Source organism: Aquihabitans sp. McL0605 (assembly GCF_049993875.1).
In the GTDB taxonomy this organism is placed as follows: domain Bacteria; phylum Actinomycetota; class Acidimicrobiia; order Acidimicrobiales; family Iamiaceae; genus Aquihabitans.
The window spans coordinates 3,181,991-3,239,661 of record NZ_CP188252.1 but is presented as its reverse complement, the minus strand read 5'-3'; the positions used below and the strand labels follow the sequence as shown (position 1 = coordinate 3,239,661).

The 57,671-nt window shown below is 67.1% G+C and carries 47 protein-coding genes, 1 tRNA gene and 1 pseudogene (2 of these 49 running past the window's edge); 25 read left to right on the top strand and 24 right to left on the bottom strand.

What is annotated here, in order from left to right:
• The 3 genes in view from ACPPVX_RS14925 to ACPPVX_RS14915 are tightly spaced (each overlapping or abutting the next) and all read right to left on the bottom strand, a layout consistent with a single transcriptional unit that may run on beyond the window.
• Window positions 1-386, bottom strand: the 5' portion of a protein-coding gene (locus ACPPVX_RS14925; RefSeq protein ID WP_426571356.1) for a hypothetical protein. 148 nt of this gene lie to the left of the window's left edge; 386 of the gene's 534 nt are visible here — the first part of the coding sequence; it begins with the start codon at window positions 384-386; the stop codon falls past the left edge of the window.
• Entirely contained in the window at window positions 383-919 is a 537-nt protein-coding gene (locus ACPPVX_RS14920; RefSeq protein WP_426571355.1) for a hypothetical protein, read from the bottom strand. The genes ACPPVX_RS14925 and ACPPVX_RS14920 overlap by 4 nt, the downstream gene beginning before the upstream one ends.
• Window positions 916-2,040, bottom strand: coding sequence for a hypothetical protein (locus ACPPVX_RS14915; protein ID WP_426571354.1), 1,125 nt, complete (start codon window positions 2,038-2,040; stop codon window positions 916-918). Before ACPPVX_RS14915 ends, ACPPVX_RS14920 begins: the two co-directional genes overlap by 4 nt.
• Before the next feature lie 145 nt (window positions 2,041-2,185).
• Between ACPPVX_RS14915 and ACPPVX_RS14910 the strand changes: the two are divergent.
• Window positions 2,186-2,483 (top strand): annotated as a pseudogene (locus ACPPVX_RS14910) (IS6 family transposase); the annotation flags it as partial.
• Between the two features lie 162 nt (window positions 2,484-2,645).
• Here the strand turns inward: ACPPVX_RS14910 and ACPPVX_RS14905 are convergent.
• On the bottom strand, window positions 2,646-3,263 hold the full coding sequence (locus tag ACPPVX_RS14905) for a hypothetical protein (protein ID WP_426571353.1): 618 nt from the start codon (window positions 3,261-3,263) through the stop codon (window positions 2,646-2,648).
• A 447-nt stretch (window positions 3,264-3,710) separates the two neighbouring features.
• Here ACPPVX_RS14905 and ACPPVX_RS14900 point away from each other — a divergent pair, with 447 nt between their 5' ends.
• Window positions 3,711-4,895 (top strand): hypothetical protein, encoded by a 1,185-nt coding sequence (locus ACPPVX_RS14900; RefSeq protein WP_426571352.1) that lies wholly within the window; start codon window positions 3,711-3,713, stop codon window positions 4,893-4,895.
• On the opposite strand, the gene ACPPVX_RS14895 is transcribed toward ACPPVX_RS14900, so the two are convergent.
• A complete protein-coding gene (locus ACPPVX_RS14895) occupies window positions 4,887-5,660 on the bottom strand; it encodes a nuclease-related domain-containing protein (protein ID WP_426571351.1) in 774 nt (257 codons plus the stop codon). The genes ACPPVX_RS14900 and ACPPVX_RS14895 overlap by 9 nt on opposite strands.
• A 438-nt stretch (window positions 5,661-6,098) precedes the next feature.
• Between ACPPVX_RS14895 and ACPPVX_RS14890 the strand changes: the two genes are divergently transcribed.
• Complete coding sequence (locus tag ACPPVX_RS14890; protein ID WP_426571350.1) at window positions 6,099-6,347, top strand: hypothetical protein; 249 nt, start codon at window positions 6,099-6,101, stop codon at window positions 6,345-6,347.
• Between the two features lie 760 nt (window positions 6,348-7,107).
• Here the strand turns inward: ACPPVX_RS14890 and ACPPVX_RS14885 are convergent.
• The 5 genes from ACPPVX_RS14885 to ACPPVX_RS14865 are packed head-to-tail and all read right to left on the bottom strand — an operon-like array spanning window position 7,108 to window position 18,219.
• Entirely contained in the window at window positions 7,108-8,997 is a 1,890-nt protein-coding gene (locus ACPPVX_RS14885) for a CASTOR/POLLUX-related putative ion channel (protein WP_426571349.1), read from the bottom strand.
• A 33-nt stretch (window positions 8,998-9,030) separates the two neighbouring features.
• Window positions 9,031-11,739 (bottom strand): hypothetical protein, encoded by a 2,709-nt coding sequence (locus ACPPVX_RS14880; RefSeq protein WP_426571348.1) that lies wholly within the window; start codon window positions 11,737-11,739, stop codon window positions 9,031-9,033.
• A complete protein-coding gene (locus tag ACPPVX_RS14875) occupies window positions 11,736-15,107 on the bottom strand; it encodes a tubulin-like doman-containing protein (RefSeq protein WP_426571347.1) in 3,372 nt (1,123 codons plus the stop codon). Before ACPPVX_RS14875 ends, ACPPVX_RS14880 begins: the two co-directional genes overlap by 4 nt.
• A 23-nt stretch (window positions 15,108-15,130) precedes the next feature.
• Window positions 15,131-17,980 carry a vWA domain-containing protein gene (locus tag ACPPVX_RS14870; RefSeq protein ID WP_426571346.1) on the bottom strand — a complete coding sequence of 950 codons (2,850 nt, stop codon included), beginning with the start codon at window positions 17,978-17,980 and terminating at the stop codon, window positions 15,131-15,133.
• Window positions 17,980-18,219 carry a hypothetical protein gene (locus ACPPVX_RS14865; RefSeq protein ID WP_426571345.1) on the bottom strand — a complete coding sequence of 80 codons (240 nt, stop codon included), beginning with the start codon at window positions 18,217-18,219 and terminating at the stop codon, window positions 17,980-17,982. The genes ACPPVX_RS14870 and ACPPVX_RS14865 overlap by 1 nt, the downstream gene beginning before the upstream one ends.
• 200 nt (window positions 18,220-18,419) lie before the next feature.
• Here ACPPVX_RS14865 and ACPPVX_RS14860 point away from each other — a divergent pair, with 200 nt between their 5' ends.
• Genes ACPPVX_RS14860 through ACPPVX_RS14850 form a run of 3 tightly spaced genes read left to right on the top strand, consistent with a single transcriptional unit; the run spans window position 18,420 to window position 22,149 of the window.
• On the top strand, window positions 18,420-19,250 hold the full coding sequence (locus tag ACPPVX_RS14860) for a vWA domain-containing protein (RefSeq protein WP_426571344.1): 831 nt from the start codon (window positions 18,420-18,422) through the stop codon (window positions 19,248-19,250).
• 29 nt (window positions 19,251-19,279) lie between these two features.
• The gene (locus ACPPVX_RS14855) at window positions 19,280-20,023 is read left to right on the top strand and encodes a hypothetical protein (RefSeq protein ID WP_426571343.1); all 744 of its coding nucleotides are present in this window, start codon (window positions 19,280-19,282) and stop codon (window positions 20,021-20,023) included.
• Window positions 20,023-22,149, top strand: coding sequence for a hypothetical protein (locus ACPPVX_RS14850; RefSeq protein WP_426571342.1), 2,127 nt, complete (start codon window positions 20,023-20,025; stop codon window positions 22,147-22,149). Before ACPPVX_RS14855 ends, ACPPVX_RS14850 begins: the two co-directional genes overlap by 1 nt.
• On the opposite strand, the gene ACPPVX_RS14845 is transcribed toward ACPPVX_RS14850, so the two are convergent.
• From ACPPVX_RS14845 to ACPPVX_RS14835, 3 genes are read right to left on the bottom strand one after another with little or no spacing between them, the layout of a single operon-like run.
• A complete protein-coding gene (locus ACPPVX_RS14845) occupies window positions 22,105-22,518 on the bottom strand; it encodes a hypothetical protein (RefSeq protein WP_426571341.1) in 414 nt (137 codons plus the stop codon). The two genes, ACPPVX_RS14850 and ACPPVX_RS14845, sit on opposite strands and share 45 nt — an antisense overlap.
• A 7-nt stretch (window positions 22,519-22,525) precedes the next feature.
• Complete coding sequence (locus ACPPVX_RS14840; RefSeq protein WP_426571340.1) at window positions 22,526-23,110, bottom strand: hypothetical protein; 585 nt, start codon at window positions 23,108-23,110, stop codon at window positions 22,526-22,528.
• Window positions 23,107-24,528, bottom strand: a complete 1,422-nt coding sequence (locus ACPPVX_RS14835; protein ID WP_426571339.1) for a hypothetical protein — start codon at window positions 24,526-24,528, stop codon at window positions 23,107-23,109. Before ACPPVX_RS14835 ends, ACPPVX_RS14840 begins: the two co-directional genes overlap by 4 nt.
• A 466-nt stretch (window positions 24,529-24,994) precedes the next feature.
• On the opposite strand from ACPPVX_RS14835, the gene ACPPVX_RS14830 reads away from it, so the two are divergent.
• The gene (locus ACPPVX_RS14830) at window positions 24,995-25,372 is read left to right on the top strand and encodes an NINE protein (RefSeq protein ID WP_426571338.1); all 378 of its coding nucleotides are present in this window, start codon (window positions 24,995-24,997) and stop codon (window positions 25,370-25,372) included.
• 50 nt (window positions 25,373-25,422) lie between these two features.
• Here ACPPVX_RS14830 and ACPPVX_RS14825 read toward each other — a convergent pair whose 3' ends face one another.
• From ACPPVX_RS14825 to ACPPVX_RS14815, 3 genes are all read right to left on the bottom strand, one after another.
• Window positions 25,423-26,139: an HNH endonuclease family protein gene (locus tag ACPPVX_RS14825; RefSeq protein ID WP_426571337.1), complete on the bottom strand. Its 717-nt coding sequence runs from the start codon at window positions 26,137-26,139 to the stop codon at window positions 25,423-25,425.
• A gap of 688 nt (window positions 26,140-26,827) precedes the next feature.
• Window positions 26,828-27,772, bottom strand: coding sequence for a lecithin retinol acyltransferase family protein (locus tag ACPPVX_RS14820; protein WP_426571336.1), 945 nt, complete (start codon window positions 27,770-27,772; stop codon window positions 26,828-26,830).
• On the bottom strand, window positions 27,772-28,272 hold the full coding sequence (locus tag ACPPVX_RS14815; protein WP_426571335.1) for an NYN domain-containing protein: 501 nt from the start codon (window positions 28,270-28,272) through the stop codon (window positions 27,772-27,774). Before ACPPVX_RS14815 ends, ACPPVX_RS14820 begins: the two co-directional genes overlap by 1 nt.
• 189 nt (window positions 28,273-28,461) lie before the next feature.
• Between ACPPVX_RS14815 and ACPPVX_RS14810 the strand changes: the two genes are divergently transcribed.
• From ACPPVX_RS14810 to ACPPVX_RS14795, 4 genes are all read left to right on the top strand, one after another.
• Window positions 28,462-28,917: a hypothetical protein gene (locus ACPPVX_RS14810; RefSeq protein ID WP_426571334.1), complete on the top strand. Its 456-nt coding sequence runs from the start codon at window positions 28,462-28,464 to the stop codon at window positions 28,915-28,917.
• Between the two features lie 38 nt (window positions 28,918-28,955).
• Entirely contained in the window at window positions 28,956-29,366 is a 411-nt protein-coding gene (locus ACPPVX_RS14805) for a T3SS (YopN, CesT) and YbjN peptide-binding chaperone 1 (RefSeq protein WP_426571333.1), read from the top strand.
• Between the two features lie 120 nt (window positions 29,367-29,486).
• Complete coding sequence (locus tag ACPPVX_RS14800; RefSeq protein WP_426571332.1) at window positions 29,487-29,771, top strand: hypothetical protein; 285 nt, start codon at window positions 29,487-29,489, stop codon at window positions 29,769-29,771.
• A gap of 256 nt (window positions 29,772-30,027) precedes the next feature.
• Entirely contained in the window at window positions 30,028-31,152 is a 1,125-nt protein-coding gene (locus ACPPVX_RS14795) for a phospholipid scramblase-related protein (RefSeq protein ID WP_426571331.1), read from the top strand.
• A 94-nt stretch (window positions 31,153-31,246) separates the two neighbouring features.
• On the opposite strand, the gene ACPPVX_RS14790 is transcribed toward ACPPVX_RS14795, so the two are convergent.
• The 4 genes from ACPPVX_RS14790 to ACPPVX_RS14775 all read right to left on the bottom strand — a co-directional run bounded on the left by ACPPVX_RS14790 (window position 31,247) and on the right by ACPPVX_RS14775 (window position 38,408).
• Window positions 31,247-32,782 (bottom strand): SIR2 family protein, encoded by a 1,536-nt coding sequence (locus tag ACPPVX_RS14790; protein WP_426571330.1) that lies wholly within the window; start codon window positions 32,780-32,782, stop codon window positions 31,247-31,249.
• A 463-nt stretch (window positions 32,783-33,245) separates the two neighbouring features.
• On the bottom strand, window positions 33,246-35,819 hold the full coding sequence (locus tag ACPPVX_RS14785) for a hypothetical protein (RefSeq protein WP_426571329.1): 2,574 nt from the start codon (window positions 35,817-35,819) through the stop codon (window positions 33,246-33,248).
• Entirely contained in the window at window positions 35,816-37,192 is a 1,377-nt protein-coding gene (locus ACPPVX_RS14780; protein WP_426571328.1) for a hypothetical protein, read from the bottom strand. The genes ACPPVX_RS14785 and ACPPVX_RS14780 overlap by 4 nt, the downstream gene beginning before the upstream one ends.
• 253 nt (window positions 37,193-37,445) lie before the next feature.
• Window positions 37,446-38,408: a hypothetical protein gene (locus ACPPVX_RS14775; RefSeq protein ID WP_426571327.1), complete on the bottom strand. Its 963-nt coding sequence runs from the start codon at window positions 38,406-38,408 to the stop codon at window positions 37,446-37,448.
• Window positions 38,409-39,169: 761 nt separating this feature from the next.
• Between ACPPVX_RS14775 and ACPPVX_RS14770 the strand changes: the two genes are divergently transcribed.
• The 9 genes from ACPPVX_RS14770 to ACPPVX_RS14730 all read left to right on the top strand — a co-directional run bounded on the left by ACPPVX_RS14770 (window position 39,170) and on the right by ACPPVX_RS14730 (window position 49,939).
• Window positions 39,170-40,720, top strand: coding sequence for a type I restriction-modification system subunit M (locus tag ACPPVX_RS14770; RefSeq protein ID WP_426571326.1), 1,551 nt, complete (start codon window positions 39,170-39,172; stop codon window positions 40,718-40,720).
• Complete coding sequence (locus ACPPVX_RS14765) at window positions 40,717-42,126, top strand: restriction endonuclease subunit S (protein ID WP_426571325.1); 1,410 nt, start codon at window positions 40,717-40,719, stop codon at window positions 42,124-42,126. Before ACPPVX_RS14770 ends, ACPPVX_RS14765 begins: the two co-directional genes overlap by 4 nt.
• Window positions 42,123-45,947, top strand: coding sequence for an HsdR family type I site-specific deoxyribonuclease (locus tag ACPPVX_RS14760; RefSeq protein WP_426571324.1), 3,825 nt, complete (start codon window positions 42,123-42,125; stop codon window positions 45,945-45,947). Before ACPPVX_RS14765 ends, ACPPVX_RS14760 begins: the two co-directional genes overlap by 4 nt.
• A 137-nt stretch (window positions 45,948-46,084) precedes the next feature.
• A complete protein-coding gene (locus tag ACPPVX_RS14755; RefSeq protein WP_426571323.1) occupies window positions 46,085-46,657 on the top strand; it encodes a PD-(D/E)XK nuclease family protein in 573 nt (190 codons plus the stop codon).
• A complete protein-coding gene (locus ACPPVX_RS14750) occupies window positions 46,654-47,304 on the top strand; it encodes a hypothetical protein (protein WP_426571322.1) in 651 nt (216 codons plus the stop codon). Before ACPPVX_RS14755 ends, ACPPVX_RS14750 begins: the two co-directional genes overlap by 4 nt.
• Window position 47,305: 1 nt before the next feature.
• Complete coding sequence (locus tag ACPPVX_RS14745) at window positions 47,306-48,286, top strand: PGN_0703 family putative restriction endonuclease (RefSeq protein WP_426571321.1); 981 nt, start codon at window positions 47,306-47,308, stop codon at window positions 48,284-48,286.
• A gap of 40 nt (window positions 48,287-48,326) precedes the next feature.
• Window positions 48,327-49,355 carry a restriction endonuclease gene (locus ACPPVX_RS14740; RefSeq protein ID WP_426571320.1) on the top strand — a complete coding sequence of 343 codons (1,029 nt, stop codon included), beginning with the start codon at window positions 48,327-48,329 and terminating at the stop codon, window positions 49,353-49,355.
• Between the two features lie 11 nt (window positions 49,356-49,366).
• A complete protein-coding gene (locus tag ACPPVX_RS14735; RefSeq protein ID WP_426571319.1) occupies window positions 49,367-49,501 on the top strand; it encodes a hypothetical protein in 135 nt (44 codons plus the stop codon).
• A 39-nt stretch (window positions 49,502-49,540) separates the two neighbouring features.
• On the top strand, window positions 49,541-49,939 hold the full coding sequence (locus tag ACPPVX_RS14730; protein WP_426571318.1) for a GIY-YIG nuclease family protein: 399 nt from the start codon (window positions 49,541-49,543) through the stop codon (window positions 49,937-49,939).
• A 553-nt stretch (window positions 49,940-50,492) separates the two neighbouring features.
• Here the strand turns inward: ACPPVX_RS14730 and ACPPVX_RS14725 are convergent.
• Window positions 50,493-50,690 (bottom strand): hypothetical protein, encoded by a 198-nt coding sequence (locus tag ACPPVX_RS14725; RefSeq protein WP_426571317.1) that lies wholly within the window; start codon window positions 50,688-50,690, stop codon window positions 50,493-50,495.
• Between the two features lie 161 nt (window positions 50,691-50,851).
• Here ACPPVX_RS14725 and ACPPVX_RS14720 point away from each other — a divergent pair, with 161 nt between their 5' ends.
• From ACPPVX_RS14720 to ACPPVX_RS14710, 3 genes are all read left to right on the top strand, one after another.
• Window positions 50,852-51,727: a hypothetical protein gene (locus tag ACPPVX_RS14720; RefSeq protein WP_426571316.1), complete on the top strand. Its 876-nt coding sequence runs from the start codon at window positions 50,852-50,854 to the stop codon at window positions 51,725-51,727.
• A complete protein-coding gene (locus tag ACPPVX_RS14715) occupies window positions 51,720-53,147 on the top strand; it encodes a hypothetical protein (protein WP_426571315.1) in 1,428 nt (475 codons plus the stop codon). Before ACPPVX_RS14720 ends, ACPPVX_RS14715 begins: the two co-directional genes overlap by 8 nt.
• A 181-nt stretch (window positions 53,148-53,328) precedes the next feature.
• Window positions 53,329-53,405, top strand: a tRNA-Arg gene (locus tag ACPPVX_RS14710).
• Window positions 53,406-53,807: 402 nt separating this feature from the next.
• Here the strand turns inward: ACPPVX_RS14710 and ACPPVX_RS14705 are convergent.
• Complete coding sequence (locus tag ACPPVX_RS14705) at window positions 53,808-54,557, bottom strand: SDR family oxidoreductase (protein ID WP_426571314.1); 750 nt, start codon at window positions 54,555-54,557, stop codon at window positions 53,808-53,810.
• 73 nt (window positions 54,558-54,630) lie between these two features.
• Here ACPPVX_RS14705 and ACPPVX_RS14700 point away from each other — a divergent pair, with 73 nt between their 5' ends.
• The gene (locus tag ACPPVX_RS14700; protein WP_426571313.1) at window positions 54,631-55,860 is read left to right on the top strand and encodes a ferritin-like domain-containing protein; all 1,230 of its coding nucleotides are present in this window, start codon (window positions 54,631-54,633) and stop codon (window positions 55,858-55,860) included.
• 134 nt (window positions 55,861-55,994) lie between these two features.
• On the opposite strand, the gene ACPPVX_RS14695 is transcribed toward ACPPVX_RS14700, so the two are convergent.
• The gene (locus ACPPVX_RS14695) at window positions 55,995-56,630 is read right to left on the bottom strand and encodes a DsbA family protein (protein ID WP_426571312.1); all 636 of its coding nucleotides are present in this window, start codon (window positions 56,628-56,630) and stop codon (window positions 55,995-55,997) included.
• A gap of 5 nt (window positions 56,631-56,635) precedes the next feature.
• Window positions 56,636-57,247, bottom strand: a complete 612-nt coding sequence (locus ACPPVX_RS14690) for a YceI family protein (protein ID WP_426571311.1) — start codon at window positions 57,245-57,247, stop codon at window positions 56,636-56,638.
• Window positions 57,248-57,449: 202 nt separating this feature from the next.
• Here ACPPVX_RS14690 and ACPPVX_RS14685 point away from each other — a divergent pair, with 202 nt between their 5' ends.
• On the top strand, window positions 57,450-57,671 hold the 5' portion of the coding sequence (locus tag ACPPVX_RS14685; RefSeq protein WP_426571310.1) for a hypothetical protein. The gene runs 15 nt beyond the window's last position; 222 of the gene's 237 nt are visible here — the first part of the coding sequence; it begins with the start codon at window positions 57,450-57,452; the stop codon falls past the right edge of the window.

The following is a 57,671-nucleotide window of genomic DNA, read 5'->3' as shown; positions in this document are numbered from 1 at the left end:
CGGTTGCCCGAGATCGAGTACGAGCCGAGCGATCGATCCGTCGACGTGGAGGTGGCGCTGGGAGGCGGATGCGGGTCCCGGGCTGGCCGGGCGGCCGGATTGGATCTGGTGGAGGGGACCACCGGCTCGGGCTCAGAGGTGACCTGGCCGGAAGAGTTGGGTGATCCATCGGGTTTGCCGGTCTCTCCCTTCGACCCCTTCCCGTCGATGGCCAACTCGGCCCGAGGAGCGGTCACCACGTGGACGACGAGCAGGACCGCCTCGAGGAGCACCACGATCCACACGACCTTCGCGCCCAACGCGAAGGGCCATCCGGCCACCGCGCCGACGACGGCCGCCAACGCGCACGGGATGGCCACTTCGATCCACGAGCGTGACGCCTTCACGACACCGTCCCCTGGCAGACGATGAAGTTCAGCTGAGGCCCGCCGACTGGAGGACCGACCGTGATGACGGCCTTCCGCGAGAGCGAGATCGACTGGAGCTCCTGCGGCTGCATCTCGAACTTGATCCCCTCACCCTGGTGGCCGGTCGAGAACCAGAACACCGCGCGGCCCCCGGTGTTCTTGATGATGAACCCCTGAACGGGCCGTTCGGTGCTCCACGTGGCCGTCTGGACTGCGTCGGCATGGCAGCCAGTAGGGGGCTCCGCCGACGGTACGTGACGAATCGCGAGCGTCAGGTCGGGCCGCGCCTGCGTGGTGGTCGTCTTGCGGGCGATCGTCGTCGTGGCGGTGGTGGTCGTCGAAGCACCCGAACGGTCGGTGGTGACTGACGGGCCTGAGGGGCTCGACGGGCTCGCCTCCGCCCCGTGGTGCCGCACGACGTGGTGCACACCTCGCGACGCGACGAGGCCGATCGCGAACGCCGCCACGACGGGCGTGAGCCCTTGCGCGGCTGCATGCAACTGCTTCCTCATGACCACACCCCGAGATCCGAATCGAACGGAACCGCAGGCGGCCCATCCTGTTGGCACCACTGCAAGAGCTGATGGACGGATGCGAGGGCCCGACGGTCCGTCACGTGCTGGAGCTCGGACCACAGTTCGCTGTCGCCCGGATTGCGCAGGTCATACTCCGTGAACAGGACGCACACGTCGCTGGCCAACTCGACGAGCTCGGGCTTGTTCACGATGCAGAGCAGGGCCGCGTGGATCAGGGTCGCCGAGAAGGTGTCCATGTATCGGCCCCAATCGGACACGGACATCCGATTGGGGTGCTGGTACTCCTCATAGCCCACGCCGGTGCTCGGGGTCAGGCCCGGCATCCAGACGTCGTCGTAGTCGATGAAGAAGACAGCTTCCGACGTGGTGACCCGGATGTTGCCGGACTGGAGATCGCCATGGGCGAAGGGGTATTGGCGCCGATCGAACGCACTAATGCGCCGAGCGAAGTTGTCAGCCAGACGGCTCATCCGGATGGTGTCATCGGCATGGGCGAGGACATGGGCAGCCAGCGACTCGCCGGGCACGCGACTCATCACCACGGCGTCGAGCACGTTGCCGCCGCCGAGGTCCACCGCTTCGGACACCAGCTCGGTCGGCACCAGGCCGAGCTCGTTGCGTCGCTCCTCGGGAAGGGCGGCGATCGATCGATAGCGAGCGCGCCCGTTGGCGTCGGCGCCTCCGGTCAAGGCAAAGCGGGCGACGCGTTGGACGCCATCGGCGCCGACGAACGGGTACGCCTCTGCGTTGTTGCCGCGCCAGGCCTTTAGTGCCCCGGCAGCATCCCGCTCGAACTTCGGTTGGTGCAGTCGGGTGTTCGATTCGATGGCCGGATCCGACAGCACGTCGACGAGCGTGCGGATCGGGTCGGCGGGAGGGCGGGGCGGTTCCGCCGATCGTGCCGCAGGACGTGGGGGCCGTGCCGTCGACCGGGTCGAAGGCGGACGCTGGGCGGCCGGCCCGGGCGCCGCCGGTGGCGCCGGCGGGGGCCCCTCGACGGGCCGCTGGGCCTTGCGCCCGTGCCCGACGATGAAACCGCCGATGATGACCGCGGCGATGACCCCAATGACCACGCCAATCACCGGCACCCGCCCCATTTCCCCTCATTCCGCCCTACGATCGAGGCCGGTCCAGGCGCATGATGGCAAACGCAGGTTCGAAGCGCAACAGGCCTCGGGCGCACGCTCAGGGGGCACCGTTGCGTTGAGGGGCCCACAAGTCGGGACCGGCGAGGCTTGTGGGATGGAGCGCCGCCGGTCCTGCCCGCCGATCCACGGGGACTCGGTGGCCTTCGCCGGCTACCGGTTTCTACCGGAGGTCATCGTGCTGGCCGGCCGCTGGTACCTGCACTTCGGGCTGTCGTACCGCAATCTCGAGGAACTCCTCGCAGAGCGTGGCATCGAGGTCGACCATTGTCACGCTGTATCGGTGGGTGCAACGCTTCACGCCGTTGCTGGTCGAAGCAGCTCGGCGCCGTCATGGTGTTGGTGGCCGATGGTTCGTCGACGAGACCTACGTGAAGGTCGCGGCCGGGGGGTGGCCGGTGCGAATAGCCGGAGCCGAGATGCCACTCCGATACCTAGCGTCACGATGGCCGACCAACACACCCCGCCCCGCGAGCGACCGGAGCCCGTACCCACCTCACAAGTTGCCAAGACGAACCTCGCCGTCGAATCACCTTTCCCAAGCGTCTGAGACCGCCTTAAGTTAGGCCGACCTGGGTCTTGCTGATTGCGATGCCATTCTGGAAGATGACTGATCCGGTCGAGAACTCGGCAACGCCATCCCACGAATATCCCTCGGTCTTGGTCCCTCCAAGCTCGGTGGATGTAACGAGCTCTCCACCTGACCCGACGATTCCCTTGACCTGTGAATAGGTCATTCCTGTCTGGATTTCGGTGAACTCAGCCATCGTCATCTTGGAGTCCTGTTCCTTTTGGTACTCCCGCTGATCGTCTTCTGCCTGCACATTGCGCATGTCGCCCATGCACTTGTTGATGGCGGTACGTGCTTCTGCTTCGGTACCTACGGCCGACCATCTGTCGTCCCAAACCAGCGCAGGATCTGAGTCGAAGTCAGAGACCCCTTGAAGGCAGGCGCGCTTGATCTCCTCGTTCATCTCCTGCAACCGCTCCTGGCGCACCCCAGTGGTGAGGATCGTCGTGGTCGAACGAGATTCCACGGCAGACGTGGTGTGGGAGGTGGAGGTCGGCTCGGCGGAGGAGGCCACGGTTGGGGAAGGGTTCGCGGCATGGGAATTTTGTCCGGCGCCACATCCAGCTAACACCGTGACCAGTCCGAACAGAGTGCACAGCAGCACCCGCGGATCCCTAGCGACACATTCGTGAGTAGGAAGCTTCCACCGCATTAACTCGAGGCTAGTTGGGTGCCGTCGGGCATGGGCCGAGCTGATGGCGGCTTCGCCGTGGCTAGGAACCCGATGCGAGCGCGGGGAGCGCTGGTAGGCCTCTCGACGCCGGTGGAGTCGGATTCGCCGACGGCCGTCGGTTCGCCCGAGGTGCAAGGCGCCCGCGGTTCCCTCCTGCCCCAGTCTGATCACTCGAAGCGAAGGTTCAAGCCAGGTACCGCATAGATAGACCATTTGCTGCGGTACGCCGATCCAGCTGGGCCAGATCCGGCAGGTCAACCTCCTCGTCGACGTCCGTCGGCTCCAACGCGTTTGCTGCGATAGCGGCAGGCGCCGAGCGTCGGGCCATCCCGGACCCTGACGCGTGCAGCGGGCAATCTGTGACCGGTGGAGGCGGGAGTGAGCTTCGAGGCGACGGTCGACAAGATCGTCCTGAAGCGTGTGGTCCGACAGGCCATGCGGGTGGTGCCGGCGTTCTCCGAGTCGACGCTGCGCAGTCAGGTGCTGGGGCTCACGGCAAGCGGTGGTGGACTCACCGTCGAGGCCGGCAACGGCACCGAGACGGTTAGTCAGCAGGTGCCCCTTGTCGACTGCGGCGACGGTGACGGCGACGTAGCCGTGCCAATCCGGTTGCTGTCACGCATCGTGACGCGCTTGCCCGACGGACTGGTGCACCTCTCAGCGGACACGAGGGTCTTCACCATCTCGGCAGGATCGTTCGAGACGACGTTCCCCCACCTGACCGACGACGAGGCCGACCGTCCACTTCCGCCTGCCGATGTCCGCTATCGAGCCACGCTGCCGGCATCGGTGTTGTCCGCGGGGTTCAACCATCTCGCACTCGCCCTGGCTCACAGCCGGGCCTGGGGTGCCGCTCTGACCGGGATCGAACTCACGACAGCACCGGGACTCCTGCGCTTCGCCGCCACCGATCGCACACAGCTCGCACTGGTCGAGCTGCCCGGACCCGACAACCGGGTACCGGGATCCGCCCACGGCCAGTCCCTGCTGCTGTCCAGGTCGGCGCTGAACGCAATCGCCACCCTCCTCCCCACCGACGGGCAGGTTCAGCTCAGCATCGGTGACGACCAAGCCGACCTCTCAATCGGCCCGCTGGCCCTGAGGTGCCGGCTCCAAAACGACCCGTACCCGGACTACGCGCCCATCGTGAACACCATGACCACCCGCCGGATCGAGCTCTCCAGAACGAAGCTCGGCGCCGCGGTCGAGCGGGTCGCGATCTTGGCCGGCAGCGCTGATGCGGCGACCGTGTGGATCGAGCTCGGCGCCGACGAGGTCCGTGTGCGCGCCACCGACCTCGAAGTGGGCGAAGCGATCGAGACCAGGCCAGCCGCGGTCACCGGCGGCTCGTGCGAGCTCGGCCTCTACCTGTGGGGATTGCTTGCCATCGTCCGCCGGCTGCGCGGCAACGACCTGATCATCGAGTTCGGCCAGACCGCCAAAGCAATCACCATCTCCACCAGCGAACACCCTGCGTTTCGCTACCACCTGCTCCCCGTCACCACAGCTCCACCGCCGTCTCGGGTCCTCGCCATTTGCCGAGCACACCCGGATTCATCCTGACGGGAATGCCACCGCCAGATGTCGGGCCAGCGCAGCGCGCTGCGCCTCATCGAGCGGTCCAGGGCTACCGCCTGCGTCGTTGCGGACGTCGAGCATCGGGGCCAGGAGGTGCTTGCGCCAGGTGACGGTGACGCCATCGATAGCGAACGGTTTCGCGGACCAACCGGTTTGGACGTCCACGAAGCACAGGACACCGCGGACCGGAACCGACTCGAAGGCCGCACCCGATAGAGCACGAGCGACCGCGTCGATCTGCTTGGAGACGCCGGCGATGAGCTTCGTCTGGTCGCGGCCACCGACATAGATGCGCACATCGGTGTTGAACCAGCCGCCCACATCACGCCGCTCGAGCTTGCCGCCCAGGTACCGCTTGGCGTCAATCACCCAGATTCCCGTCGGGGCAGCGACGAGGTGGTCGATGTTGGCACGCGAGCCCGGCATGCGACGGTCGTGAAGCACTTCGATGCCCTGGGGCCGTGCCTGCTCGAGATGGGCACCGACCTTCTCCTCCCCTATGGCGCCTTGGTCCCACACCTTGGTCGAGGTGGGGTCATCGGTGACCGCCAGCAGGAACCCTCCAACCTTCGGGTGACGGGCTCGAACCCGCTGTTCGCGTAGCCGCGAGCGGCGCTGGCGTTCCGCCCGGGCTCCGGCCCCCGCGATCCCGCGCAGCTCATCGTCGAGAGTTGGAGGCTCGTCTTCAGCTGTAGCGCCCGCCATGCGCTTGGTTGCCGGCAGCTGGGGTGAACCGGGCTCGATGGCCACCTGTGCGCCAGGTTCATTGGGGGGAACACAACCGAAGCACGTCACCGTCTTGGCTGAAGCGTCCCACCAGGCATCGGTACCTCGCACGAGCGCTCCGCTGCACCCTGCGCACCTGCCCGCGTAGCGGAGCCGCATCTGCCTCATTCGCCGCCGACCTCCATGGGCCAGAACCCTAGGGCGGTCCACCTCCACTGCCGGGAGGACCAGGGACCGCTCCTGCTGTGGTCCGGGTCAGGAGCTTCGTCGCTGGATGCCCCGAGCGTCATCCGGAGGGCTCATCTCGCGGGTGGACCACCCACGTCATCCCGCCAGCGACAACGTCCCCATCGGCTGGCCTGTGCGAGGCCGGCGTTGGTCTGCAACGCTTCACGGCTACCACCAAGGAGCGCTGCGGATGGATCCGTGGCGGGAAGAATCGGTGCGGCGAAGGAGGTAACGGTGGCCATCGGTGTGTTGGAGGCTCGCTATCTGGCGGTGCACCCTGGGGCGACGACGGGTTTGGAGTTGTGTCGGTTCTTCCAGCATCGACCAGACGAGTGGTTCACGCATTCCCAGATCAAGGCGCAGCTTGGGTGCAGCGATCGGATCATCCGCGAACACGTCCCCGAGGCGCTCAACGGTGAACGGGTGACCATCGAGGTCGACAAGAGCCAGCGAGCGTGGAGGTACCGGTACCAAGGCCCCTGATCTGCACCAACCTCCGCGACCTGCCGAGCCCTTCGGTCGGCATCGCGAAAGAGGTCGTCACTCCACGGCCTCCGCCGGGGGGAGCAGCGCCTGGCTGGGCTTCGATCTGAGTGTTAGTGGCCGCTGGTTCCGGGCCGGTCACGCCGACCACACGGCTTGGAGTTCCCGGTTGGTGACGCCGCCTTTTTCGTTCGGCCTATCGAGCACGCCACGGCAATCGACGGCTTTCAGTCAGCCATTCCGGACACTGTTTTCGACACGGACCTGGAGTGGCACGCCAGACACCGGATCGGTGCCGTCTCGCTGAAGTGGCCTCCGCACTGACACGGTCCAGCCAGGATCGGCATTCGCCGCATGCGGAGCTCCCAGACTTCGGGACTAGCCGGCTCGATTCCTGGCGGATCCGACTCTTCGAGTTCGGATATGGATACGAATCTGGACGTGCCACATCGATCGCACCGCGGAAGAAAGCCGCTCATGATGGGACCATCGACCTGCTCATCTTGATGTCCACAGTCCCTGCAGATCACCCTCAAGATCGTGCCCATACCGCCTCCGTTCTGCTCAACCAACCGCGCTCAGGAGCTTGTGGCAATCGGCTGCCCTCTCCCCTAAGCCACCTGAGGGTGTGGAGTTGACCCGCGATCGAGGCACGGCCCTTGTGAGTCAGGCTGCTCGGGAGACAGCCTAGGTCTCGGTTTGTGCGAGGCGGCCGAGCCGGGGTTTGGTGGCGGTGGCGGTTCTACGATCTGGCGGGCGTCTAGCTCGTTCGGCGCAGGCGGGTGAACACGACGATCTGTTGCAGATCGGTGTGGGCGATCCGCTCGTCTTTGTGGGGGCTCAACTTGAGCGTGCCATCTGTCTTGATCCACCCGAGAGCGATCTCGCCGTGCAGCGCTATGGCTGTCGTGATCTGCTCGAACGAGACGGAGCTGGTTCGTCCGAGGTACGGGTTTGCGACGAGCTCAATCGTGTAGGGCGTGTCGCCGAGGATGTCGTGGAGGACGTGCTCGAGGTCGGGGTTCATCGCAAGTTGGGCGAGGGTGGTCGCGGTCACGGCGTCGCCGACCACCAGGTCATCGGCGAGGCTCTGCCGAGCAAGATGCTTGTTCTCGCGCTGTCGCAGCTGCGCCACGACCGTGGTGGGGTTGCCATGGATGTCGCCCGCGGGTCGGAGTGAGAGCAAGGTGACGAACGCCGAGGCGTCGGAGGCGGCGGGTGACACGGCATCGTCGGCCAACACGATTGCGTGGTCGAAGTGATCGCGCTCGAGATCGAGCCATGCCTGCACCCCAATCGTCGGGCAGATGAATCGCTGGTCTCCGAAGCTCTCCAGTTTCAAGGGACCTGGCTCAACGGGGTCGCTGGTCACAACGGTGACAGACGAACCCTCCCCGGCGTACTGGTCAAGCACCTCGAGCAGGTGGACTGCTCCCGAGTTCCAGCCCACGACGAGGAGATGCTGGGTCTCGAGCGGCCGTTCGCAGCAGCTCGGGCGTCCGCCCTCAAGCGGCGGGGCGGCCATGTCGATCCCGTCGGTTGATGCGGCCGCGGCCTCGTTTGAGGCGATCAGGATGAGGCTGCTTCCCGCCAACGGCGTCGCCCAGTGAGGCCAGAGGTTCACCTGGCCGCCGGCGGCATCGATCGTTCCGATCGAGACTCGGTCACGCAGCGCTGTGACCGCTTGGCCGAAGGTCGCTACTTCCGGGGGCGCCTCCATCAGGTAGAGCTCCTCGCCGCTGAAGTTCAGGATCTCTTGGAACACCTGGGACAGGCCGGCCCGCCGTGAGACCTGCGCAGCGAGTTCGGTGCGTAGCGCGAGTGAGTCGACGGTGACGATCCGAAAGCCGAATCGGGCAAGGCGGCGTCGGAGCGGATCGACGAGGTCATTGGTCTCTCCGAGAACTTCGATCACGATTGTTGGGTGCTCGTGGGCTTGGCGGTCGTGCGATGGTCCGTCGCAGGCCGCGACGATGGCCATCACCGTCTTGACCGTGTTCGCCAGGCCGTCGGTGGTGTTGTCGTCGAGGATGACGACCGCTCGAGATGTGGCGATCGACGCCAGTCGTCGCAGGTCCCGGGTGTCCCACGTGGTCCCGGACCGCAGCACGGGCCAGTGCGCCCCTCGTGGGCCAAGGTCGTCGTTCTCCTGGAGCTCGTGGCGCATGTCGGCGACGCTGTGATTTGCCAACACGACCATGTCGACGAGTTCGCTGCTGATTCCGCTCTCAGCGAACTCCTCGATGACCTTCGACCCGATGTCGCTCCATCCAAGGAGGACGATGTGATCGGCTCGTGGCGGGATCGGATCCCGCCCTCTTCGGATCCCTTCGACGCGACGTTCAATCCTGTTGTTGACCAGGGAGATCAGCGTGGTGATGAGCAACAGGCCGATGATCGTGATGACCAGTCCGACGATCGCGAATCCGGCGTGATCGTCGGTGATCTGGCCGGGGTCGATGGTTCGGACCAGCGATTGCCAGAAGGCTTCAGGGAACGAGGGTGCGTGGCCGTGCACCGCAAGGTGGAGCATTGTCTCGACAAGGGCAGCGGTGAGTGCCAGCAGCAGTGCAGCGCCGCCGAGCCACACGATGACGTTGATCTGTCCTCGAACGAGCGCGCGGTCAATCCGGTCTTGGACCTGTGCCATCCGCCTGTGTCGCCGCACCCCGCTCACTGCTCGCTACAGCGGGGAGTGGGCCGGCGGTGGGGTGTCGAGGTCGCGGCCGGGCCCGCCCGTGCGGGAGGGCGCAAGTGTGCTCAGGTCATCGAGTCGGATTGGATCCGAGAGGTCGACGCGGATGCTGGCATAGAGCAGGCTCTGGCCGAGGTGAGCTCGCGTGGACGTGTGCGCACCGTCCTCGCTCTCGTCGACCTCGGCCGGGAGCAGAACGATCGGTTGATTCGGCGACGCCGGTTGGTCGACCGATCGCATGAGTGAGGCGGGGAACGGCGCGGCGCGGCGCGTTGGCCGCAGGCCGAGCAGGAAGTCCGACACGGCAGCGCCCGAGAGCCCTTGGGCCATGCCGTCGACCTCGACGGGGCCGAGCACGCTGTCGGGTGAGACGTGCAGGGCTGCGGCGACGACCTGGGTGGCTTGCTCCTCCTGGAGATCGTCGGCGAAGTGTTCCGTAAGGACATCGCGCAAGACGTTGCCTCTGGAGGTGCGGATCTCTTCGCCGGTGTCGGTCGCTCGGCGCAGGATCAGGCCGCTGCCGCTGACATCGTGGTCTGGGTCGACTTGTTCGATCGGGGTGGCCGAGATCGCCGAGTACCGAGTGGTGGAGAGCGAGAGGAGTTGGCTGAGCAGCGTGCTGAGCCAACCGACCGTCATGACCGCCTTCTGCCCTTGGCTGACCGCACCGACGAGCTTCTCGGGCACTGGTGCGGCGCTGGCGAAGAGCGTGGAGCGCGTCGATGGGGCATCACCGAGCCGATCGACCACCGAGAAGATGGGAGGCTCTCCCCACGGCCGGTGGACGAGACCTCCGACGATCTCAGACCAATCGAGGAACTGCCAGTACAGGCTGCAGAAGCGGGTCACTTGCTTGGCGGCGTGGTGAGCGCGCTGTTCGGCGTGGAGCCAAGCCTCGAACGCCCGCTTGCGTCGGTGCTCGTTCTGCGCGAGCTGTCGGGCGATCCGGATGAAGGCAAGGACGAGCACGACGAGGAGAACCAGGCACCCGAGGACGGCGCCGAGAACCGCCTGCCCGCCGCCCCACCAGAGCTTCTGGGTGCCCCACCATGCGCCGACGCTGATGAGGACGGCGGCCACCATGGCAGCGTTGACGTAGCGGCGCAGGCGTTGCCGCAACAACAGATCAGCTTTCCCGTCCTCCAGGCTCGGCGCGCCTTCCGAAAGGATGACCAGAGCGGCCGCCAGCTCGTTCGCAGCTCCAGCGTTGGCGTCGGAGATGGCCTCGCCCAGACGCCACATGAACGAGCGCGATCGTGACGCCACCCACTTGTTGAGGGCTTCGACCCGGGCTCGCGATGGGCTCGGAGCCGTGGAGACCAGTTCGTCTTGGGCGATCAGGCCGACCAGGTGGTTGTTCAGATCGCGCGCCCCGCGTGGATCGCAACCTCGGATGGCCCGGCCCGGGCCGAACTCGTGAGCCGGGAACACGGCAAGGTTGCCGTATGGGGTCGGAGCGATGAGGTTCGGGTCGAGCACTACCTCACGCGCCCGTCCCAGCCGTGGTTCGGAGTAGCCGTCGGGGTATTCGGCCCCGTCAGCGATGCCACAGGAGATCAGGCGCAGGTCGCGCCAGAACGACGGCTCGGCCACTGGGACCTCGGTCCCGCCGAACCGGTGGCTGCGCACCACTTCGTACTGGTCCTCAGCGGAGACTAGGGAGGCCATTCCTCCGGCGGTTTCTCCGCGCAGGGTCAGCACGACGTTGGAGTCGGCTCCGAAGGTTGCTCCTTGGGCGATGGTGACCACGGCCTTAGCCAGCGACCGACGCGCCTCCTCGACTGCCATTGCCGGTAGACCGCGAAGGATCCTGGCGAAGCTGACGAAGAAGAGCTTGATGCCCGCGACCAGACCGAGCTCTGCTGGGGGCTTCGCTGGAGGTGCGGGAAGCGGCACGAACCCGACCTCGTGCTGCTCGACCATTTGCTGGACGCTCGGCCCGATGACGCGCTCAGCTTCCTTGGAGGGCACTGCAGGGGGCGATGCTCCATCGGGGACGGGCCATCCTCCGGAGAGGGAGAGCACCTCGGCCACGATCCTGTCGGCGATCGGTCCGCACTCGACGAACCGGGCCGCGGTGCGGACGATGCGGATTGCGCCGCGTCCTCCGCCACGGAGGTCGCCGGTGGAGCCCGCGAGCGGGCTTTCCTCGGCTGCGTCCCAGATGCCCGTTGCGCTGGCGAGGGCCGCGGCGGCGTGGAGGGCGACATCGACTGGTTTGATCCCGGTTGCGATCTGGTCGTCTGCCATCCGGTCTTCTGGTGCGACGAGCAGGGTGGTGCTCCACCGTTCGTCGAACAGCTGCTCGGGGAACGCCACTCCGACGGCGGGGACGACCATGACCAGGTTCAGCAGGTCGATGTCAGCGATCTCGGCGTTCGACCGAATCGGGTGCACCAGGTCGTAGTCCGCGCCGGCGTCAGGCGCCGCCGCGGCGGTGGCCTCGTTGGGAAGCAGGTAGAGCGAGACCAGTGTCAGCGCCTGGAGTTCGGGCCGGTTGGCGAGCTCGTCGAGGACCTCGACCTCCGACGTGGTGCCGTCTGTCGCAACCAGAACGCCTGACCGTCCGTCGCCGGCGCGGTCGATCCACAGCGAATCGGTGAGCAGCCCCGTCGCCGCCCAGCTCCGGATCACGTCGACGGTCTCCCCTGCTGGCCCCTGGAGGTCAGCCACCGTGATGGTCAGGCGCGAGCTCACAGCGTGCTCATTTCCTTGCCAGCGTCGCGAGAGGCTGCGTTGGCCATCGCCTCGAGGCAGTCGGCTGCTTCGGCGGCGAGCTCATGCACCCGGTGCAGCCCGAAGAACCCCAGAGGCGTCACTGGGCGAGCATCTTCGGTGCGGTACGCCTCGACGCTGTCGTGGAGCAGCTTGATGAGCGAGCTGAGTCGCTCGGCTCGGTCCGTGCCGGTGATGATCGATGACCCGAGCACGTGCGGCGAGGTGCCGGCGGTCAAGAATTCGTCGAGCTCCGGGTTCAGGTAGTTGTACGAGAGCTCCGACTCGGCCACGTCGCTCATGCCCAGCTGGCGCAAGCGACGGTAGGGCTCGAGCGGCCCCTGCTGTCCGGCGGCGGAGAACCGAACCAGAGCGAGCCCGAGCGACTCGAGCACGGCCGCCAGCGGCGACCAGTTGTCTCGACTCGAGATCCGGGCTCCGAGCAACGGCCATCCGAACTCACCGATGCGACCGTCGTCGAGGGTGATGCGGTAGGCCCGGTCGGGATCGGAGAAATCGAGCATGCCGAGGAGCCGAGCGGTGAACCAACCGCGAATCATCGCCTTGCGGACCCCTGCAGGTACCGGCACCGCCTCGCCCAGGGGTCGGGTCCGGCACCACTTCCAGAACCGCTCACCGGCATCGGGACCACCAGTCGCTGCCCAGGCCTGTCCGATCGGTTCCATGAGGGAGCGGTACACCACGGGGTGAGACGGCTCCTCCAGGTAGGAGATGATGCTGATCGAGCCGCCAGACCCCGTGCCGAAGTGCCCGTCGACGTTGGCCGGGTCGACCCTCCGGGCGATGAGCAGTTCTCGTGCCAGTGGCCGCGCCGGGTGCGACTCATCGAAGGGGATCGGCTCGACGATGGTCGCGACGCTCGGCTCGCCCTTGCCGAGGTGGACCTGGCTGTATACGCCGGGGTCGATGAGCACCAGCGGGCTCGAGGCGCGCAGGGCGTTGCCGAACGCAAGGCGGAACTCGGCGAGGCGTTGGGTGTGGTTGATGATCGGGTTGTCCTGGCTGTCACGCTCCGCCAGGTAGTCCGAGAGGCTCTCGTGCAGGTAGCGCTCCATGGCCGTACCGGGGCGACCGACCCATGCTCGGGCCCGTTCCAGCAATGCCTCGATGCTGAAGTCCACCCGGAACGTGGCGGGGGTGCCGCTCATGCCACACACCTTCGGTTGCCACTTCCCGGCGACCTCGTCGCTCGCGGACACGCCGTGGATGATGGCTGGAGGGACCGATTCTCGATCCGTGACGCTGAAGCCGCCGGTGGTCACGTCGTGACGGGCCGCGAGGAGTGCTCCGCCAGCGGCGCGCTCATCGCTGTCGTCGACCGCCCGTCGGATCAGGTCGGTGAACTTCTCCGGGTACTGGGTCACCGGCTCGAGCAGGAACTCGATGTCCGATGGCTGGAGCCACGTCGGCACGGTGTCGCCCTGGGGCCAGCTCTGGATCTCTGGCGGCTCACCGTTCGCCTGCGGGCCGAGGTCGCCCTGCAGCTGGTTCTGCGCCGCCGTGAGCGCGATCAGCAGCGGACGGAGGAACCCGTCGGCGAGCTCGAGCATGCCTTCGACGGCGCGGCGGCGGATCATGCTCTGGGCTGAGGACCAGAGCGGGCCTGCGCCTTGGCGGACGGCATCGACGAGGCCGGGATTGTCACCGGTGATTTGCTGGCGGCCTGCGGGCAGCTGGGCGCTGACAAGGCTGTCCCACTGCGTCGGCTGATCGAACCGCTGTGCCTCGGCGGTGAGCTGGTCAGCGACGCTGCGAAGCTCGGCGATGAGGTTTTCCACCAGTGCACGGGCGACGGGCACGCCGTATTTGGCGGAGTAGGACGAAACCACTGAGGTGACTTGCCCGGAGCTGGTCTCGACCCAGGTTCGTGTCGTGGCGGCGAGCATGGCTTCGACGTTGACCTGGAAGCCCACCCGGTACGGATCGACGGCGCTCATGATCCGGCTCGTCCACACCGTCGGGGCTGCTGCCGATAGCGGGCTGATGTCGTTCAGTACGGACCGCCGGACATGTTGCCAGCTGTCCTCAAGCTCAGCGGGCGTCAGCGCGTCGAGGACCTGGTTGTTCTCATCGCGCTCATGAAGGCCGCACTCGCTGAAGAACCGGACCGAGAGGTGCTCCACGAGACTGCTGAGCGCTTCGGACGGGGTGAGCTCCTTGCCGGGGAACATGTTCTGGGCGGCCCCGAGGTAGCCGGTGGACATGAACTCGCCTGCGTCGCGGACGAGCCGCTTGATGACGTATTCCTCGAAGCGCTCGCGTCCGAGGCCGGCGCGCGCGTAGCCGAACGATGAGATGGGCGCCATGGTGTTCGGGGGGCTGAGGCCCAGCGAATCGGGGTTCCTCTCGGCGGTGCTCTGCCAGTTGACGGTGAGGAAGTTGACGACGTTCTCCCGGACGTTCGAGCCGGCGGCGATCATGGCGAGCGCCTCGCCCATCGCCCGGTAGACCTGCTGCGGGTTGGTGAGCGTCACTCCTCCGAGGTTCATCGAACCGATCAGGAAGGGGTGGGCTGCTCCGCCTTGATGCAGGGGCCGAGGCTCGAGGCCGGCGGCGCGGAGCAGCTCGGTCTGGCGTTGTTCGTTCGACCAGTAGCCGGCGAGCAGCTCGTTCAGCGATGCCAGGGCGTTGGCTTGGACCCCTTCGGTGCCGGCGACCGATGAGAACACGTCGGGGGCATACAGGATGGACAGGGCGTGGTCGCCCCATCCGGGATAGGCGGAACGCAAGATGTCGCAGACATCCAGGAAGCAGCCGGCTCCGGTGCCACCGGCCATCGACGACACCACGATGGCGAGCGGTCCCGGCTTGGTCACCGCCGAGGCTGGTACCGGCCAGCCGAGCGCGGTGGACACCGCATCGAGCTCGGACTGGGCATCCGCGGAGTTGAAGGCCTTCACCGACCGGCCCACCGCGTCGAAGACGTGGTTCATGCGGCGAAGGGTGATGAGACGGCCAAGCGCCCGGTACTGCCCAGCTCCCGCCTGGATGGCCACCTTCACCATGGTCGGGTCAGGCCGCCAGCCGACCATCTCCTGCAGCGCGCCGCGCTCGGCGGCCATGCGCACCAGCGCATCGTCCACGGGGCTGTACGCGACTCCGGGATCGACAAGGTTCACATAGGACTCACCGGGGAGGTACGGCCCGAACTCGGACACGGATCCTTCCTGCTTCGGCGGGACATCGACGTGGATGAACTGGAACGCGTCGGGCATGAAGCCGGGCGGGAAACCCGCTCGACGGAAACGCCGTTCCAGCGCGGCGCGGGCGACGCGAAGCGTCTTGCCACCTGAGCCGCCGCAACCGACGAAGAGTACGGGTCCGAGCATGGTGTTCTCCTGGGGTTACGAGATCAGTCGGGCAGGTCGAAGCCGGGCGGCCCTGCCGGCACATCCAGGTTCGGACCAGGTGTGGCGGGGGTGGGCGTGTCGCCCTTCGACCGGCGGCCGAAGCGGCGTCGGGGCTCTGCTGTTGCGTCATCGCGGAACGGGGTACCCACCGGCCGATCTCCCGGGAGGCTGATCGATCCGGGGCTGCTCTCACCAGGCAGCGGCGGCAACGGCGGAAGCGCTGGGACCGGAGGAACCCGTTGGGCAGGAGGCCCATCGATCGGGCCGTCGTTGACAGGGTCGTTGGCGGTGCCGGCAACGACCAGTGCAGCAAGCGACTTGCGAAGGTCAGGCAGACGCCGGCCGATCTTCTCGGTCATTCGTTCCTGCTGGGCTTGGTACGACTCGTCGGTGAAGAAGCAGACCAATGTTCCGTTGACAGACTCATCGTCGGCACTGTCGAGCGTCAGCACCCACGTGCCGCCCAGACCCAAGCTGACAAAGCCGGCAGTGGCGCCCTTCCGCATCCCACGGTCAGCCACCAGGAGCTGGCCGTCCTGGCTGGTCACCTCCCCGTACACAGCAGAGAACGGGAGGGGTGGCATCCGAGCCGCGAAGCGCAGTCCGGGTGCCTCGAACACCCGCGCCCGCGCCACCTGGACGAGCCGGACCTCTTCGCCGGGAAGCAGCACCGTGCCTCCGTCGGCTCGGACGACATCGTGATCAGTCACCACCACTGGGACCCGGATGCATCGCACGGCGTCTGAAGGCTCAAATCGACGGCTGAGGAAGTTGATCAGGTACAAGATCCCGACCGGGATGGCCAGGCCCAGAAGGATGAGTCCGCCGAGGATGCCAGCTTCCTTCTTGCGGTCGATGGGCCTCGTCATCGTGAACCGGTAGGGCACGACTTCTGTGCGGACCTCACCGGTGGTGGCGTTCTTGAGGCGTACCTGGATCTCGCCGACCACTGCTCCGTTGCCCGTCCCCTTCGGGTCGGCGCTAACGGCCACGCCAATCGCTTGCGAGGCGCGGACCTTGGTGCATCCGGATTCGTCCGATCCGAGCGAGGTGGTGAGCGCGACTGACTTCACCGATTCTGGGGTTGATGTCGCCTTGTCGTCGGAGAGCCACGCGCAGCCGGCCCCGTCCTTGTCGGCTGCCAGCCGCATGGTTCCCTTTGCGATCCCCTCGCCGTCGATGCCGCTCAGGCGGAGCTCACCTCCGGGGATCATGATCTGCGGGAAGCCGGATGGATTGGCCAACGGGATGGCGAAGTCGGTGCCCACCGGCGGGAGGTCCACGCCATAGCTCGTTCGCAGTTGCACCTCGAGGTGGAGCTCGGCGCTTGACCCTTCGAGGTTCTTATCGGGGGTGAAGCGCCCCTTGAAGGTGCCATCTGGTTGTCGATCGAGCGGCACCGCCGATGGCTTGGCTCCCGGAACGGAGATGGTCGCGGTGAGCTGCGAGCCCTCCGTGAACGCAGCCGGTGTGCGGGGCTGACCGGCGGCGTTGACCAGGCGGACCTCGAACGTGCCGGGTTCGCCCTTGCGGAGCTGCGCCGGCTGCACGAGCTCAGCCTGGAGGTCACCGAAGATGTAGATCGCCACCCGGTTGCCGGATGAAGCGCCGGCGCCGGTGGGATCTACGAACGACACCTTCCAGGTGCCGGCCCAGGTCGTCGGCGAGCTCGGCAGGTTTCCAGTGACGAGGACCGCTGTCGAGGACAACCAGGTCCAGTGCAGCGACGCTGCGCTGGCGTCTGCGGTCCCGCTGCCGTCGCGACCCACCGTGACCTGATCGCCGTCGGGCCCGGTGAGCACCACGTTGACGTTCGGGTCCGAGGTGAGGGCGAGGAGGTTGAACTTCGACAGCGAGGCGTCGAGCTTGAACCACTTGGTACCGGCATCACAGGTGACGTCGTCTTGCGGGCAGGTACCGATGTCCTCCAGGCCGGGGGGGACGGGCGGCTGAGCGGTCGATACCTCGAGAAGGGCGGCGATCAGGGAATCGACGTTCGCCGCCGCCAGGTAGGCGCCAGAGGTCCGTGCGTCTTTCCCGGGGGTGCCACAGGTGGTGGATCCGGATTGGCCCGAGGCGATCGACCGCAGGAGGTCGCGGTCCACCGGTTCGATCTGGGTCTCAAGCGCCACGACGGCAGTGAAGATCTCGCTGGTCCGGCCTTGATCCACGATGCCGCCCGGATCGCAGAGCCGCTTCTTTCCCAGCTCGACGAGCTGGTGGCCCGAGCCTGAGGTGGTGAGATCTGCCTCGGGAGCCCACGGCTTCGATGTGCCGTGCTTGCGTTGTTGGGTGTCGGTGAGCCTGTCCTCGATGTCGAACTTGCCATCGGTGAAGACCATGACCATGCGACACACCGGGTTCTGGCCATCGGGGTCCATCCGGATCGCCTGCTCGTTGACTGCGTGTTGCGCACCTTCGAACGCAGCGACGTAGTCGGTGTCGAAGCCTTGGTCGTGGTCTGCGAACCCTTGCGCCTTGTTGCGCAGGTCCTTGAGGCTCCCAGTCGTGAGCGCCGTGAAGGGCGCAACGCTTTGGTAGCCCTCGTCGAAGCCTGCGATGCCGACGGAGACCTCCTTGCCAGCTTCGCCTGCGGTGAGCTCGGTCAGGCCGGAGATGGCGGCTTCGAGACCCGTGACGCGAGTGTCGCCGGGATCGGTATCGCGGAGGCTGCCCGACTGATCGATGACGAGCAGGGCGGCGAGCCGCCCTTGGTTGCGGAGGCAATCGGCGAGCGGACGCAGCTGCGATTCAGATGCAGCGGGAGCCTGCTGGGCCTGTGCCGGGGCCGCCGGCGTGAGCGATGCCAGTGCGCAGAGGCCCGCCGCGAGGAGAAGGGCCGCTCGGCGCATCAGATTGCTGCTCCATGAGCCACGGCGTACGCGTGGACCATGGCGGACGCGAGCCCCACCAGGAGCAGCGCCATCGCGATGCGGTCTGCGATCGGCGACGGCGAGTACCAAGGACTAGCGCTGGCCCGCCGGTCTCCCAGCCGGTAGAGCGCAACGAGCAAGATCGTGACGATGCTCCCGAAGGCCCAGCCCAGCAGGTGCGCCAGGTCGCCGCTCCCGAACAGGAGAAGCAGCGACACCGCCGCCGTTCCGCCCGCGGCAATCAGTATCCACACAGGGGCAGCCGCGCGCTGTATCCGTCCCTCGCCCGCCATCGGTTCCACCACGATCCAGACCATACCTGAACTTGAGGTAGTCCCCGAGTGAACACTCGGTTACCGAATCGGGGCCGCTACTCTGCGGCTCACCCAACGGGCGGTCGAAATCAGGGTGGCGGGGCGTGTACGCAGCAGCAATCTCGAGATCCAACCCGGCATGCATCATCCTGCTCGTGGATCAATCCGCCTCCATGGGGGACCCGCTCGGCGACCCTGACGAGTTCGGTCGTGTTCGCTTCAAGAGCGACCTCGTCGCAGAGGTCGTCAACGACATGCTCTACGAACTGTGCATTCGATGCGCGAAGGCAAGGGGTACCGAGGACTACTTCGAGGTCGCCGTCGTCGGGTACGGCTCGCATGTGTCATCGGCGTTCGCCGGGCATCTGGAGGGCATGGACCTCGTACCGATCTCCTCCATCGCCGCGCACCCATTCCGTATCGAGGAGCATGTCGAGCGGCTCGGCGATGCCGCAATGCCACGGCGGGTCCCCATCTGGGTGCAGCCAAAGGCTGATGGTGGAACACGGATGTGCCTGGCCCTGCAGTTCGCTGCGTCTCTCGCCCAGCGGTTCATCCGGCTGCACCCGGACTCCTTTCCGCCGATCGTGCTGAATGTGACCGACGGCGATGCCACCGATGGCGACCCGATGGATGCGGCAGCGGCGGTGACCGGGCTCGGTGGCCGAGATGGCGCCGCCTTGCTCTTCAACCTTCACCTCGGCTCGTCGGCGGCCCAGTCCCGGGTGTTCCCCGATCGGGAGGATCGGCTTCCGGATAGTGCCGCGCGATCCTTGTTCCGGGCGAGCTCGGTGCTGCCGAGCCCGATGCGCGTGCTCGCGTCTGCCTCGGGCTTCGATGTCGATGACCGATCGCGAGGGTTCGCCTACAACGCGGACCTGGTCACCCTGGTGAAGTTCCTCGATATCGGCACTCGGGCACTCGACCTCCGATGAGTACACGTCGGGTCACCGTCTCCGCAGCGATGGCTCCCAAGAGCGGCCGGGCCGACGACGAGTGCGAGGACGCTGCGCAGGCCGCCATGCTGCGCGCCCCCTGGCCGGAACAGGAGCTCGAGATCCCTGTGCGAGTCGCGATCGCCGACGGGGCCACTGAGTCGCTGCTGGGGGGTCAGTGGGCAGGTCTGCTCTGCCACCATTTCTGTGCTGATCCGGTTGGGGCTGGACTGTCAGACGCGCTCGCCGCCGCGCGTCGGGGTTGGCCGCAGCACCTCGTCGACTTCCGTCGTCGGCATGGGGAGGATGGTCTCTCGTGGCTCGAGGAGGGCGCACTCGCCCGCGGGACCTTCGCCACCGTCGTGGGGATGGAGTTGGTTGAGGGTTCGGTGCGGGCGTGGGCGGTGGGCGATTCGTGCCTGCTGGTCCGCCGCGGACCGCGGTTGCGGGCTTCGTTTCCGGTCACCAGCGCACAGGAACTCAGCTCGTTCCCCGATCTGGTGCGAGCCGAAGGCGCGATCGATCTGTCCGACCTTCCCACGCTCAACACCTGGGAGGGCCGGGTCGAGGCCGGTGACGTCCTGTACCTCGTGACCGACGCGGTAGCGGGGTGGGCGCTCGCTACCCGAGAAGCTGGCGAGGACCCCCTCGGTGCCCTCGACCGGTCGGTCGACGGCGGCCGTGCCGGCATGTCGGCGTGGTTGGAGCGGGAGCGGCGTGACGGGCGCATGAAAGACGACGACAGCACCATCGTGCGGGTTGCCGTGCACTGATGGACCTCAGCTGGCCCACCCGCGTCGACCTCACCACCGGCATTGCGAACCGACGCGACACGCTTCTGGACCCTCAGCTGGCCGCCACGGACATTCGAACCGACACCTTCGATCTTCCCCAGGCGCTCTCGGGTGCGAACGCGGTCGTGTTCGAGGCCACGTCGGGTGAGGGCCGCTGGGCAGTGAAGTGCTTCATCCAGCCGGGGCTCGAGCGGGCTGTTCGGTATCAGGCGATCGCGTCCACGCTGGACCGCCTCGGTGCGCGCTGGAGCCGAAGCGTCGAGCTCCAGCCCCATGGGATCCGCCTTCCCTCCGGTGAGTGGCCGCTGCTGAAGATGGAGTGGGCGGACGGAGATGACCTCTTGGAGTGGCTCCGGTCGAACCTGTGGGATCAGGCTCGGGTCGCCGCGGTCGCTGCCCGGTTCGCCACGGTCGTCAGTGAGCTCGAGGCAGTCGGAATCGCCCACGGCGACCTCCAGCACGGCAACATCCTCGTGACGGAGGACGACGAGTTGGTCCTCGTCGACTACGACGGCATGTACGTCCCTGCGCTCGCCGCGGCCGGACCGTGCGAATCCGGACATCCCGCGTACCAACCCCCCGGGCGATCCGCCGTCTGGGGCCCGACGATAGATCGGTACTCCGCCTGGATCATCTACGGATCGCTTGTGGCCGTGGCGTGGGATCCAAGCCTCCTGTTCGGCCCCGATGGAGCGGGAGACGACCGGCTGCTGCTCGGTGAACGCGATCACGTCGATCTGACGTCCTCGCCGATCATCGAGTCACTGGCAGCGCACCGCTTGCCAACCGTTCGAGCTGTGGCGGAACAGCTGCGCACCGTCGGCCGGGTGGCAGCGGAGGATCTGCGACCTCTCGACCCCGGTGCCTTCCCCAGCTTCGAGGGGATCGGGGGGCCTGGCATGGCGTTTATCGACATCGATCTGGGCCAGCTCGACGCGGATGTCGAGGTCACGCTCCCCACGTCCGATCCGTCACCCGGTACCGGCAGCCACGGTCCGCTGGCGGTCGAGGCAGATCCATGGCTGCTGCGGCTCACCCTCCGATTGGTGGCGGTGGCCGCTGCGGCCTCGGTGCTCGTCGTCGGGCCGTTGGCCCTGCTGGGTGGAGCGGCGCTGATCAGCGTTGCGGGATCGCTCTCGTACCTGGCGAGCCGCGCTCACCGGGATCTTGCCCAGGAGCGCATGGCACGTCGGGAGGCCGCGTCTCGTCGGGTCACCTGCGTACAGGCAGCGGCTGCCGCCGACGCGAAGGTGCGCGGCACGCTCGAAGCCGGGCGGCGGGAACGGGACGAGCTGCTTGCGCGGAGAGCTGACGTCAGGCGTTGGTGCGAGGAGGCCAAGGCGGCAATTGACGAGCGGGAACGCGCTGGGATCGAGGAGGTGCTCGCCTCGCGTCGAGACCTCCTGATCCGCCTTCGGGACCAGGCGACACATGAGGTGTTGGCAGCGCAACAGCGCCGCCAGGCCGAGGCGTTCGCCGCGGCGTGGATCGCCGATGCTCGTCTGTCGGGGATCGACGCGGCGCTGGTGGCTGCACTGGCCGGCGTGGGTGTCGTCACGGCGGCGGACGTCACCTGGGGGTCGGCGCGACCGGACCGCCCGATACGGGTCGGTCGGGGACGCGGCCGTGGATCGACAGTGGAACTGAGCCCGGCCCAGGCCCGGGTGCTGGGGCTATGGAGGACCGAGGTCGATCCCACGTTGTGGGGCACCGACCCTGCGCTGCTTCGCGACCAGTTGGAGACGGCATCGGCAATGACCGATCCGTTGATCGAGCTGGCCGAGCGTGAGACCGACGTCCGGACGAAGGCTGCGGCCGCTCGGAGGCACCTCGATGTCGAAGCCGCTCGGGATGTTGCCGAGATCAGTGCTCGGATCGACGAGCTTCGGGTGCGGGTGACGACGGCAGCCCAGTCGGCGGCCCAGGACCGCACCACGGCACGCGCTGTAGCGGCGGCGGCTCGCCGTACGGAGCGGGAGGCAGGGGCGGCCTTCGATCGGGCCGGCGCTCACGGCTGGTCGTGGTGGATGCTGCGGCTGCTTTGGAAGCCCGATGACGAGTCAGCGCAGCAGCGCGACGGCGAGAACCAACACGAGGAGGTATGAGACGACCACCATGTAGGTGGCCTTCTGGAGTCGAGCGCTCAGGTCGTCAACCGCTCGATTGAGATCGTGCAACCGGCCCGCTTTGAGCTGTGGGTTGACAAGCTCGGCCCACTGGTCTCCCAGCTGGCGCATCACGTTGAGTTGGCCTCTCAGCGACTCCTCGATCTCGAGCATCCGAGATCCCGAGTCGAGCCGACGAAGCGCCTCCATCTCACGACGTAGGCCTTCGGTCGCCTCGAGCAGGCGATCGACATCATCCGGCTTGAGCAGCCGCGGCTCGATGTTGACCAGGCGGTCCTCGATCCGGCCGAGCTGCGTGCCCAGACCGGCATCGTCGGCACGGTTCGACGGTCGATCAGGCGTGGTCATGTCGACCTCAGCATTCGGATGCGGCCGGGAGCCGGGGCTCACCCGGTCCGACGAGCGGATAGATGTTGAGCTCGATCGAGCCGTCGGCGAACTGGCCCTTGCCCGACCCCCAAAACAGCCGGCGGGCCGAGCCGACGAATGGACCCGACACCTTCGGGATCACCAGATCGTTGAACAGTTGCGCGTATCGCTTCCCGGGCCCAGGGTCGCCGGCCACCCCAAAGATCAACACGATGCCCGCCCTGCGATCCTTGAGTCCGACGGCCTCGAGCTTCTGTTGGACTTCTGCAGCCACCCGGTCCACCTCAGCGGACCCGGCCGTGACCTGTCCCGGGTTGGTCTGGACCCTGATGCAGATGTAGTTGGCATCGACGCTCGGTGGAGCTTGGGGCTTCGTGGTGGTGGTCGTCGGCGGCGCGGTGGTCGTGGTCGAGGTGGTGGTCGTCGCCTGTGGCTTGGGCTCGGCGCCCGCCCGCGGGTCGCCGGGCTGGGTGGCGAGGAAGACCACGACGAGAGCAAGCATCAGGTCGGCGAACACCCAGCCCACAAGGCCCATCGGATCGGCACCCGCACGCTCCGGTCGGAGCTTCACTGGCCGCTGCTGCCCTTGTGCCAGAAGCGCAGGCGACGGAGGCCCTTGGGTTTCGCCGCTCGACGGCGCTCGGCCTGTTCCAGAACATCGGCGAAGGCAAGGGCTTGGCCGTCGATGACCTCCTGCAGGTGCTGGACGACACGCTGCAGCTCGTTTGGCAAAGCCTCGATATCGCTGCCGATCGCCCGGGATACGGAATCCGCGACCTCCCTCGCCTCTCCAGCCGCCTTGCTCATGTCCTTGGCAGACGAGCCCGATTGCTGGAGGATCTCATCAAGCTGAACGTTGTAGGCGTCGAGCTTGGTGACGAGCGAGGAGACTTCGACCAGCTTGTCCGTTGCTGCGGTGAACGCGTCGGAGGTCCGGGTGGCCGCTTCGACCATATGGTCCGAGGCATTCGAGCCGGCACTGAAGTCCCGTCCGATGCCTTGCGCGGCGAGCACGAGGCTGTCGGTGCTTGAGCTCATGGAAGCTCCGCTCTCCGCGAGCTTGCCGACGCTGGTGGCGACGGCTCGGGCCAGGTCGACATCGTTCGATGCGATCCCGCGCAACTCCACCCGGGTCTGGTCGAGCACAGTCTCCACCGAACGCAGCCCGACGCTGAACTCACCCGCGGCACCGACGAGTCGTTCGGCCACGTCGCCGACCTGTCCGAGGACGCCGGTGGCGTCCTCGAGCACCTTTCGCGCTTCGGAGGCCACCGACACCAAGCGGGCCTCGGTCGATTCCATGCGCTTAGCAACGGTGGTCATGGTGTCGTTGAAGTGCGACGGCGAGTCCAGCGAATCCCGAGCCAGGAGCACGGCAACCTGGGCGAGCGCCGCGCGCAGCTTGTTGCGAACCTGAGCTTCGCTCTCTGGGATATCGACCTCGAGGCGGTGACGGCGAGACGCCACCCGGATGCTGAGGGCGATCACCACTCCGATGGCGATGAAGTCGAGGAGACCGATGAATGAGAAGGTCGGGACCCACCAGGGCGCGGTGTGGTCGAATCCCTGCTCCCATAGCTGGATGAACGGGCGGCGTGCCGCGGTCGCATCTTGGTCGAGGCGCCGCCCATAGGCCCACGTGGCGGTGGCGATCCCGTACCAAGTGATGAGCAGGGGGGCGAGAATCGAGATGTTCCGGGCGTTCTCTGCGTGGATTACCCGGCGCCCCGCCCAGTCGGACAACGGATCGACGACGGAGTCATCAGAGAACACCAGCCCGAGATCGACGCGCGCCCAAGCCTGAGCATCGGCGGACCCGAGCGCCTGGGACACCTGCGCCAACGCATCCTTGCGCTGGACCAGATAGGGACTGTCGATGAGCTCGGCGAGGAGCTCACGGGTTGATGCGACATCGGGTCCCGATGGACGCAGCTCACCGCGCTCCGCGACGTACCCGTACGTAGATGTCTGCGCATCCGTGATCGCCATAGCCCCCACCCTCGCCCTGTCCTCGTCCTCGTGCGTCAAGCGCGCCGGGACGGCGACAGCACTCTATTACGGAACCTCCGAGTCCCTGACACGGCGGTTGGGAGGCGCTCCGGACCTGGCCGATCACCGCAAATTCGGCGGAACGAGTTCGAAACAGGCGGCAGTGCACGTGCGATACTGCTGCCGTCAAGACGGGCAAAGGGGTTCGCAGATGTCATCAAGAGAGGACCCGATCGAGGCAGGAGAGCAGCAGGGCTGGAAGGTTCCACCTCCCTACGTGGCGGGGTCCGACCGAACGCAACCCGCGCCGCCCACCCTGCCCCTCAGCCCACCGCCAGTACCGCCACCGCCACCGGCACTGGCACCTCCACCCGCGCCGGCGGCTGCACCCGCTCCAGCCCCGAAGGTTCCTCAACCCATGAACCGCCCACCGGTCGACTACCAGCCCGCCGACGCGGGTTGGTGGTTGGCGACCGACAACCTCTGGTACCCGCCCGAGGCCCTACCGGTCCAGGTCGCGCCCGCACCGCAGGCAGCGATCACGACCGTTCAGCAGGCCGTGCGCCCGCCCGCCCCGCAGACGTACGCGCCCGCCCCGGCGGGGCAGTTCGTTCCCGGGCAGCCGAAGTCGAAGCTCGGGGCCGGCCTCCTTGCGCTGTTCCTCGGAACTTTGGGGATCCACCGGTTCTACCTGGGCTACACCGGTCTCGGGTTGACCATGTTGTTGCTCACGATCCTGAGCTTCGGACTTCTGCTTCCGATCACCGCGATCTGGGCGCTGGTCGAAGCCATCTTGATCTTCACCGGCCGCATCAAGGACTCCAACGGCCAGCCGCTCGCCTGACGATCGAGGCTGCCTTGGGGTCCGTCGGCGCCGAGGGTGCCTGCCAGCCGCTAAGGCCTGCAGCCCTGGACCTTCTGGACGAGGACGGCCTTCTCTGCGGGCGTCACCGAGAGCTTCCATCGGGCCTTCACTGCAACCCAGTCGCTGACGTAGGCGCAGATCGCGTCGGGATCAGGTGGAAGCCATTCGTCGGGGGTGGAGTCTGACTTCGCGGTATTGAGGCGCGACGTGACCGCGACGAGCGTCGCTGAATCGTCGAGGTCGTTGTAATACGCCGCGCGTCTCTCGTCGGTCCACCGATAGGCGCCGGAACGCCACACATCGGCGACCGGGACCAGATGGTCGATCTGCAGGTCCGTCGGGTCCGTCGTGATCACGCCGTCGTACCGCGAATACCACCGTCCACTGAGCGGGTGGCATCGGTCGTTGACCACCGGAGGATCGAGCGATTCCTGGATCAGGACGAGCTCACGCGTGTTGCACCCGGTGGAGGGGTCGTAGCTCCATTCCCCACCACTAAATGCGTGTCGGTCGTACTTCGGGATCGTCGGGTCTGCTGGAGCAACCACGAGCCGGTCGAGCGCCGCGAACGCCACCGACATGTTCGTTGAATCGAGTCCAGGTCGTGCGGCCGATGTGGTCGGGGTGGGCGTCCCGTCGGCGGCCACGACGGTCCCGGTAGTAGTCACGACCTGGGAGCGCACCTGGGTAGTCGCGGCCGCAGCTCCATCGTCGATCTGGCCATGGGACTTGAAGGCGACGAGCACCCCAACGAGCATGAGCAACGCAACCGCGCCGCCGACGATCTTGGCTCTCGACGTCCTCGGCCGGAGCGGCCGGGGACGGGAAGGACGGGATGAGCCACCCGGCGGCCTGTCACCTTGCGGGTCACCTGGGAGGACGATCCACGAGCGGTCCCCATCTGGTAGATCCATGCCCTCCCCCTCACATTGACTTCGTCGCTTCGCCAGGCGGCGCGAGTCAGAGACCGACGCGCCTAGCCAGTCGTCCCCACCCGCACCAGATCAGGCTATGCGCACAGCCCCCACTCAACGGAACCCTTCATCGAAGCGACTCCACCGCTACCCCGCAGGTCGGTGGAGAAGCTGGCTGGGCCGTCCTCTGCGATGCACGCCTCCCCCACGTGCACCCGCCGCCGTGCTGGGACCCGAACTAACGAGCTCCGTCCCGTGCCACCGCCCTGGAGCTGACCCGCGTGTTGGACACCCGATCCTGGGTCACCCCTGGTGAAGGAGGCCCGGGATAGGTCGTCCAGCGAAGTACCCGAGGAGTTCCGTCGTGACGAGCCGAGTTGTTCGGCTCGTCGAATCGGTCCCGGGCGGAGATGCGAAGTCGCCCGGCAGCGGCGACGGGTCGCTCGGGGCACTCCGTTCGCGCAACCGGGCGCTCCCGGGGCGTCGCACGACTTTGCTTCTCAGGAGCGGCCGAGGTTCATCAGCCATCGCTTGGCGACTCATCGATGTGAGCTTCACCGTTCGATGGCGACCTTCCTGTGCTGCGCCGGCGAAGCCAGCGGGAAGCCCGGTAGCCGCCGTAGCCAGCACCCACGGCGGCGGCCGCAGGGGCGGCGACGAGGACGACGGTTCCTGCCAGCATCCCGCCTCCGACGACTCCACCGATCGCAGCGAGGCCCGACGTGATGCCGGCGGCACTCAGCCCGGACACGCCGGCAGCGCCCACGGCAACGAATGCGCCGCCGCTCCCCGCCGCCACTCCCGCCACCGAGGCCTTGCGCCCGTCGCTACGGGCGGCTCGATCTTCGTCAGGCAAGCACTCGTCGTCTCGCAGTGCCACCTGCATGGTCAGGACCGATGCGGCGCCGGGCACGAGGCCAAGCGAGATGATGCCGCCGACGGCTCCGCCGAAGCCTGCTGCCGCAAGCCCCGACATGATGCCTGGGCCGCTGACGCCACCGACCACGCCGGCGGTGGTCACCGCGCCGACGGTCGTGGCAACGCCCACCCCTTGCACCACGCCAACAGCGGACGTGCTCTTCACGGTGCTGACCTGGCGGCTGCGGCGCCGACCTGTGCTGCACCAGGTGGCGAAGTGCTCGCAGTTGTTGTTGACGAGGTGGTAGCCACCCTCGCCGAGCGATGATTCCGCCCGCTCGACGATGACCTCGATCGCGTCGCGCTTTCCGTAGGACCGCACGCAGACCCTCGAACCACTGGCGAACTCGGCCAAGCTGCACCGGCAAATGACGGCTCCGACCTTGAGCTCACCGCTCCCACCTGCGAAGTGGATGACCTCCCCCGATCGGCCGACGATGCCGTGGTGGATGTACCCGGCGCGGCGGACGTAGACGTGGTCGCCTGGGGTCGGCGTCATCCCCGGCGGGTTCGACCGTGGCTGCTGGGCATCGTTCGCACCCGCCATCACGCCGCCTCCACCTGAGAATCGAGGCACACGGCCGGGTCGGGATCGAAGGGCAGGAACCGGACCTCGTCGGCCACCATCTGCAGACGACGCGCCATGTTGTGGCGATGCCCGACGGCCCAGACCTCGACCCCCTCGTTCCGGAGGTCGATGATGAGGTCCTCGAAGATGTGGTCGCCGCTCCCCACGACCACCCGGTCGGCTCGCTCCGCGACCCAGACGGGGTCGATCTCGCCCAGCAGCTGGAGATCGGCGGCATCAGGGCCACCGCCGGCCGGGAGGAAGCGGACATCGGAGGGCATGTCGAACGCGAGGCGCTGGTAGCACCAGTGCGACGCTGCGCCGATCATCAGGTCATTGCCGTGCCATTCGGCGGTGGAGCGGAACTGGGTCACCAGGCCCTGGACGTCGGCGCCCTCGGCCTTGGCTGGGCCGCCGACCAAGTACTCGATGTCCAGCAGGTGCATCGCCCGCTGCGGTGGATGGAGTGCGGTCTTCATCGTGTTCTCCCCCTGCCCTCGCCACGTTGGCGAATGACTAGATATGCATATTTAGACGTCTAAGTTCGCAGATGTCAACGTTTTGTTCCCGGAACCGGTAGGATTTCCGTGATGTCAGGCACACTGCTCCCGCAGAACGACGGCTGGTACCGGTGGCGACCCGACCCGGCGCCGAGCGTCGAGGTCCTGGTGAAGGTCGTGGAGACCGGTGGCGGCCGAATGGCCATCAGCAGCCTCCGGGTCGAGGGGGCCGTCAACGGCGAGGTCCTCCGGGCCATACCCCTGGGGCGCATCGAAGCGTGTGCCAACGCCCAGTTGGGCGGTTGGGCGACGCCCCCAACCTCCGGCGGCGCGACCGAGACGCGGATCCGCACGTCCGGAGGGGCAGCGCCGGACGGCACCGGCGGCTGGGAGACACCACCGCCAGGCACGCCGGACGAGGTCGGCGCGGTCCGCCGAGGTCGGCCTGACTCCTTCTACGCGTCCATCGCGCGCGAGTACGGCGCGCTGGCGGCATCGTCCAGCAGACCGGCCGCCGACCTGGCCGAGCGTCACGAGGTGCCGGCCTCCACGGCACACCGCTGGATCAAAGAAGCCCGACGCCGGCACCTGCTGCGCCCGGGTCAGCCCGGCAAGGCCGGCTGATGGTCCGGTAAGGTTCTCCCACACAAGGGGGAGGCGGGATGGACGGGCTTGCCACGCGTTTGCGTGATCTCATCGAAGAGCACCTGGCACTCGGCGCGCCGGAAGGAGTGCAGGACCAACCGGTGTGGTTCCGCAGCGGCTCGGCCGCGGTCTACTTGCGGCTGCTGTCTGGGACTCCGCCGATGCTGCGCGTCTTCTCGCCGATCCTGCGGGAGGTCGACGAGACCCCACAACTGCTCCACGAGCTCAACGAGATCAACGCAGCGGTTGCTTCCGTGCGGTTGTTCTGGCGGGGCGACACCGTCTACGTCGCGACCGAGCACCTCGCAGCCACCCTCGATCCCGAGGAGCTCGTCGCTGCATGCGACACAGTCGCAGCCGTCGCCGACCACTACGACGACCTCCTCCTCGGCCAGTTCGGCGGCGTCTTGTCCTACGAGGACTCCTAGACCCAAGTCGGCGTCCTCGGCCGACTAGGGGCCGCAGTTTGAACGGCGAAGTCCCAGTGGTCGGTGCTCTCGGTCCGGATAGTGCCGAGGCGCCCACCCTGTCTCGAGACCGAACCGGGCGTGACCTCCCTCGCCCAAGCCCGCCACCGCCGCGTCGAGGCGATCCTGGACAACGCCGCAGAGCGCCATTGCGACGACCGTGCTTTGAGACCGCCGAAGGCCACCATCGCGATGGCAGAGGCGTTGGTTGCCGCCGGGGTGGGCGGCGCTCGCCACGCTCCCCCTGACCCTGAATCATTCCGGCACGATCTGACCGATCGGAAGACCACCCGCCCCTCGATCATCAGCGTGGCCATCGTCTCGAACCAATCCATGGGTGGCCGGGCGATCTGGAACAGCGGGTAGCCATCCACGTCGGCGACATCGGCTGATCCGCCAACGCGGCTCGGGTACTTCGCACCTCGCTTAGCGAGACGGCCCCACGGTGTCGTCCATCGGCACGACGGGCGTACTGGTTGCGCCCGTCGTAAACGTCCCCACCGGGACGATGGTCTTCTGTCTCCTGTCACGTTCTCCCCTCCACCGAAGATTGCGCAGCTTTACGACCAACTCGTCGGCGGCACACGCCGCCCGCTGGAGCATGCGTGGGTAGCCTCGCCAAGTGGCGGACGTGACCCCAGCGGGCTGGTACGCGGATCCTTCAGGTCGATACGAGCACCGCCACTGGGATGGCAGCCGGTGGACGAGCGGCGTCGCCACCGGAGGCCGCCAAGCCGTCGATGACCTGGGGGATCCATCCATCGCCCGGCCATCCGGGGGGCAGCCGCCGCCGGGTTGGTACGCAGACACCATGGGGAGCGGTGGCCAGCGCTACTGGGACGGCGCCCAGTGGACCGGTCAACTCGCGTGGAGTACGCCGATCAGCAGCCAGGTAGACGAGCCAGAGGCGCCATCGCCTCGGATCTCGAAGAAGAAGGGGGTCCCAAAGCAGGTCCGCCGTGCTGGCGCCCCGGCCTCCCCGGACGATTCTCACGGTGGCACCCTGTTCACGGAACAGGTGCTTGTGTTCAACCAGAAGGCGCGCGTGCTGCGGTCCACCTCGGAGTACGCCATCTTTCGACAAGACGGTGTCCAGCTCGGCACGATCGAGGAGGTCGGCGTCGATATCGGGACCGAGCTCGGCGTACGCCTGAGCGGAACCAGCGAGAGGGATCGAGAGCGCCGGTTCCAGATCATGGACACGCAAGGCCACATGTTGCTCAAGATGGGCCGATCTGAGACGGGATGGTTCGGTACGAAGGGACAGCTACGGGTCGAGGGGCCTCATGGTCCCATCGGCCTGATCCGCCAGGAGTCGACGGGCCTCGTGGGGGAGTTGATCGACACGGCAGGTGCCTTCGGTGTTGTGTACGGGCCAAAGATGGCTCGCCGTGCCCTCGGCGGCGTCAAAGGCCTAGCGGCCGGAGCGGCGGCACACGGGGCGCGGGTGCCCGTGCTCGTGGGCCTGCACAAGGTCGATGACGTCGGCCGCGCCCGGTTCGCCTTAGAGGCCGGTGGCCGCCGCCTCGGATCGATCCGGACCGACGGCTCCGCCGAGCGTGCGTTCAGCATCCGTGATGATGAGGAGCTCGCAGTCGGTCGCATCACGAGAACCTGGGAGGGCCTCGCCAAATCGTTCACCAACGCGGACCACTACGTCTTGGTCATAAACCGCCCGTTGGCGGACCCGCTGCGCACCCTGGTCATCGCCGCGGCCTTAGCTATCGACGTCGAACTGAGGGAGTAAGGGAACGGCCAGGCCATCGACGCGCTCGCATCAACCAAGAGACACTGCGGCCGCTCGGAAATTCTTGAATTCGGCGATCAACGCCCCCGATGAGCTATCCGCCGAAGCGGCGCAGCAGGTCGCGGAGCTTCTCGGCGAGGGCCTGATCGCCGACCGCGAGGCCCGCCAGGTTTGATAGGCCTTCGGCGACCTTGCGTTCGGATTCGTTCAGGAGCCCAGCGAAGTCGGGGTCGAGGAGGAAGCCCGTCATGTCCGCGGCTAGGAACGCGACTCGGTCGAGGAAGATCTGCAACGTGCGGGCGGCGACAGCCACGCTTTCGGCATCCCCGTCGTCGCCGATGGTGACCCTTGGGCCGGTGGGCACCACGGAGATGGTCCCGGACCACAACCTCGCTTGAAGGGGATCGTCCGCGAGCACCAATGCCGACCCGAGCACCGACCCCCCACCTTCGGATGCTGACGACTGGGCGGTGCGTACCTCGTGGACGATCTTGTGGAAGTCCTCGTCGCCTAGCGAGTAGCCGACGAACAGCATGTGGCGGGTGAGCAACATGGCCTGCACCAATCCGAACAGCGCGGCGTGACGAGAGGGTGCCGCAAGGTAGTCGTCACGGGTGAGGACGATGTCGACTCCTGATCGGCCGACGCTTCCATGCAGCTTGAGCAGCCAACGTTGACCCGCCTCTGACACCGCTGAGTAGGGCAGTACCACCAGGTCTTGGTGACATGCCTCGACCGCTGCTTCGAAGAGTCCGTCGTAGTTGGTGGTGATCGCCTCGGTCGTCGGGAGCGACGCGAGGAGCGCTCCGGTCAGCGGGTAGTGGGCTGTGTCGAGGGCCTGGACGATCTGGTCTCGGCCGTCGTCGGAGTCCTGCATCACGATCGTTGCTTGGTCCCGTAGGTCGAAGCGGTGCAGGGACTCGATGGAGTCCTCGTCGAGATCGGCGGCACGAGCGAGTTCGTCGATGAGGTGCTGCCACGTCGGAAGACCGGCACCAGCTGATACACCGGCGCCCAAGAACAGAACGAGGCGGCCAGAGCGCGCGAGCCCTGCGAGGCGTACGGCCGCATCCTCCAGTGCCGGTGTGTTCGGGCCGAGGTCCCAGTCGGCAACGTCGGGGGTGGCGGCGAGGACACGCTGGCGGGCGCGTTGTGCAGCGGCGTACATGGCCCGCGAACGTGCCGCGTCTTCTCCCCAGGTCACCAGGACAACGTCCACGTCGCGAGTCCGGGCTGCGCTACGGATGCGTTCGATCAGCGCTTCGAGGATCTGGCCCTTCTCGTCCCATCGGCCGCCGCCGTAGCGGGTACCCAGCACCGGCATCGCCAACAGCGGAACGGCTCGCCCACTGGCGCCACGCACATGGGCGCTGGCGGCCGCCGCCTCGATGAACTGCTCCGCGCAGTCCGCGTACCAAGATGCGGGCTGGTCGAGTCCACCGATTCGGCCGAGCCACACCTGCGGATCCGCAGCATCTGATGTGGGAAGCGCACGGAACTGTTCCTCGTCGGCCCAGGGCTCAATGTCCTTCTGGGCTTCAGCGGCTTCGATGACAGTGGTGAAGTCACCCGCGGTAGACATCCAATCGTCGGTCGGCAACAACCAGGCGTCGCAGTGCAAGCGCGTCACGTCCCCGGATGCGACGAACAGATGCCCTCCCCCACTGCTCCGACGGGTTCGGCCGTCGACTGGGGGAACTGCGACGTCGGCAGGGTCACGGATGTCGTCGTGCTCGTCTTGTCCGTGGTGCGGCGGCGTCACGTCGCTGATAGCTGTTGGGTTGGCTGGAGGATCGACCGTGGTGGCCGCAGCAGTTCGTGCGTAGCCCAGGTCTCGGAGGGCTGAGTAGTCGCCGTCGGGGCGAAGCCATCGCATGTTCCGCCGACTACCGAGTCCTCCAACGGCTGCCTGTGGAACCACGTCGAGCCTGCCGCTGCTACTACATATGGGTCTTGATACCAACCTGCTGGCGCGACCTCGGCGCTCATGCCACCTCCCCCGTGTGAATTTCGGCACGATACCGAGCGACCGAATCCGGCACACATACAAACGGCCGCACGCCCGGGGCTCGCCTCCGAAACGCTGCGCCTGGTCATCCGATGCCAGCGATGGTTGCTCGGACCCCATCCAACGATGAGAGCCCGAGTTCCTCCAGGACAGCGTCGACAGTTGCGGGAAGCGGCTTGCCTGCGGGGGTGAGGCCGATGCCTCGGTCCGAGTTTGGACGGGTTTCGATTCGTAGGTCGTTGATCAGAGCGGGCTGGCTGACATAGCGGTAGCTGTTCGCCATCAGCAGGCCCGGGGTCTTCGCGGGTCGGATGACGACGAGCTCTGGTCGAGACCAGATCACATACGCGGTGTGGTCGTCGCCATGAGTGCGGATGAGTAGGGGCGACGGTGCTTCGGCGGCGGCCAGGAGCTCGAAGGCGACATGGAGTGGTTCGGTGCCACCCGGGTGCACATCGACGAGGCCCCCATCGGTGGAGACCCTGATGCCAAGTCCGATCAGATGTGACACGGCGTCGGAGAGCGGGTCTGCTGCAACGAGCCGATCGCACATGTCGAGCACGACTTCGGGGTCGCTGTACGCGGGGAGCCATCTGTGGAGTCCCGTGGAGTACTCGTCGATGAGGTCACATTCGGCTGCGACGAGGAGGTGGCTGACGGAGGCGGCGGTCTTCTTGAAATCGTGGTTCAGCACAGTCGGGTCGAAGCGCCGGAGTGCGGACTCGACGACGGACAGGCTTAGCGCGGCGAGGCTGCCGGCGGCCGCTTCGTAGTTGGGGTCTGGGTCGGCGATGTCGAGGCCACGGACAGCAGAGAGAATGAGCGGTGCCCAGTCGTGGTCGTCTGCGTCCCATGCGTGGCCAGCGGCCACCATGAGGGCGAACCGCAAGGCCAGGAGGCGTTGCACGGGCTCGGGGTCAGTCCAGTTCTTGACGAGTTTGCTGGCGGTGTCGCGGAACCGCTTACGTTCTTTTGCCTGGGCTTTCGTCAACGAGAACGTTGCCGGGTCCCATGGCTGGTCTCCAGTGGCCTCGTCGTCGGCGGTGTCGTCGTCGAGACCTCCGATCTCGTCGCCGGCGACATCTTCATCCCAGTCGATTGACATGACTGTGCCGTGATTGGTTGCGGGGATCGGAAGGCCGAGCGCGAACGCCAAGAGTGGCGCACCGAAGCGGCCTTGGCAGCGATCCAGGTACTCCTCCCAGTCGCCGACGTCGAAGGTCCCGGTCGTGCTGGTGCCCGCTTCCTTCGGGATCGACGGTGCCGCCCCTGTGCCTTGGATCTTGAGCTCGTCGATGACCTTCCAAAGCTGTTCAGCGACGGCGGGATCAGAGAAGATCGACGGCAGGTCCGGTACTCGTGTACCGGAACGGAACGACGACCGGCGGCGCAGGAGGCGGAGAGGGTCGGCGACAAATGCCACCGACGACGTGACGCCGTCAGGGAGGCGGAGGCGAATGCGTGCCCCGCCGGTGATGGTCTCGGCGCTCAGCACCAAGTCAATCGCCCCGGTGGGTGCGGTGCCGATGGTCTTCCAGTGGTCAGGTGAATCCTGAGCGAGGGAGGCTTCGACGGTTGACTCCTGGGCGAGGGGCCGTCCGAAGACGAGCTTGAGGGATCCGGCCTCGAGCACTGCTGACAGCAGCGGGAACCCTTTGGCTTGGGTGCCGATCGGAGGGACCTTGGGCAGTGAGCTGAGCTTCGTCCGCTCGAACGGCTTGCCGATCGGGAAGAGCGACTCGGCGATCGGCGCAACAACACCGACCTCAACGTTTCCGCCAGTCCCTGTGGTGGTGAGGAGCGCGGCCCGCGAGAGGTTGGGGCTCCCGGTCAGCGCCCAGCGACCTTGCGGGGTGGACCATTCGATGAGCTTTCCGTGGCGGTAGGTCGAGTCGTCCAGCTCGACAACCTCGTCACCAGGGCGGAGCACCCGTTCGAGTTCGACCGGGTCCAATCGGGTGAGCTTCGGCTGGATCGCCACGCGAACGATTTCGGGAGTGAAGTGCTCGATGAGCCGAGCGACCGCCTCACCGTTGGGGTCGTGGAACGGGGCGTAGAGGAGCAATTCATCGACTGAGCCAGCCGGGAGTTGGTCGATGATCGGCATGGGCAGGGTGGTGACGAGATAGGCGGGGCCGTCACCTGTCGAGACTTCATCGAGGCGGGCGGCGGTGCGTTCCATCGCGGCGGTGACTCCCTGGCCGACGCGGACGACGGTGCTGAGGTCGCGCAGCCATTGTGCGGTTTGAGCCACGACCGGGCTGGCGGAGATCTGGTTGGCGTGATGGATCGACCAGAGCTCGTCGTTTCCTTGCCAGCCTGAGGCAGACAGGTTGCCGGACCCCACGGCAACCGTTGCGGTGTCGCTGCCGGCGAGCACGATGATCTTTGGGTGGAATGAACCCGAGCAGGTGGCGAGGCCAGGCAGATATGCGGTTCCGGCGCGTTTGACGGCGTAGAGGTCGTGGTGGGCAACCCCTGCGTCCGCGACGACCGTGATGCGTGCACCGGTCTGGTGAGCCAGCGACAGTGCCATCCGTTCGAAGTAGCCAAGGTCGTGGTTGAACGTGAAGATCAAGATCTCTTCGAGTTCACGGTCGCCCTGGAACGCTTCTCGGGCCAGCAGCCCGAGCGGGGTCGGGATGATCGCTTCAGTCATGCGGGCAGGTCCAACAGCTCAATGCCCTCGGACGTCACACCCCAGTGATCGTCCGCTCGCTCCAACACCCCGAGTACCTCGAGGATGCCGGCCAACTGGGCGAGGCGCAGGCCGACATTGCCGCTTCCTTCGCGTCCAACTGCAACGAGGAGCCCGGCGTGTTCCTGGACCCGAGTGGGGAGCCACACCGTTCCGTCGCTCTGCGGACGGAGCTTGCCCATGGCGATTCGTCGACTTCGGTCGAGCAGCACCGTCACCAGTTCGGCCGCGACCTCGGCCATGGCCCACGTGCGCCGATCGTTGATCCATGACGCCAACCACAGTGGGCTGAGGACGAGGGCTCGCCGCTGGTCACCGACCAGGGCGGTCCGTGCTGTGCCCTCCAGCTCGCTGGATCTCTTGGCGCCAAGCGCGAGCAGCGACAGGCACTCGTTCGGGACCGATAGGTCGAGAGATCGGATGTGGCCCTCGGCGTCGAGTGGGTCCGCACCGTCCATGGTCGCGGGAAGGTCGTTCAAGAAGTCGCCGAGCGTGCCGGCGGGGAGCGCTGCAGCCAAGACCTCCTGAAGCTCGGATGGTGGGGTGACGACCCGGATCTGGTCGACCATCCATCCCCAGAGGAGACGCCACGCTCCCACGGAGTCATGACGAAACAGCGCTCCACGCCAGGCCTGTGCTTCGGGAACTGATGCGGCCACAGGGTCCTCGCTGAGATCGCCGAACGCGACAAGGTCTCTGAACGCATCGACAAGCTTGATGGGGTTCTCGGCCTGCGCGGCACGGCACAACAGGCGCACGGTCCCGCGTCTCGTGTCGTCAATCTTGACCGGGTCGCTGACCGCCACCGAGCACAGCACCCGCTTCAGCCAACGGCCGTCATGGTCGTTGTTGGCTGAGCCGATCGCCAAGTTCGCATGGTTCGCCAGATCGTCTGTCGACACCTGATCTTGGGCTGCGAGGTCGAACAGGCCATCGAAGCCCCGGCGAAGAGCGGGCTCGTCGAGGCGTGACCCCGGGGCCAGCGCCGTGTCACCAAGGATCTTAAGGGTGAGTTCGCTGCCGAGGTAAGGGTTCAGGAATCCGGTCTTCGGCTTCGAGTAGCCGCCGGGGGTGGCGAGCTTCGCCACATCGAGGAATCCGTCCTGGTCGTAACGGGGCTTGATGGCGTCGTACCCGTGTGGCGTCCCCGCCACGTCGTCGGGGTGCGCGATCGACGCTCCACCGACCACGACTTCGCAGCGACGAAGCAGGTCATAGGCATCAGCGAGCCCGAGGCCCCGTTGGTCTGCCTCGAGCGCGACCAGGCCGTGCAGGGCGTAGTAGCGGGCGTTGATGGTGACGGTGGTCGCGCCAGGGACCAGCTTCGCGGTCATATTCAGCAGGTGCGCCTCAACTGAGAGCGGGAACCGACCGGCGCGAATCTCGAGGCCCTTGCGAGCCCACCCTGGCCCCTCGTCGTGAGCCGGACCCGAGTCCAGACCGTTCAGTTCGCCCACTGACACGCCGACCCCTCCACACTCGCCGGAGCCGATGGTAGGCCGCAGCGATCACCCCGGCTGGCGGGCCCTGGAGCCGTGTCGGTGGTTCCAGGACTGGCCGAACGGCATCTTCGACGAACCTTGAAGGTCATCTCTCGTCGAGGTCGAGTCCCCAAAGACCCAACAGGGTCCTCCGGGCGACCGCATTGCGAACAACGTGCGATCTCGTGAAGGACACCAACACATCGCTACTTCGAAGGGCATCAAGAACAGAGCTGAGTGGCCGGTCCTCATCGGCCACGCGAGATCGCAACACCTGGAACTGGCTCCGCCTTCGTGTCCGCTTGATCGGGTCAGTCACAACGACCCACGGGCGTCCAACCGTTCGGGCCTCGCCCTCGCCCCACACGTGGAGGATCACGTCACCACGTCGGTACTCGTCACCCAAGGCGCTGCTCTCCCAGTCGAGCGTGAAGCGCGCGGCCGGGAAGCCACGACGGTTCCTTCGGGTCGTCGCTGCAAACGCCGCTTGATCCTCTGGTCCCAGTTCATCCTCCGCACGGTCGGCCGACAACCAGAGACGGAAGGGCCCCTCGGGTAGGAACGAGGAGTCGAGTTGCTCCCGATCGCCGCTCCCAGGCGGTCCACCGTTTCGCCCCATCGCCCAGATTCGTCGGGCCTCGGTCAGGAACAGATCGTCGACATCCTCGTCAGGCTGGACCGAGAGCACGAAGGCCCGCGCCTCGCGGATCAGTTCGGTGTCCGTCGTGACGACTGCTGCCTCGAGCAGCTGGTCGGAATGAGTCGAGGCGTTTGCCGAACCGATCACCGCACGGCGACTCGCCGCCACGACCTTGGCGTGCAGCGTCGATGAGGAGCGCACGGTGACGCCCCGGTCCACGTACGTGGCGAGTGCTTCCGGATTGGTCGCACGCGCAAGCAGGCTTTGCTTTGACGCGTTCACAATCAGCAGGTCGCCCGACTTCAGCGGTAGGAGGGCCGGCGCTTGAGCACCGACGAACGCGACCGCGGCGACCACGCGTGAGCTGCCGCGGCAGACTTCCGTGATGTCCGACCAGATCCCTGGCCCCTCGATGAAACGTGTTGCCATGGGTCCCTCCGTCGTCTGACTGTTGTTACGCCCACACTGCGTGTACAGGCTCTCCCGCAACCCGTGCGAGTCCGCTGGCGTCCGTGACCCGTGCCGCACCCACGCACCGCGATCTGGGAGAGCAGCGGCAGCGCGGCTAATCTCGTCTTGCCCCGGCGCAAGCGCAAGCACGTGCTCACCCGCCAGGATCGGCGCGATCGCCTGATCGTGGAGCGGCCGGAGGCCCGGCCAGCCCAGTGACTGCACGATGTGGTGCTTCACTCCGGGGTGCAATCGATCAACCCGTTCATCGACCGATGCCGCTCAGTCGGAGCTGCATCGAGGTCCAGCTCGATGCCATCCGCGGTGAGGCCAGGCGCCGCGTTGAAGAGCGCAGTGCAACCGCGCCCCCGACCCGGCAGCGACTCCCCACCTCGTCGCCAACGGTTGCGCGGCCCCAAGGACCCGATGCCCCCTTCACGACGTGGCCGCGAGGCAGCACTGCGGGCGTCGGACCGACAGCGACTGCCACGCCCCGACAGCCCGGGACCTACCAGAGGGTCCGCGAGACACCGCTCCTTGACAACCGCATAGCGAAACCGGGCGAACGAGCCCCGGCCTTGCCCCGTTCACCCCAGAGAGGAGGTGACACGACCACGTGTCCGGGGCCAGGCCGAGGCGCCTTCGCCCTCAACCACCCGGGCTCGGCCGTTCAAGGCACCACGGACGCGTACGCTCGCCGGGACCTGCGCCGGCCCCGGCCCGGGAACTGGAGGACAGGCGTGAAGAGCGAAGACCTCGCCGAGGTGCGACGAACCTTGTGGAAGGCAGCCGACGAGCTGCGAGCGAACTCCACCCTCTCGCCGAGCGAAGCCCGAGGGCCGATCCTCGGGCTCATCTTCCTCGCCTACGCCGAGCACCGCTTCGAGCAGATCCGCCCCGAACTCGAGGCCAAGGCCACCGCCCGCCGCCCCATCACCCCCGACGACTACCGGGCCCAATCGGTGCTCTACATCTCCGAAGAAGCCCGGCTCTCCTACCTGGTGAACCTGCCCGAGGAGGAAGACCTCGGTGAAGCACTCGACACCGCCATGCGGCTCGTCGAGACCCACAACCCCGACCTCAAGGGCGTGCTCCCGAGGGGGTACCAGCGCCTGCAGAAGTCGACCATCACCGAGATGCTCAGGCTCTTCGCCCCACTCCCCCGCACCCTGTCCGGCGACGCGTTCGGGCTCATCTACGAGGACTTCCTCTCCAACTTCGCCATGGCCGAAGGCCGACTCGGCGGAGAGTTCTTCACCCCGTACTCGATCGTCCGGCTCATCGTCGAGATCATCGAGCCCTACCACGGCAAGGTCTACGACCCCGCCTGCGGCTCAGGCGGCATGTTCGTCCAGTGCGCCACGTTCGTCGAACGCCACAAGCAGTCCGCAACCCGCGAGCTGTCCGTCTACGGCCAAGAACAGAAGGAGGTCACCGTCCCGCTCGCCAAGATGAACCTCGCCCTCCACGGCCTCTCCGGCGACATCAAACTGGGCAACAGCTACTACGACGACCTCCACCACGCCGTCGACAAGTTCGACTTCGTCATGGCCAACCCGCCGTTCAACGTGAACGGCGTCGACAAGGACAAGCTCGCGAGCGACCCCCGCTTCCCGTGGGGCCTCCCGAACACCGACAACGGCAACTACCTGTGGATCCAGCAGTTCCACTCTGCTCTCAACGACACCGGCCGCGCCGGGTTCGTCATGGCCAACTCCGCCGGCGACGCCGGCCACTCCGAGAAGGAGATCCGCCGCCAGCTCATCGAGTCCGGCTCTGTCGACGTCATGGTCGCCATCGGAACCAACTTCTTCTACACCGTCACCCTCCCCGTCACGCTCTGGTTCCTGGACAAGGCCAAGCACGGCACCGACCGCGAAGACCACGTGCTGTTCATCGACGCCCGGCACCTCTACCGCCAGATCGACCGGTCCCACCGGGACTTCCTCCCCGAGCAGATCGAACTGCTCGCCAACATCGTCCGCCTCTACCGCGGTGAACAGATGGAGGCGGTCGACGGAAGCGAGAACCTCATGAATGAGCGGTTCCCTGACGGCGTGTACGTCGACGTCCCCGGCCTTTGCAAGATCGCCACACGGGCCGAGATCGAAGCCCAGGGCTGGAGCCTCAACCCGGGCCGCTACACCGGCGCTGCCACCGGCGACGAGGACGACGAGGACTTCGTCGAGAACCTCAGCAGTCTGCAGGAGGAGTTCGCCCGCCTAAGCGACACTGCGGACGAGCTAATCGTCAAGGTCAACACCGCTGTGACCAGGATCCTCGCGGGATGACCCCCGCCGGTGAGGACCGCGGAACCGGCGAGCGGGCGACGACCCAGACCGGCGGTCGCCCTGCGATTGAGGGGGTCATCCGTGGCCGGTACGCGCTGAGCGTCGGCAACCCTGGTGACCCGATCGCTCCGGGATGGACGTGGACTGCTCTAACCAGCGTCGCCCGACTGGAGTCTGGTCACACGCCGAGCCGCCGCCATCCGGAGTACTGGGATGGCGATGTCCCGTGGATCGGTATCAGAGACGCCACACGCAACCATGGCCGGACCTTGTCCGACACAGCGCAGCACACAAACGAACTCGGTATCGCGAAGTCGTCCGCGCGTGTCTTGCCTGCAGACACCGTCTGTCTATCCCGCACGGCTTCGGTCGGCTACGTCGTGGTGATGGGCCGAGAGATGGCGACCAGTCAGGACTTCGTCAACTGGGTCTGCTCGCCCCAACTCGACCATCGGTTCCTGAAGTACATCCTGCTGGCCGAACACAGCACCTTTCTCAGCTTCGCAAGTGGTACGACACACCAGACCATCTACTTCCCTGAGGTCAAGGCGTTCCACGTCTGCCTTCCTTCGCTCGACCTGCAACGCCGGATCGCCGACGTACTCACGGAGATGGACGACCTGATTGAGAACAACCGGCGTCGCATCGAACTGTTGGAGGAGATGTCACGGGTAATCTACCGGGAGTGGTTCGTGCACTTCCGGTATCCCGGGCACGAGACTGCAGCCGTCGTCAACTCGCCGGCGGGCCCGATACCGGAGACCTGGACAATCGCCCCAGTCGAGGAGTTGGCTTCGGTCGAGAAGGGCCTCTCGTACAAGGGTGCCTACCTCACTCAGGCTGGCGTCCCTATGGCCAACCTGAAGTGTCTGCGCCCGGGAGGCGGCTTCCGCCGGGATGGGACCAAGCCATACTCCGGGCCCCATAAGCCTCGTCACGAGGTTCGGCCGGGCGACCTTGTCATGGCAAACACCGACCTCACCCAGGCAGGCACGGTGATCGGAAGTCCAGCGTTTGTCCCCCGACGAGGGTTCGAGGATGGTGGCATCATCTCCCATCACCTGTTCGCCATCAGGTGCGAAGACCAATCCAGGATTCACTGGCTCTACGAGTCGTTCCGCGACGAGCGGTTTCGAGCGTATGCCCGAGGAGTTGCCAGCGGTGCAACCGTCCTTGGCTTCCGTCCAGCGGATCTACTCGCGTACCCCCTCGCCTGCCCGCCGGACCGTCTGCTGAACGAGTTTGCGACGATCCGGTCGGAGCTCGGCACGCTCATCGAGGACCTCGAAGACTCAATCGAGACCCTCGTGACCCTGCGGGATCTGTTGCTGCCGAAGTTGGTAACTGGGCAGGTCGACGTGTCCACTCTCGATCTAGGCTCAGTGTTGGAGGGAGCGGCGGGGTGACACCAACGGCGGGGTACTCGGAGGACGCGCTGGTCGAGCAGCCGGCGTTGGAGCTGCTGGCCGAGTTGGGCTGGACGGTTGTCAACGCGTGGGCGGAGACGTTCGGCCCGGCGGGGACGTTGGGCCGGGACTCGATGCGTGACGTGGTGCTGGTGCACCGGCTCCGTGACGCCCTTCGCCTCCTGAACCCAGACGTAACCGAGTCGGCTCGGGAAGAAGCGCTAGAAGCGGTGGCTCGGGACCGGTCGGTGATGGACCGGGTGCGGGCCAACCGGGAGGTTCACGACCTCCTCCGCGATGGGTATCGAGCCGAGTGGACCGACACCTGGGGTGAGCAGCAGTACGCGACGGTGCAGTACGTCGACTTCGCTGACTCGTCGAAGAACGACTGGCTGGCGGCCTCGCAGGTGTGGTTTGCCGGGGAGCTACACCGGCGCCGGACTGACGTCGTGCTGTTCGTCAACGGCATCCCGCTGGTGCTCGCCGAGTTCAAGGAGCCGAGCCGGCCGGCCAAGGCGGCGTACGACGAGAACCTGACCGACTACCGCGACACGATCCCGGCGCTGTTCGTGCCGAACGGGTTCCTGATCGCGTCGAACGGCTCCGAGGCCAAGATCGGCTCGACCTACTCGCCGTGGGAGTTCTTCGGCGACTGGAAGGTCATCGACGCCGACGGCACCCGGGGTGTCATCGCCCTCGAGACCGCCATCCGGGGGACGTGTGCCCATGACCGACTGCTGGACCTGGTCGAGAACTTCACCGCCTTCATCGAACGGCCGGGCGGGCTCGTCAAGGTCGTGGCCCGCAACCACCAGCTCCTCGGTGTGAACGCAGCCATCGAGAACCTGCACCGGGTCCGCGCCGCCGGCGAGAAACGTCTCGGAGTGTTCTGGCACACCCAAGGCTCGGGTAAGAGCCTGTCAATGCTGTGGTTCACGCAGAAGGTGCTGCGCCGCATCCCGGGAGCGTGGACGTTCGTGATGGTCACTGACCGCACCGAGCTCGACGTGCAGCTCCACGGCGAGTTCGCCGACGCCGGTGCCATCGGCCGTGAAGCGCAGGTTCACGCCACTTCTGCTGGCCACCTGCGGGAGTTGTTGGCGGCGGACCACCGGTATGTGTTCACGCTGATCCACAAGTTCCGCGTCGACGCCAAGGCCGGCGAGACCTCCATGCCGGTGCTGTCGGACCGCGACGACGTGATCGTGATCACCGACGAAGCACACCGCTCCCAGTACGACACGCTGGCGTTGAACATGCGCCAGGCGCTCCCGGGGGCGTCCTTCATGGGGTTCACCGGGACCCCGCTGATCGAGGGCGAGGAGGTCACCCGCCAGCAGTTCGGCGACTACGTCTCCGTCTACAACTTCAGGGATGCCATCGCGGACGGTGCCACCGTCCCGCTGTACTACGAGAACCGGATCCCCGAGCTCCAGCTCGTCAACGAGAACTTCTCCGACGAGCTCGCCGAGCTCCTCGAAGAGGCCGAGCTCGACGAGGACGCCGAAGGTCAGCTCGCCCGCCGGTTCGGTCGCGAGTACACGCTGCTCACCCGTCCGGAGCGGCTCCGCACCGTGGCCCGAGACCTGGTCGGGCACTTCGTCGGCCGCGGGTTCACCGGCAAGGCCATGTACGTCGGGCTCGACAAGGCCGCCGCGGTGCGCATGTACGACTACGTGCAGGAGGCCTGGGCCGAGCACCTTGCTGAGCTCCGGACACAACACGACGCGCTACCCGAGCTCGAGCGGCCCTGGCTGGCGAGCCGGATCGCGCTTATGGAGACCACCGACATGGCCGTCGTGGTGTCCCAGGCCCAGAACGAGATCGCCAACCTGGAACGCCAGGGCCTCGACATCAAGCCGCACCGGGCCCGGATGAACACCGAGGACCTGGCCGAGAAGTTCAAGGCCCCCGGCGACCCGCTGCGGCTGGTGTTCGTGTGCGCCATGTGGATGACCGGGTTCGACGCCCCGAGCGTGTCGAACATCTACCTCGACCGGCCCATGCGCAACCACACGCTCATGCAGACCATCGCCCGAGCGAACCGGGTATTCCCGGACAAGGACAACGGGCTGATCGTCGACTACATCGGCGTGTTCCGCAACCTCGAGAAGGCCCTCGCCATCTACGGCGCCGCCAACGCCGAGGTCGGCGTCGACTCCCCCATCCAAGACGTCGATGCCCTCGTCGGGGCACTCGCCGAGTCCATCGACACCGTCATCGACCTGTGCGCCCACAACGGCGTCGACCTCCCGGCACTACGCGACGCCACCGGCTTCGCCCACATCGCACTGCGCGACGCCGCCGTCGAAGCGCTCCTGGTGGACGAGGAGACCCGCACCGGGTTCCTCGCCGCCTCCCGGGTGACCCGCCGGATCTTCAAGGCGCTGCTCCCCGCCCCCGCCGCCGCCGCGCAGCAGCAGACCGTCGCCGCCATACGAGTTCTGGCTGAGCGGATCGCGGACGTGTCACGGCCGCCACAAGCCGACATCGAGCGGGTCTCCGACGCGGTCGAAGCCCTGCTCGACCGGTCCGTCGGCGCCGAGGAGTACGTCATCCGGGCCGCTGCGGAGGGCAGCGAGCCTGATGCCCTGATCGACCTCTCCCAGATCGACTTCGACGCCCTAGCCGCGTCGTTCGCCGGGCGCAAACGAGCCGAGACCGACCGCCTCGCCGCCCTGCTCAAGCAGCGGGCCATCGCAGCAGCTACGCGCAACCCGACCCGCTACGACCTCGTCGAGCGCATCGAGGAACTGATCGCCAGCTACAACGCTGGCAGCGTCAACATCGACGAGTACCTCAAGCGGCTCATCGAGCTCTCGAAGTCGCTCACCGCCGAGGAAGAACGGACGGTCCTCGAGGGCCTCGACGAAGCCGAGCTGGCCCTCTTCGACCTCCTCACCAAGCCCGAACCGGTGCTCACCGACGACGAACGCAACACCGTCAAGGCCAGCGCCAAGCGGCTCCTCGAGCACCTCCACGACAAGCTCGTCTTGGACTGGCGCCGCAAGTCCGCCACCACCGCCGAGGTCCGCACCACCATCCGCGACGTCCTCGACGCCGACCTCCCCGCCGACCCGTACCCACCGGTGGTGTTCGACGCCAAGGTCCAAGCCGTGTTCGACCACATCGCCACCGCCTACGGCGACGACCACACCAGCGTCTACGACACCCCCGTAGTCACCGCCCCTGGCCGTGGCACCGCAACCCTGGAGATCCCGGTGACAGCGGCGGCGGTCACCGAGGAGATCGCAGAGCAACTCCGCCACGACGACGAGTTCGTCGCTCTCGTCGCCGAGAAGCTCGGTCTCGTCGGCAACCCCGAGCTGCGCACCATCGACGAGCTCATCGACAACGACGAGGACTACGACGTCGAGTTCAAGTCCACCGCCCGCTGGGACATCAACCAGGAGCGGTACAACAAGGAGATCGAGGACGCGATCGTCAAGACCATCGCCGGGTTCCTCAACGCCGACGGCGGCACGCTGCTCATCGGCATCGGCCCCGACCGGGGCACCGTCGGCCTCGCCCAGGACTACGCCAAGGTCAAGCCCGCCAACGGCGACGGGTTCGTGAACTGGCTCACCACCCACCTCATCAACGCCCTCGGACACACCCCCGTCACCCTCACCCGCGCCCGCATCTCGGTACACGGTGGCACCGAGATCTGCCGCGTCGACGTCGCCGCCGCCCCGGCACCGGTGCGAGCCAAGACCAGCGTCAAGACCGACCTCTTCTACGTGCGCATGAACAACTCGACCAGGATCCTCCCCGACGACGAGATCACCGCCTACTGCGCCGCCCGGTGGGATCTGGCCTGACGGTGACCTCGCCTACGACGGAGTGGGATGGGGCGGGCGCGCCGGTGCTCATGCGGTCGATGACTGACGCTTGGGCCGTGCTGCACCAACGCCAGGCAGACGAACTGCGGCGCACTTGGGTACCAGCGATAGCGGGGATGAGCGCCTCGAAGCTCGATCTCACCCGCAACGGTCAGTGGGTCTCGGGTCCGTCGACGCTCATGTCGGTGCTCGGGCTGAGTCGCGCGGAGGTCGTCAACTGTCGGATGGTGCGCTGGCTGTTCGACCCGCTTGCCCGTCACGGCATCGGCGTCGACATGATCCGGTCGCTCGCTGACTACCTGGACATCACGATCGAGTCTCCTGAGACTGCCTCGGTCGAGACCGAGATCGCGATCGCCGACACACGCGCCGACATCGTGCTGACCGCCGGGTCGGACACGATCGTGTTCGAAGCCAAGATCGACGCCGCCGAACAGGATCAGCAGGGCAAGCGGATCGAGACGCACTGGCCAGATGCCGATCCGCTCATCTTCTTGACCGCCGGGCGCGCACGCATCCCCCACAGCGCCGCTGACCCTGCGCGTTGGCGGCACCTGTCTTGGCTGTGGATCGCCGAGACCGCGTCAGCGCACACCACCCAGAAGCACGGCACCGGCGACGCCCGTATGACCACCGCCCACGACGCCGTCCGGGCGTGGGCTGACTCGACCCTGAGGAGCCTCCGTTGAGCCTCGACCAACCCAGCTTTGACCCCGTCCCCGCCCAGGGCACCGGTTCCAGCGAGTTCTCACTGCCCGAGCTCTTCTACCTCACCCACCGAGAGCTCATCGACGAATGGGCACGACTGAAGAGTTCTGCGGCCAGCGCCCAAGACGCATGGCTCACCGAGATCGCCGTGCCAGCCATCGCGAGCCTCGCCGAGGACCGCGGAGTCGACCACCAGTCCTTCGACGAGGGCAGGTACCGGTCGTCGCTGCTCGTCATCCCAGGGACCGACGAGCACCGGGGACGCCCCAGCGTCGGCATCGGGCTGTGCTGGTCATCCGCCAGCCTGGAGGCACCGTTCGTCGCGATCGACGTCGACCTCTCGGCACCACGCGGCCCCGAGACTCGAGAAGCCGTACTCGTCGCGGGCGCCCGCGACCTGCGGTCCGCCAACGGCTACAAGAAGGAGCGCCGCTGGCCAGCGTGGCGCTGGGTCGCAGTACCGCCGCAGTGGTGGAACGACCTCGACGCCATGCTCCAACTCATCCTCGACGACGTCACCGCCACCTTCGAACTCTTCGAGAGCCCGCTCCGGTCCGGGCTCAGCGCAGCGGCGACCGAGCCAGGAGATGCGCCGGAGCCAGCCGTGATCGACGCGGCCGGTCCCTGACATGGCTACCGATGACCCGTCGTTGAGCCTGCTGCCGGCATCCGAGCCGAGCCGGATCGCTCGGTATCGCCGTCTGCAGTCGTGGTACCGGGAGGTCCAGCTTGGAGCGAGACCCGGCCAGTGGCCTGGCCGCCCTGCTGGCACCCTCCTTGGGAGCATGCTCTCCGCGGACGACGTCGGCGTGCAGCCCGACCTCAACTTCCTGCACCCCGCCGCCTTCGAGCACGCGTGTGAGCGCATCAAGGACGTGCCCGGCGAGAACGGGGCGCTGGATCCAGTCCGCCTCACCCACAACATGCTCTCGAGCATGCCGCTGTGCTTCAACCTGTTCGCCGCCATCAGCTCAGAACCCGGGTTCCTCGCGTTGTTCCAGAGGCTCTTCGACCCAGCGGCCACCGCCGTCGACCGCCTGGTTTGCGAGTGGGCGCCTCCGCCCTCCCAGCACCTCCAGGACCGCACGGCCTTCGATGCGATCGTGTTCTACGAGCGGGCCGACGGTCCAGCGTTCGTCGGAGTCGAGACGAAGTACACGGAGCCCTTCAGCCAACGGGAGTACGGGCCCACGGACTCGTACCGAAGAGCAACCGCGGACTGCGGCTGGTTCCACGACCCCCTCAGCGCTCCGGATCGTCTGAAGGCGGCGCGCTCGAACCAGCTCTGGCGCAACGTCATGCTCGCTGCCTCGCTCGAGATCAACGGCACCTACGGCCGCGGGTCCGTCGCGGTCGTCGCGCTCGACCGAGACCCCGGAGCGGCCAAGGCGTGCGACGCCTTGGCCGACGAGCTCAACCCCACTGGCCGTCAACGGCTGTGCTCGGTCAGCCTCGAGTCCATCGTCGGAGCCGCACGGGACCTTGACGCGGATCTTGCCGGCTGGGCGGACCACTTCGACCGCCGGTACCTCGACACCGGTGCCGTCGAGCGAGCCGAAGGGCCCGACCCCACCGGACCCCGGTTGGGACGCCCCCTCTCAGCTCGCTGACCAGGAGAAGCGGTCGCCGAGGACCAGTAGGGTCGCCCCCATGACGGTGGTGTGGGGGATACACAACAACCAACCTGACCTCGATCTCATCGGGGGTGGTTTCGTCACCATCGGGTGGGACGAGCTCGGTGACATGTCGGCGCTGCCCGACGACCGCGACTTCTTGAAGGACCGGTTGGCCGAGACCTACCCCGACGTGACGCTCGGGGCCATCCGGGTATGGGCTGGGGTCATCCTGCGGTTCAACTTCGAGATGCAGCCCGGGGACTACATCATCTGCCCGAACAAGGCGGACAGCACGATCAACATCGGCCGCGTCATCGGTGACTTCTACGTCGAACCCGGTGTCGATGTGCATCGGAACCGGCGCCACGTCGAGTGGCTCCGCACCGGCGTGCCCCGTACGGAGTTCTCCCAGGGAGCCCGCTACGAGATCGGGTCTGCGGTGACGCTCTTCAAGGTCAAGAACCATACGGGTGAGTTCCTCGCCGCCGTCGGAGTTGCACCCCCCGGCGACGACACCCCGGTTGCACCAGTCGTGCCGCCGGTGCCAGGGCCCGACCTGATCGAGAACGAGCCGAGTGCAGAACGAGTCGCCGCCTACTCCCGCGACTTCGTCGTCGACGTGCTGCGCAAGATGGATCCGTTCCGCTTCGAGCACTTCACTGCTGCGGTGCTGCGAGCGATGGGCTACCACGCCCGCCCCACGGTCGCGACGGGCGATGGCGGCGTCGATGTCATCGCTTCCAAGGATGCCCTCGGGATCGAGCACCCTGTCATCAAGGTGCAGTGCAAGCGAACGGTGAACACGATCGGCGCACCAGACGTCCAGAACCTCGCCGGAGCACTCGCCCACGGAGGTTCAGAGGTCGGGCTCTTCGTCACCCTCGGTTCGTACTCGGCCGACGCGCGCCACCTCGAACGCACCCGTCAAGACCTCCGCCTCGTCAACGGCACCGAGCTCATCGACATGATCTTCGAGCACTACGAACGACTCGATCCTGAGTGGCAGGCGCTCCTTCCGCTCAGGCAGGTATACGCCGTTGACCGCGACGCGGAACTGAGCTGAGCATGGGGTCCGTGGACCCGGTCGTCGTAACCGCGGTGCTTGCGGCGCTGGCGCCGGCCGGGGTCTCGATCCGGGACCACGCGGATCTGGTCCCCAACAAGCCCGGCCTCTACGCGTTGCGTGGCTCCCCTGACAGCTGGGATTAGCTCGGGCTCGGCGCACCGCCAGACGATCGTCCGCTCTATGTGGGAAAGGCCGAGGACAGCCTGGGGTCTCGCGATGTGAAGACCCACTTCGGGACAGGTCGCACCGGAAGCTCGACGGTGCGGCGCACGATCGACGCATTGTTGGCCGACACGCTTGACCTCGTCGCGCAACCCCGGAACCCCACGACTCCTGGGCACTTCTCGAACTACGCCTTCGAACCAGCAGGTGAGGAGCAGCTCACCGAGTGGATGCTCGACCATCTCACCCTCGCCACGTGGGTGCCTCCAACCGACACCGTGCTCGCTGACGTTGAGACCGCAGTCCTCCAGGTCCTCCTGCCACCCCTGAACCTGTCGAAGGTCCGGACGCCGTGGCGTCCGGTGGTGTCGGCTGCACGGAAGCAGCAGGCCACCGCCGCGTCGCTCTGGGTGCCCTGACCCCGGGTGTAGCCACTCGACCGCCAGTGCCTCGGCCACGGGAAGAACCGGTCCCCCTGCTCGTCGCCGCTGGACCGAGGAGACACCGGACGTGCGGGTCATCGGCATCGGGTTGAAGGACGCTCGAGTGGGCACGCCCAACCCATGCGTCCGCTGCTCCCCACGGTTGGGCCGCGGTCCCTGCTCTCACACCGTCAGCATCTGCACACGACACAGCCCGGACCATTCGGTCCGGGCTGTGTCGTTCACAGAGCGCGATTTTCGCTAGAGATCTGGGCGATTTTCGCCAAGACCCCATGGTGGGCCATGAGGGAATCGAACGCCCGACCTCCGCCGCGTCATGCAGGATCGACCTTCTGCCGAACTCTGGCGTGTCCCACCCAGTCCTGCTGACGGCGGCAGTCGAGGCGTTGATGCCTCTTCAGCGACGTCGCCGCCTGAGGTATTCGGCTGGCTACCGCTGGTCAGCGACAACCTCACATGGCGCGTACTGGGCATTAGGGAGGACCCGGCCCGCTGGCAGCGACGTGCGAGTGCACCAGGCGCCCGACATCTAGCGGCGGCCAGCCCACTCAGTGATCGCTTGGCGCAACCAGAGGCGCGTCCGGCCACCGCCCCTCTCCACCACAGGGGCGGGGAAATCTGTGTATCGATGCAGATAAGTCGACACGCTGTTGCGGTGGCTGAGGCCGAGGATGTCGGCGACCTCCTGGGAGTCGACGAGGTCCTCGGTGTCCACGGTCGGGGCCATGGAAATAGTCTACGTAGGTTGACTGACAGCGGAGCTGGACGTATGCTGTCTACGTAGCAAGACAGCCTAGAAACGAAGTGGCCCCGGCGGTGGTGGAACACCCCGGGGCCTGGCCGGAACCTTAAGAGAGGTCCGACGTGAACCATCGTACGAGCATCGCCGTGCCCTCATTCGAGACGGCGCGCGCTGGGCTCGAGCACGACCTCCAGGCTCGATGGGCGTCAGCGGCTCAAGCAGCACGTCTGATTCGGCTGGCGGAGCGGTTCGAGCGCTTCTGCCTGGACGGGTTCGGCATCGACGATCTCGACGCCGTCTCCCCAGCCGTGGTCCGGAGCTTCGTGTCGGCTGCCGACGCTGGTGGACGTACGGTGAGCCCGAGCCTTCAGCGCGCTCGACGCGCTGCGGTCCGGGCGCTGTACCGGTGTGGGCGGAACCTCGGGGCTGCGTCGACCGACCCCACCACGGATATCCGGCTGCCGGCGCTCTCGTCGCTCCGAGCTCGGCCGCTCACGGATGACGAGGTCTTGGAGTGCCGCGTCGCCTCCACGTGGTCGCTCACCAGCTCACGTCGTGCCGTTGCCTGGGCGTTGGCCGAGGCGACCTGCCGGTCCGGCGAGATCCCCCATGTTGTCCCCCGGGATGTGGACATCGACACCGGGACGCTTGTCATCCGAGGCGGCGGACGATGCCGGCCACGCGTCGGACAGCTGACCGATTGGGGCCGTGAGCAGATCGAGCAGCATCTGCAAGGTGGCGCCGATCCGGATGCCTCGCTGATCTACTCGGGTGAGACGGCGCGTCTCGGCGGGCTGGTCTCGGCCAACTCGGCGATCAGCCAGGTCCTGCAGCGGGCTGGCCTGGCCGACGAGCCCGACGTTCGGCCGTCCTCGGTGGTGGCATGGGCGGGAACGAAGGTGCTCGAGCGCACCGGCCGGATCGAGCTGGTCGCCAACTCGCTCGGACTGACCAGCCTGGACAGTGCTGCCTCGTTCATCGGCTGGGACTGGGCGACGAGCCTCGGGGTCAGCGATGGCTGAGCGGCGCCGACCAGGAACGAGCACCTTCGACCGCATCGATGCACTGCTGGCGAACCCGGAGCTGTACGAGCTGGCGGCGGCCGTCCCCGAGGTCGACCCGAGCGCCGGCGGTCGGCCGCGCCACTATCCCGCCTACATGTGGCTGTTCTTCGACGCCCTGCTTTCGGTCTACGACTCGGCCCGGCGGGTCGAGGTCGAGCTCTCGCATCCGATCGTCTGGGCGCACATCCGCAGCGCCGTGTGCGCCCGGTTCCCGGACCAGCCCGAGTTCTGGCTGCCACCCACACCCATGAGACGGCACCACTACCTCTACGGCCGGACGGCTTGGCTCGCTCAACCGGAAGTCCTCGGTGCGCTGCGCGACATCCATCGACGCAGCGCCGCCGCGGCGGCCCGGGCGATCGGCCTACTCGATCCGACGGGCAGGGGCTCCTGGACGAAGCCCGATCTGTCCCGGCTGATCCATGCGGACGGCAAGGTCGTCACCCCGCTGTTCCGTGCCCACCCGGGCGACACCAAGCTCGACAAGGAGACCGGCGAGCTCCGGCCGCTGCGTGCCGAGCACGATGCCTCGCTGCACTTCGAGGGCACGGGCGAGACCGCCTGGGGGACGAAGTGGGTCATCGCCGCCTGCCGGAGCGAAGACGTGCACGGCCGGATCATCCTCGACGTCGAGTGGGTCCCTCAGGCCGGCGGCGAGGCACGAGTCGCCGTCGACACGTTCACCCGGCTCGCACCCCAGTGCCGCGGCGCCCAGGGTGTCATCTACGACACGGCTCTCCGTGGCGCTCACCACCAGACGCTGCTCCGGGACCTCGGCTGGCTGTCGATCAACAAGATCGCCGCCAAGAAGGCCGATACAAAGGGCAAGGCTCGACGCGGTGCCGGCCGACGGGTCGAGAAGTCGACGCACGTCGAGGACCGCACCGTCACCACACCCGATGGCGAGGTCACGCTCTCCCTGTTCGCCGAGGGCGGTGCCATCGGCGTCGGCGTGCTCACCGACACCGGCGCTCGCGTATTCGTCCCGCTCGACCGGGTGCGGACCCACCGCAACGCCGACAAGTCCGGGTACCGCTGGTACAACGACTACCGCCTGCCCGAGCAGTACGGCGGCGGCACGATCACCGTCCGCCTCCACGGCAACGCCGACGACGAGAAGCGGCGGTTCAACCGGACCGAGAACATTCGCCAGATCCCCCAGAGCGACCCGGACTTCAAGCGGCTGTACCGGCGGCGCAACGACGCGGAGTCGATCAACCGGGCGCTCGACGACACGCTCTGGCTTCGCCGGGCCCACTCGATCGGGCATGAGCGCCAGCACCTCAACCTGTTGACCTACGCCCTCACCGTCAACAGCCTCGCTCTCTGGCGCCACCAGGCGCGCCAAGACGAACCACCACTGCCGCTCGCAGCCTGACCGGTCCCCGGATCAGCGGCTCCAACGGCTTCGGGGCGTCCTGGCTCAGATCGAGGCGCTCGATCCGGCGACATGACCGCTCGAACGGCTCGCGAGCGGTCCGAACTGGCGTCGTAGGATTCTCTACTCAGCCAGTTCGTGCACGTGGGGGAGGTTTTCTCCCACGTTCTCTACCGGCCCCGCCCTCGTAGCTCAGTTGGATAGAGCAACCGCCTCCTAAGCGGTAGGTCCCCAGTTCGATTCTGGGCGTGGGCACCATCGGGTCTACCTGGTCATGCAGCAGATTCGACCCGGCCACCGCATCACCAGCCGCTTGGTCATCCACGAGCCGCAGTCGGCCCACTGCCGCATCCTGAGAGCTCTGGCCCCCATCAGCCGCACCGGGCCCCACCAAGTGGCCCTGAGCGACCAGGGCCTCCACGACGAAGGTCGGAACTTGGACGGAACGGCGACCGGCCGCGGTCTTGGGTTGCTCGACCGCCCCCCATCCCGAATCGGGGTCTGCCACCGGTCAGACAGCAGGCCAGGGCCGGGTTCGGCCCTGGCCTGCTGCGCGTCTCGGCATCGTCACTCCACCCACGGCCGACGTCTTGCAACGCACGTCGACCTCGTGGGCCGAGGGGTTCCACCGGGGGAGGCGGCACGACCTCCGGCGTCGGGTCACCTTGTGGTCGCGTGCGCCCAGTCGTCGTAGCGGACTGTGCCCAGCGTTGCATCGGGCCCCGGGATCAACGTGTGCTCCTCGATCCGGGCGCCCGAGTACTTGGCATCGGGGTCGGCGACGACCGCTCGAGCGTCTCCATGGCGCTCGAGATCGCGGCGGATGAGGTCTTCGAGCGGGAACGCCTCCGGGCCACCGACTTCGACGATGCCGTTGACCGGAGCGCCCTCGACGACGCGGGTGACCGCGTCGGCCACGTCGTCGGAGGCCATGGGTTGGAACTGAGCGTCCGGGACCCGGACCGTGTCACTGACCAGGTGCATGTCGGCGAGAGCGGGGAGGAACTCGAAGAACTGCGTTGCGTGGACGATCGAGTACGGGATCGGCGATCCGGTGATCAGGTCCTCCTGGGCGATCTTCGCCCGGAAGTATCCGCTCTCGGCCAAGTCCTGGGTACCGACGACGGAGAGCGCGACGTGGTGGGTGACCCCGGCGGCTGCTTCAGCAGCGAGCTGATTGCGCGTCGACGTCTCGAAGAACTCCAGCACCGCTGCATCTGCGAACGAAGGCGAGTTCGACAGGTCGACCACGACCGACGCGCCGCGCATCGCATCGGCCAGGCCTTCACCGGTCAAGGTGTTCACGCCCGAGGCCGGCGATGCCGCCACGACCTCGTGCCCGTGGTCCTCGAGCCGGGTCACGACCTTCGAGCCGATCAGTCCCGTGCCGCCGATCACAACGATCTTCATGGTGTGCTCCTCATCTGACGCCACCTGCCGGTGCAGGTGGCTACCGAGGGAGGACCAAGCAGGCGCCGACGCTGTGACAGGCGCTGGCTCCGAAGGGCGCGCCGCTGACCGTCGGCCTGGCTGGTGTCACAGCTCGCCGCGCTGCCCGGTCCTTCCGCGCGACCACCAGATACGTGAGGGGAAGCACATGACGTCAGGCTGTGAGCAACAGGAGCTGCGTGAGCGAGGCATCGGGCCGCGCGGCCCTCGAGGGCCGCAGCTCGTCGTGAGCGAGGGCTCCATCCGGAGCATCGAGGACCTGCGCTCCCACCTTCAGTGGGCCATCGAGCTCGAGCACGCCACGTTGCCGTCCTACCTCTGTGCGCTCTACTCGATCGACGGCACAGGCAACGCCGCCGCGGCCGACATCGTGCACAGCGTGTTCCTGGAGGAGATGTTGCACCTCGCCCTCGCGGCCAACCTCCTGAACGCGGTTGGCGGGGCGCCGGTCCTCGATGACCCGCGGCTGCTTCCTTCGTACCCGCGTCAGCTGCCGCACAGCCGCCCGCCGATCGAGGTTCCCCTCGTGCCGTTCGGGCGCGACGCGCTCAAGGTCTACCTGTCGATCGAGCGGCCGTGCGCCTCCACTGCGCCTCCACAGAGCGACGGGTACGAGACGATCGGCCAGTTCTACGAGGCGATCAGGCTCGGGATCCTCACCTTGGTCGAGGAGCTCGGACCCGAGCTGCTGTTCAGCGGTGATCCCGCTCGACAGGTGAGCGATCGGGAGTTTCGAGGTGGGCCCGGTCGGATCTTCAAGATCCACGACCTCGACACGGCGCTGGCCGCGCTCCGGCTCATCGTCGAGCAAGGCGAGGGTGTCGAGCACCTCGAGGTCTGGGATGGCGACCGGGACATGTTCCATCCCGAACGCGACGCGGTCGGGCACTACTACCGGTTCCGCCAGCTGCTGAGCGGCCGCGAGTTCCAGCGGGGTGACACGCCCCTCACGGGCCCGACGGGACCAGAGATCCTCATCGACTGGGATGCGGTGCGTCCGATGGCCGCGAACCCGAAGCTCGCCGATCACGCCCCGGACAGTGCGGTGTGGAAGGCCCAGATGGGGTTCAACATCGCGTACTGCAACCTGTTGGACCTCCTGGAGCAGACCTTCAACGGCGCACCGCAGATGCTGGCCCGGGCGATCCCCGTGATGTTCCAGCTGCGCGCTCTTGCCGTCGAGCTCATGTCGACGCCGGTTCCCGGCGGGTCCTTCGTCGCCGGGCCGACCTTCGAGTACGTCGAGCCGGCTGCACGGCGTTGACGCCGGGCCGGTCGAGGCCGCGATCGGCGAGTCCCCGGGGCGTTGCGTTCGCGTGGGCCATCGTCTGACGAACCCGGAGGATCGGGACGCCGTGGACCGTGGTCCGCAACCGCGCCGCACGATCTGGATCGGCCCTAGAGCGACGGGTGCTCGATCCCTCGCGCCTGGTCCCACAGCGGTCGGGTGGTGCCGGCGAGGCGGGCCAAGTCGTCGCCGATGCCTCGACCTCTCCCGGGTGACCACGGCACACCGTTGATGAAGACGCTCGGATCCGTGCGGGCACGGGCCGCACTGGCCAGGCCGGCATCGTCGATCAGGCGCGCTCGACCTGCCCGTCGGACATCGGGGTCGGTCAGCAGCTCGTCTTCGACCCCCAGCGCCCGCAGGTGCCGCAGCGCGTGCGTCCCCCAGCAGCCGCACGTGGCGACGGCATCCACGAACGGCCAGAAGAGGCCGGCGTGCGCCGCGACTTCGGCGAAGTTCGCTCCGATTCGAGAGACCGGGTCGGGCTGCGTCAACCGATGCCGGAAGGCACAGGTGACGCCCTCGTCGCGAAGGACCGCATCTCGGACACCGAGGTACACGTCCATCGTGGCGGGGCTGGTGAGATCGCCGTAGATCACCGTCTTCAAGACGCCGTGGGCGCTTCCCAGCACGTGGTCCCCGACGCCGATCCGGACCGGGTCGCGACCGCCGGCGGGCGCGGTGGCACACCGGTCGTGCTCACGCAGGTCGACCCCGGCCACGCAGTCCGAGAGCACGGTCATCATCCCCGTCACGTCGCCGTGACCGCCTGGACCAGCACGTTCACATCGACCATGGGACCGATGAGCAGGCCGCCGGTCTCGGCTCGGGCGTTCCACGTGAGGCCCCACGACTCCCGATCGACGACCGTCGACGCACTGACCGAGATGGAGGGCCGACCAGCGGCCGATTCCCAGGCGCGCTCGACTCGGGCGACCAGCCGAACCGGCTGCGAGCTCCCGAGCACGTCGACCAGGCCGGCGAGGATCCACTGACGTGGTGCAGTCCCCGGTTCGAGGGCTGTGGATCGAAAGGAGATGGTGGGGAACCGCTCGACATCGAAGAAGTCGGCGCTCCGCAGGTGCTTGTCGCGGGCCGGAATGCCGGTGTCGACGGTCGTGGCATCGATCGTTGCCTCCACCCCGGAGCGCTCGGGCACGTCATCGACCGTGACGGTGCCGGTGATGCCACGGAACTGGCCGTGGACCCGTGCCACCACGAGGTGACGGGCGACGAACTCGACGACGGTCCGGTCGGGGTCGATCAGGTAGGTCCCGGGGCTGGGCACCCGGTGGGCCTCGTCCAACACGTTCGGGCGGTCATCGGGCCAGACGGCGGTGGTGGGGTGGGATCGGATCCTCATGGGGCATCTCCTTTGGTGGCCACGCGACGGATGGACACTCTTCGCATGGGGTGTTGCGGCACGAAGACCACGCATGTCGACGGTCCGTGACAGCGAGGGGCTCGCCCCGGTGATCGGCCTCCGGCGTCACACTTCTGGGGGCTGCGCTGTCTCGTGAGGTGACCGGAGCGCGCTGTGGGCTCTGGCGGCAAAGGAGATCACCATGAGCACGCTTGGCATCGAGCCGGCTGAGATCGACGAGACCCTGTCGATGGACCTGCGGGTCCGATCGTCGGCGGTCTCACTCAAGGGGACACCGGCGGGTCCCGACAGTTGCGCGGGGTGCGCGTTCTACCTCGAGCCGACGGCCGACATCTCGTACTGCTGGCACCCGGCCCTGCGGATCCTGGTGGGGTCGGCCTGGTGGTGCGTGTGTTGGGAATCC

What these genes read in the sequence shown, in the direction of transcription:
- ACPPVX_RS14920 (WP_426571355.1), bottom strand. Translation starts at nt 919, where the DNA reads ATGAGGAAGCAGTTGCATGCAGCCGCGCAAGGGCTCACGCCCGTCGTG.
- ACPPVX_RS14915 (WP_426571354.1), bottom strand. Translation starts at nt 2,040, where the DNA reads ATGGGGCGGGTGCCGGTGATTGGCGTGGTCATTGGGGTCATCGCCGCG.
- ACPPVX_RS14885 (WP_426571349.1), bottom strand. Translation starts at nt 8,997, where the DNA reads ATGGCACAGGTCCAAGACCGGATTGACCGCGCGCTCGTTCGAGGACAG.
- ACPPVX_RS14875 (WP_426571347.1), bottom strand. Translation starts at nt 15,107, where the DNA reads ATGCTCGGACCCGTACTCTTCGTCGGTTGCGGCGGCTCAGGTGGCAAG.
- ACPPVX_RS14870 (WP_426571346.1), bottom strand. Translation starts at nt 17,980, where the DNA reads ATGCGCCGAGCGGCCCTTCTCCTCGCGGCGGGCCTCTGCGCACTGGCA.
- ACPPVX_RS14855 (WP_426571343.1), top strand. Translation starts at nt 19,280, where the DNA reads ATGGCTCCCAAGAGCGGCCGGGCCGACGACGAGTGCGAGGACGCTGCG.
- ACPPVX_RS14850 (WP_426571342.1), top strand. Translation starts at nt 20,023, where the DNA reads ATGGACCTCAGCTGGCCCACCCGCGTCGACCTCACCACCGGCATTGCG.
- ACPPVX_RS14845 (WP_426571341.1), bottom strand. Translation starts at nt 22,518, where the DNA reads ATGACCACGCCTGATCGACCGTCGAACCGTGCCGACGATGCCGGTCTG.
- ACPPVX_RS14835 (WP_426571339.1), bottom strand. Translation starts at nt 24,528, where the DNA reads ATGGCGATCACGGATGCGCAGACATCTACGTACGGGTACGTCGCGGAG.
- ACPPVX_RS14820 (WP_426571336.1), bottom strand. Translation starts at nt 27,772, where the DNA reads ATGGCGGGTGCGAACGATGCCCAGCAGCCACGGTCGAACCCGCCGGGG.
- ACPPVX_RS14815 (WP_426571335.1), bottom strand. Translation starts at nt 28,272, where the DNA reads ATGAAGACCGCACTCCATCCACCGCAGCGGGCGATGCACCTGCTGGAC.
- ACPPVX_RS14805 (WP_426571333.1), top strand. Translation starts at nt 28,956, where the DNA reads ATGGACGGGCTTGCCACGCGTTTGCGTGATCTCATCGAAGAGCACCTG.
- ACPPVX_RS14785 (WP_426571329.1), bottom strand. Translation starts at nt 35,819, where the DNA reads ATGACTGAAGCGATCATCCCGACCCCGCTCGGGCTGCTGGCCCGAGAA.
- ACPPVX_RS14780 (WP_426571328.1), bottom strand. Translation starts at nt 37,192, where the DNA reads ATGACCGCGAAGCTGGTCCCTGGCGCGACCACCGTCACCATCAACGCC.
- ACPPVX_RS14775 (WP_426571327.1), bottom strand. Translation starts at nt 38,408, where the DNA reads ATGGCAACACGTTTCATCGAGGGGCCAGGGATCTGGTCGGACATCACG.
- ACPPVX_RS14765 (WP_426571325.1), top strand. Translation starts at nt 40,717, where the DNA reads ATGACCCCCGCCGGTGAGGACCGCGGAACCGGCGAGCGGGCGACGACC.
- ACPPVX_RS14755 (WP_426571323.1), top strand. Translation starts at nt 46,085, where the DNA reads ATGAGCGCCTCGAAGCTCGATCTCACCCGCAACGGTCAGTGGGTCTCG.
- ACPPVX_RS14745 (WP_426571321.1), top strand. Translation starts at nt 47,306, where the DNA reads ATGGCTACCGATGACCCGTCGTTGAGCCTGCTGCCGGCATCCGAGCCG.
- ACPPVX_RS14740 (WP_426571320.1), top strand. Translation starts at nt 48,327, where the DNA reads ATGACGGTGGTGTGGGGGATACACAACAACCAACCTGACCTCGATCTC.
- ACPPVX_RS14725 (WP_426571317.1), bottom strand. Translation starts at nt 50,690, where the DNA reads ATGGCCCCGACCGTGGACACCGAGGACCTCGTCGACTCCCAGGAGGTC.
- ACPPVX_RS14715 (WP_426571315.1), top strand. Translation starts at nt 51,720, where the DNA reads ATGGCTGAGCGGCGCCGACCAGGAACGAGCACCTTCGACCGCATCGAT.
- ACPPVX_RS14705 (WP_426571314.1), bottom strand. Translation starts at nt 54,557, where the DNA reads ATGAAGATCGTTGTGATCGGCGGCACGGGACTGATCGGCTCGAAGGTC.
- ACPPVX_RS14695 (WP_426571312.1), bottom strand. Translation starts at nt 56,630, where the DNA reads ATGATGACCGTGCTCTCGGACTGCGTGGCCGGGGTCGACCTGCGTGAG.
- ACPPVX_RS14690 (WP_426571311.1), bottom strand. Translation starts at nt 57,247, where the DNA reads ATGAGGATCCGATCCCACCCCACCACCGCCGTCTGGCCCGATGACCGC.